General features: G+C 61.0%; 52 protein-coding genes (2 of these 52 only partly in view). 31 read left to right on the forward strand and 21 right to left on the reverse strand.

The window, feature by feature from the left end; all coding sequences use genetic code 11:
- Positions 1-1417: the 3' portion of an asparagine synthase-related protein gene (locus ABIC44_RS03310; RefSeq protein WP_354293604.1), read on the forward strand. The gene continues 272 nt to the left of window position 1, outside the view; the window shows 1417 of its 1689 coding nt (coding positions 273-1689); its start codon lies beyond the left edge, outside the window; it ends in the stop codon at positions 1415-1417.
- Between the two features lie 112 nt (positions 1418-1529).
- On the opposite strand, the gene ABIC44_RS03315 is transcribed toward ABIC44_RS03310, so the two are convergent.
- From ABIC44_RS03315 to ABIC44_RS03335, 5 genes are all read right to left on the reverse strand, one after another.
- On the reverse strand, positions 1530-3512 hold the full coding sequence (locus tag ABIC44_RS03315) for an Atxe2 family lasso peptide isopeptidase (RefSeq protein WP_354293605.1): 1983 nt from the start codon (positions 3510-3512) through the stop codon (positions 1530-1532).
- A gap of 80 nt (positions 3513-3592) precedes the next feature.
- Complete coding sequence (locus tag ABIC44_RS03320) at positions 3593-6157, reverse strand: TonB-dependent receptor domain-containing protein (RefSeq protein WP_354293607.1); 2565 nt, start codon at positions 6155-6157, stop codon at positions 3593-3595.
- 85 nt (positions 6158-6242) lie between these two features.
- Positions 6243-7316 (reverse strand): FecR family protein, encoded by a 1074-nt coding sequence (locus tag ABIC44_RS03325; protein WP_354293609.1) that lies wholly within the window; start codon positions 7314-7316, stop codon positions 6243-6245.
- The gene (locus ABIC44_RS03330) at positions 7313-7864 is read right to left on the reverse strand and encodes an RNA polymerase sigma factor (RefSeq protein ID WP_354293611.1); all 552 of its coding nucleotides are present in this window, start codon (positions 7862-7864) and stop codon (positions 7313-7315) included. Before ABIC44_RS03330 ends, ABIC44_RS03325 begins: the two co-directional genes overlap by 4 nt.
- A complete protein-coding gene (locus tag ABIC44_RS03335) occupies positions 7861-8187 on the reverse strand; it encodes a hypothetical protein (protein WP_354293613.1) in 327 nt (108 codons plus the stop codon). The genes ABIC44_RS03330 and ABIC44_RS03335 overlap by 4 nt, the downstream gene beginning before the upstream one ends.
- A gap of 365 nt (positions 8188-8552) precedes the next feature.
- Here ABIC44_RS03335 and parS point away from each other — a divergent pair, with 365 nt between their 5' ends.
- The 3 genes from parS (at position 8553) to ABIC44_RS03350 (ending at position 10257) form a co-directional block, all read left to right on the forward strand.
- Positions 8553-9017 (forward strand): type II RES/Xre toxin-antitoxin system antitoxin, encoded by a 465-nt coding sequence (parS, locus tag ABIC44_RS03340; protein ID WP_354293615.1) that lies wholly within the window; start codon positions 8553-8555, stop codon positions 9015-9017.
- Complete coding sequence (locus tag ABIC44_RS03345) at positions 9014-9520, forward strand: RES family NAD+ phosphorylase (protein ID WP_354293617.1); 507 nt, start codon at positions 9014-9016, stop codon at positions 9518-9520. The genes parS and ABIC44_RS03345 overlap by 4 nt, the downstream gene beginning before the upstream one ends.
- A 443-nt stretch (positions 9521-9963) precedes the next feature.
- Positions 9964-10257, forward strand: a complete 294-nt coding sequence (locus ABIC44_RS03350) for a hypothetical protein (RefSeq protein WP_354293619.1) — start codon at positions 9964-9966, stop codon at positions 10255-10257.
- A 167-nt stretch (positions 10258-10424) separates the two neighbouring features.
- On the opposite strand, the gene ABIC44_RS03355 is transcribed toward ABIC44_RS03350, so the two are convergent.
- The 4 genes from ABIC44_RS03355 to ABIC44_RS03370 form a co-directional block, all read right to left on the reverse strand.
- Complete coding sequence (locus ABIC44_RS03355) at positions 10425-10808, reverse strand: winged helix DNA-binding protein (RefSeq protein WP_354293621.1); 384 nt, start codon at positions 10806-10808, stop codon at positions 10425-10427.
- Positions 10809-10812: 4 nt separating this feature from the next.
- Positions 10813-11760 (reverse strand): phytanoyl-CoA dioxygenase family protein, encoded by a 948-nt coding sequence (locus ABIC44_RS03360; RefSeq protein WP_354293622.1) that lies wholly within the window; start codon positions 11758-11760, stop codon positions 10813-10815.
- On the reverse strand, positions 11757-12383 hold the full coding sequence (locus tag ABIC44_RS03365) for an acyl-homoserine-lactone synthase (RefSeq protein ID WP_354293624.1): 627 nt from the start codon (positions 12381-12383) through the stop codon (positions 11757-11759). Before ABIC44_RS03365 ends, ABIC44_RS03360 begins: the two co-directional genes overlap by 4 nt.
- 77 nt (positions 12384-12460) lie before the next feature.
- Entirely contained in the window at positions 12461-13210 is a 750-nt protein-coding gene (locus ABIC44_RS03370; protein ID WP_354293626.1) for a helix-turn-helix transcriptional regulator, read from the reverse strand.
- 374 nt (positions 13211-13584) lie between these two features.
- Between ABIC44_RS03370 and ABIC44_RS03375 the strand changes: the two genes are divergently transcribed.
- The 27 genes from ABIC44_RS03375 (at position 13585) to ABIC44_RS03505 (ending at position 39902) form a co-directional block, all read left to right on the forward strand.
- The gene (locus ABIC44_RS03375; RefSeq protein ID WP_354293627.1) at positions 13585-14304 is read left to right on the forward strand and encodes a DUF7146 domain-containing protein; all 720 of its coding nucleotides are present in this window, start codon (positions 13585-13587) and stop codon (positions 14302-14304) included.
- Between the two features lie 33 nt (positions 14305-14337).
- On the forward strand, positions 14338-16272 hold the full coding sequence (locus ABIC44_RS03380) for a ParB/RepB/Spo0J family partition protein (protein WP_354293629.1): 1935 nt from the start codon (positions 14338-14340) through the stop codon (positions 16270-16272).
- A gap of 162 nt (positions 16273-16434) precedes the next feature.
- Positions 16435-20697: a strawberry notch-like NTP hydrolase domain-containing protein gene (locus tag ABIC44_RS03385; protein ID WP_354293631.1), complete on the forward strand. Its 4263-nt coding sequence runs from the start codon at positions 16435-16437 to the stop codon at positions 20695-20697.
- Between the two features lie 92 nt (positions 20698-20789).
- A complete protein-coding gene (locus ABIC44_RS03390; protein ID WP_354293632.1) occupies positions 20790-21260 on the forward strand; it encodes a hypothetical protein in 471 nt (156 codons plus the stop codon).
- The gene (locus ABIC44_RS03395; RefSeq protein ID WP_354293633.1) at positions 21253-21744 is read left to right on the forward strand and encodes a hypothetical protein; all 492 of its coding nucleotides are present in this window, start codon (positions 21253-21255) and stop codon (positions 21742-21744) included. The genes ABIC44_RS03390 and ABIC44_RS03395 overlap by 8 nt, the downstream gene beginning before the upstream one ends.
- An 86-nt stretch (positions 21745-21830) precedes the next feature.
- Positions 21831-22529: a hypothetical protein gene (locus ABIC44_RS03400; RefSeq protein WP_354293635.1), complete on the forward strand. Its 699-nt coding sequence runs from the start codon at positions 21831-21833 to the stop codon at positions 22527-22529.
- Between the two features lie 166 nt (positions 22530-22695).
- A complete protein-coding gene (locus ABIC44_RS03405) occupies positions 22696-22995 on the forward strand; it encodes a hypothetical protein (protein WP_354293637.1) in 300 nt (99 codons plus the stop codon).
- A 38-nt stretch (positions 22996-23033) separates the two neighbouring features.
- Positions 23034-23324 (forward strand): hypothetical protein, encoded by a 291-nt coding sequence (locus ABIC44_RS03410; protein WP_354293638.1) that lies wholly within the window; start codon positions 23034-23036, stop codon positions 23322-23324.
- A gap of 3 nt (positions 23325-23327) precedes the next feature.
- On the forward strand, positions 23328-24326 hold the full coding sequence (locus ABIC44_RS03415; protein WP_354293640.1) for a deazapurine DNA modification protein DpdA family protein: 999 nt from the start codon (positions 23328-23330) through the stop codon (positions 24324-24326).
- Positions 24327-25037: 711 nt separating this feature from the next.
- Positions 25038-26231 carry a DUF932 domain-containing protein gene (locus tag ABIC44_RS03420; RefSeq protein WP_354293642.1) on the forward strand — a complete coding sequence of 398 codons (1194 nt, stop codon included), beginning with the start codon at positions 25038-25040 and terminating at the stop codon, positions 26229-26231.
- 66 nt (positions 26232-26297) lie between these two features.
- Complete coding sequence (locus tag ABIC44_RS03425; protein ID WP_354293643.1) at positions 26298-28013, forward strand: PRTRC system ParB family protein; 1716 nt, start codon at positions 26298-26300, stop codon at positions 28011-28013.
- A gap of 37 nt (positions 28014-28050) precedes the next feature.
- On the forward strand, positions 28051-28476 hold the full coding sequence (locus ABIC44_RS03430) for a PRTRC system protein E (protein WP_354293645.1): 426 nt from the start codon (positions 28051-28053) through the stop codon (positions 28474-28476).
- Between the two features lie 46 nt (positions 28477-28522).
- Positions 28523-28729: a PRTRC system protein C gene (locus tag ABIC44_RS03435; protein ID WP_354293647.1), complete on the forward strand. Its 207-nt coding sequence runs from the start codon at positions 28523-28525 to the stop codon at positions 28727-28729.
- A gap of 182 nt (positions 28730-28911) precedes the next feature.
- Positions 28912-29901, forward strand: a complete 990-nt coding sequence (locus ABIC44_RS03440; protein ID WP_354293648.1) for a hypothetical protein — start codon at positions 28912-28914, stop codon at positions 29899-29901.
- 8 nt (positions 29902-29909) lie between these two features.
- On the forward strand, positions 29910-30716 hold the full coding sequence (locus ABIC44_RS03445; protein ID WP_354293650.1) for a PRTRC system protein B: 807 nt from the start codon (positions 29910-29912) through the stop codon (positions 30714-30716).
- Positions 30713-31372 carry a PRTRC system protein A gene (locus ABIC44_RS03450; RefSeq protein WP_354293651.1) on the forward strand — a complete coding sequence of 220 codons (660 nt, stop codon included), beginning with the start codon at positions 30713-30715 and terminating at the stop codon, positions 31370-31372. The genes ABIC44_RS03445 and ABIC44_RS03450 overlap by 4 nt, the downstream gene beginning before the upstream one ends.
- A complete protein-coding gene (locus ABIC44_RS03455; protein ID WP_354293653.1) occupies positions 31362-32132 on the forward strand; it encodes a PRTRC system ThiF family protein in 771 nt (256 codons plus the stop codon). Before ABIC44_RS03450 ends, ABIC44_RS03455 begins: the two co-directional genes overlap by 11 nt.
- Before the next feature lie 42 nt (positions 32133-32174).
- Complete coding sequence (locus ABIC44_RS03460; protein WP_354293654.1) at positions 32175-33047, forward strand: Mom family adenine methylcarbamoylation protein; 873 nt, start codon at positions 32175-32177, stop codon at positions 33045-33047.
- Between the two features lie 53 nt (positions 33048-33100).
- Entirely contained in the window at positions 33101-33547 is a 447-nt protein-coding gene (locus ABIC44_RS03465; RefSeq protein WP_354293656.1) for a DUF5983 family protein, read from the forward strand.
- Positions 33548-33661: 114 nt separating this feature from the next.
- Positions 33662-33943 (forward strand): hypothetical protein, encoded by a 282-nt coding sequence (locus ABIC44_RS03470; protein ID WP_354293658.1) that lies wholly within the window; start codon positions 33662-33664, stop codon positions 33941-33943.
- A gap of 171 nt (positions 33944-34114) precedes the next feature.
- A complete protein-coding gene (locus ABIC44_RS03475; RefSeq protein ID WP_354293660.1) occupies positions 34115-34717 on the forward strand; it encodes a hypothetical protein in 603 nt (200 codons plus the stop codon).
- Between the two features lie 6 nt (positions 34718-34723).
- Positions 34724-36061, forward strand: a complete 1338-nt coding sequence (locus ABIC44_RS03480; RefSeq protein ID WP_354293662.1) for a hypothetical protein — start codon at positions 34724-34726, stop codon at positions 36059-36061.
- Between the two features lie 9 nt (positions 36062-36070).
- Positions 36071-36328 (forward strand): hypothetical protein, encoded by a 258-nt coding sequence (locus ABIC44_RS03485; RefSeq protein WP_354293663.1) that lies wholly within the window; start codon positions 36071-36073, stop codon positions 36326-36328.
- 70 nt (positions 36329-36398) lie between these two features.
- Positions 36399-36845, forward strand: coding sequence for a UCP036055 family protein (locus tag ABIC44_RS03490; RefSeq protein ID WP_354293665.1), 447 nt, complete (start codon positions 36399-36401; stop codon positions 36843-36845).
- A 171-nt stretch (positions 36846-37016) separates the two neighbouring features.
- Positions 37017-37541, forward strand: a complete 525-nt coding sequence (locus tag ABIC44_RS03495) for a DUF5983 family protein (protein ID WP_354293667.1) — start codon at positions 37017-37019, stop codon at positions 37539-37541.
- The gene (locus ABIC44_RS03500; protein WP_354293670.1) at positions 37538-38347 is read left to right on the forward strand and encodes a hypothetical protein; all 810 of its coding nucleotides are present in this window, start codon (positions 37538-37540) and stop codon (positions 38345-38347) included. The genes ABIC44_RS03495 and ABIC44_RS03500 overlap by 4 nt, the downstream gene beginning before the upstream one ends.
- A gap of 652 nt (positions 38348-38999) precedes the next feature.
- Positions 39000-39902 (forward strand): hypothetical protein, encoded by a 903-nt coding sequence (locus tag ABIC44_RS03505; protein WP_354293671.1) that lies wholly within the window; start codon positions 39000-39002, stop codon positions 39900-39902.
- Between the two features lie 172 nt (positions 39903-40074).
- On the opposite strand, the gene ABIC44_RS03510 is transcribed toward ABIC44_RS03505, so the two are convergent.
- From ABIC44_RS03510 to ABIC44_RS03565, 12 genes are all read right to left on the reverse strand, one after another.
- Positions 40075-43170 carry an efflux RND transporter permease subunit gene (locus ABIC44_RS03510; RefSeq protein ID WP_354293672.1) on the reverse strand — a complete coding sequence of 1032 codons (3096 nt, stop codon included), beginning with the start codon at positions 43168-43170 and terminating at the stop codon, positions 40075-40077.
- Complete coding sequence (locus ABIC44_RS03515) at positions 43167-44279, reverse strand: efflux RND transporter periplasmic adaptor subunit (protein ID WP_354293674.1); 1113 nt, start codon at positions 44277-44279, stop codon at positions 43167-43169. Before ABIC44_RS03515 ends, ABIC44_RS03510 begins: the two co-directional genes overlap by 4 nt.
- Positions 44276-45796: an efflux transporter outer membrane subunit gene (locus ABIC44_RS03520; RefSeq protein ID WP_354293676.1), complete on the reverse strand. Its 1521-nt coding sequence runs from the start codon at positions 45794-45796 to the stop codon at positions 44276-44278. The genes ABIC44_RS03515 and ABIC44_RS03520 overlap by 4 nt, the downstream gene beginning before the upstream one ends.
- Positions 45796-46038: a helix-turn-helix domain-containing protein gene (locus tag ABIC44_RS03525; RefSeq protein WP_354293678.1), complete on the reverse strand. Its 243-nt coding sequence runs from the start codon at positions 46036-46038 to the stop codon at positions 45796-45798. The genes ABIC44_RS03520 and ABIC44_RS03525 overlap by 1 nt, the downstream gene beginning before the upstream one ends.
- Positions 46038-46646 (reverse strand): hypothetical protein, encoded by a 609-nt coding sequence (locus ABIC44_RS03530; protein ID WP_354293680.1) that lies wholly within the window; start codon positions 46644-46646, stop codon positions 46038-46040. The genes ABIC44_RS03525 and ABIC44_RS03530 overlap by 1 nt, the downstream gene beginning before the upstream one ends.
- Before the next feature lie 115 nt (positions 46647-46761).
- On the reverse strand, positions 46762-47559 hold the full coding sequence (locus tag ABIC44_RS03535) for a thioesterase II family protein (protein ID WP_354293681.1): 798 nt from the start codon (positions 47557-47559) through the stop codon (positions 46762-46764).
- A gap of 41 nt (positions 47560-47600) precedes the next feature.
- Complete coding sequence (locus tag ABIC44_RS03540; protein WP_354293683.1) at positions 47601-48875, reverse strand: cytochrome P450; 1275 nt, start codon at positions 48873-48875, stop codon at positions 47601-47603.
- A 1-nt stretch (position 48876) separates the two neighbouring features.
- Positions 48877-50685 carry an amino acid adenylation domain-containing protein gene (locus ABIC44_RS03545; protein WP_354293684.1) on the reverse strand — a complete coding sequence of 603 codons (1809 nt, stop codon included), beginning with the start codon at positions 50683-50685 and terminating at the stop codon, positions 48877-48879.
- 19 nt (positions 50686-50704) lie between these two features.
- Entirely contained in the window at positions 50705-51997 is a 1293-nt protein-coding gene (locus ABIC44_RS03550) for an MFS transporter (protein ID WP_354293685.1), read from the reverse strand.
- Positions 51994-53373: an amidase gene (locus ABIC44_RS03555; RefSeq protein WP_354293686.1), complete on the reverse strand. Its 1380-nt coding sequence runs from the start codon at positions 53371-53373 to the stop codon at positions 51994-51996. The genes ABIC44_RS03550 and ABIC44_RS03555 overlap by 4 nt, the downstream gene beginning before the upstream one ends.
- Complete coding sequence (locus ABIC44_RS03560) at positions 53291-54268, reverse strand: TauD/TfdA family dioxygenase (protein WP_354293687.1); 978 nt, start codon at positions 54266-54268, stop codon at positions 53291-53293. The genes ABIC44_RS03555 and ABIC44_RS03560 overlap by 83 nt, the downstream gene beginning before the upstream one ends.
- Positions 54265-57671: the 3' portion of a non-ribosomal peptide synthetase gene (locus tag ABIC44_RS03565; protein WP_354293688.1), read on the reverse strand. The gene runs 2230 nt beyond the window's last position; the window shows 3407 of its 5637 coding nt (coding positions 2231-5637); its start codon lies beyond the right edge, outside the window; it ends in the stop codon at positions 54265-54267. The genes ABIC44_RS03560 and ABIC44_RS03565 overlap by 4 nt, the downstream gene beginning before the upstream one ends.

A 57671-nucleotide genomic window follows, 5' to 3' on the forward strand; every position in this document is an offset into this window, starting at 1 on the left:
CGGTGTATCGGTCTACCGCGATCCCTCCGGCCGGCTCGGATGCTTCAGGGTTGAACAGGCCAATCAGATAATCCTGTGCTCCGACTGGAAGTTCGCGCGTGCGCTCGTCGGTCTTACCCCAGACATTTCATGGGAAAGTGTGATCAAGGCTTTGGCCCTTCCGCAATTTCTCAGCCGCCAAACCGGTCTACGCGGAGTTTGCGAGATATTGCCGGGCGAGCTGGTGGAACTAACACCCGAGTCCTGTACGACAACTCTGCTTTGGTCGCCCGCAGACCTTACGCCCGAACGCCAACGCAGGCGATCCACAACGCCGGGGGCGGCTGCATCGGCGTTGCGTCGTACTATAGTTCAGACTATCGGAGCTCAGGCGAAAAATTATCAGCGTCCGATACTGGAACTGTCCGGCGGTGTGGATTCCTCGGTTCTGGCTGCATCGCTGGCAGCGGTACGCAGCGACTTTGTCTGCGTGAATTTCGTGACCGCCTCCGCAGACGGCGACGAGCGCGAGCCGGCCCGACGGGTTGCGCGACAGTTTGGTGTCGAATTGATCGAGCGCGTTCGTGATCCCGCCCGAATCGAACTCGAACGGTCGGCGGCAGCCGACCAAGCACGTCCAAGCGCCCGAGCCTTCGCACAGGAGTCCGACCGAATATCTCTGGAGGTGGCCCAGCTAGTAGGGGGTGATTGCCTGATCAGTGGCGGGGGGGGCGATAACGTCTTCTTTTCCTCGCCGGCTGCAACGCCCTTACAAGATCGATTGAGGGCCGGGTTGTTTGGTCGTCAAACCTTCCGGACGATGTTGGATGTCGCCGATGTGGCAGATCGAACGGCATGGTGGGCTGTTAAGCGTGCCCTTGCGGGTAGGCGCCGGACCTTTCGCCCATCGCTCGACTTTCTAAGTTCCAAAGCGATAGGGATGGTACGGGAGCAAGAGCACCCTTGGCTAGACGCGGCCGAAGCCACTTCGCCAGATCTCCAAGTGCATGTTGAAAGCATTGTTCAGATTTTCGGTCCTATCACCGGACTCAGCCGGGCTCAGCACCTCCCTCTCTTATTCCCTCTCATGGCTCGACCCGTGCTCGAGGAATGTCTCAGCATGCCCGGCTGGCTGTGGGTAGTCGACGGCTATGATCGGTCGCTGGCGCGCCAGGCATTCGCTGACGTACTGCCGGCTGACGTGATCTTTCGGCGGTCCAAAGGGGGGCTCGATCACTTTAGTTATGAGCTCTATCGGCTCAATCGGGAGACTATTCGTCATATGCTTTTGGATGGATTGCTCGCATCCAACCAACTGATCGATGAAGTGGCGATCAATTCGGAATTAGCGCGAACATCGCGTATTAAGGATTATCGTTTCTATAGGCTCCTCGAGCTAGTCGACATTGAGGCGTGGGCGCGCGCGGTTTTCGCATAGGCTCATTTTCTCCATGTCTCGGCTGCGGCTGCGTCCGGCGCTGTTTGGGTGGGTTGCGCACGCACAATCGTTTCTCGTGAAGAGTCCGGTATCGAGGCGAGGTGCATTTTTTTTACGGATTCGGGTGAAGCCATTTCGAGAACCACGCAATGTTTCGGTCGTACAATGCTAGCCTATGAGCAGGCTGATCTTTAATATGGTGTTCCGAAGGAAAGAGCCTGACCTCTATGGGACGGTCACGCCGTTGAAACTCGGAAATTGTTTGCAGGGCTAGTCGAAATTCCCAGTCTGCCAGTTGCAATAGTATCGGGGTCTTGATCCGGTCTGCGTTGAGCGCAAGCGACGCGTCCAGCCATTGCTGGCGATTTGAATCGCTGTAAGGCCGCAAGCCCCATCGCTCCTGGGCGGCCCATTGCGCCGGCCCGGCAAGCGCGGTGAAAGCGACCGGATCCTTGCAACAGGTACTGATCGAGGCTGCGGCAAACAATTTCGAGTGTATGAGGGCAAACTGGGTCGTCTCGGCGCCGTCGCTCAGCCCGGAAAGGCCAACTCTTGCCCTGTCAACGATTCCGCGATCGATTAACAGGTTCACGCCAGCTTCGAGCGAGGCCAGGACATCGCGCCTGTCCTTCCAGTTGCCCATCTCCTCTCGCATATACTCATCCACGTTGTGATTGCGGATCAGTGCAGAACGGTCATGGGGGCGCTGAAAGTTGAGGACTGCGAATCCGGCTTGAGCCAGCGGGAAGATTGGGACCTCATCGCCGACGCCGCCTCGCTGGAATCCGCGGGCAGAATATTGGACGACAACGAGCGGTAGGCGATCTCCTGGCCGATGATGTGGCGGCAGTACTAAATAGCCGAATGTCGATCCTCCACGAGGGTCGCTCCAAGTCAAGCGTTCTACCCGGCCGTGGACTGCATTTGCGAATTCCGGGTTGGGATCAAACACAGTGACGATCCTCCCCGTCTGAGTATCCACCCTCACGATCTGTCGCGGACGGGTTGGGGTTTCGCGAAGGCAGAGCAGATTCTGAGCGAGCATCTGACATCCGATGAACAGCGTATCGTCCTTTCGGATCACATGCGGCTCGCCTGACCCAGGCTTCCAAAGATAGAAGGTCGACTCGCCATCGCCGACCCCTTCGCTCCGCAAGAAAACCAAGCTACCGTCGGACCGCCACCACATGCCCTCCAGATCGCCTGAACATGCAAGGCTAGCGCACCTGGTCTCACGATCGCCAAGCCGGATACGTATTCGAAGTTGGGGTTGCAGTGCATACGGCTGCACAGCTTCCGACCAAGCGAGGCGATTTCCCTGCACTGCCCATAGGGCGGCCTTGGCAGGCACGCCGACGGGCGGGCCAACGGCCAGATCGCGTTCCGTCCCATCGATAGGCCTTGCGCGCGATTCCGATATCGACGATGCCATCCATACAAACGGTATGTCGGCTCGGGGGAACGGTTTCGCTGATCCAGCCGCGAAAATACGGCTGTCATAGCGGTAGCCTCCACGCCCTTCCTCCTCGACCATCTGACCTGCGGCAACCAACCCCGGGCGGACGCGATAGATGACTGAACGACCATCGGCAGACCAAAACGGCTGGCCGACGTCATTTGCCGACCGCGTGAGGGCGCGCGCTGCGCGTCCATCCGCAAATGCCAACCAAATCTGTGTGGTTCCGTCCCGCCGCTTAAGGAAGGCGATCGAACGGCCATCAGGCGCCCATTTCGGTTCCACTGAAACTTGCCGGCCCATCGGATAGTCCGCCATGCCCAAATAGTCAGCTTCAGCGGGGATGACGTCGCCTCCGGCGTCGATGATGACTGGCCTTGCTCCGCGCCGCAACGGCAGCAGGATCAGGCCAGTGCAGTACCGGTTCGTCACTGGATCGGCACGGCGTAACGCGAATGCGACCATCGAACCATCCGGCGAAATCGCCAACGGGCCTGGGCCGGCTGCCTGGTCGCCAACCGACCCAATGTCCCTTACCCGTGCAAGCATCATTGGGTTGATCGATCGCTTGATCGCTGGCCCGGATGGAAGCAGGTCCGCGCATCCTGTATCCACACGTGGCGACGCCGGGGCCGCCATTGCAACTGACACAGGGGTTCCGGCACTCGTGCAAAGGAAGGCTCCTGCGACAGCACAGAGAAGATGTTCGCGCACTGCAGTCACCACCGCTTGGCGATGGTAAAGTTGATGAAGCGACCTATCGGCGAATAGTTCGTCGAATCATAATTGACGACCGACTGGGAGATGTTTCGTAGATAGGGTGGCCGTTCGTTGGAAATGTTTTGCGCGGATAGTGATAGCGTGAGACCATCGAGGATGCTGCCGCGGTCAGACATATCGTAGATAACTGTCAGATCAACCGTCGCCATCGACGCGCCGTCTACCGGATCGGTCGATCGTGTATCGCGGACGCCCGCTAGATAATTGAGGAAGGGGGATACGGCGAGCCCGGCGTTCTTGAGGGTAAAGCCTGCACGTGCGCGGAAGCTCGGCGGATTGAAGACTGTTCCGGCCAGATCGGCGACCGGCGAGCCGCGGGTGTTTCGCTGCTGGCTCTCAATCCGGCTCGCCTGACCGATCAGCGTCACGGAACTGCTGCCGACTTGCGTCCGGTAGCTAACATTCAGGTCGATCCCAGTGATCGCTTGTGCAGCGATGTTGGCCAGATAATCGTTGACCGCGCCGACGACCGTTGTTGGATCATACGGGCGACCAGTATAGTTGATGAATCGGGTTGAACCAGCGCGGTCGATAATCGTCTGTAACTGCGACGCCGGGGGATTAGGGATCACGAATTCGGCATATGCCGGATTGCTGAAAGCTGAAAATAGGTTTCCGATGGGCTGCAGAACTCGATCCCGATAGTGGATACTATAGTAGCTGATATCTGCATGAAGCCCCGGAACATGCGTCGGCGCTATCGACAGAGTGGTCGACCAGTTCGTCGCGCTCTCGGGCGTAAGTGACGGATTTCCGCCGAAAGCTATCAGTACCGATGGGTTGCTCGACGACGCTGTTAGGCCGAAGTTCGCTGCACGGAACAACAGGGCATAAGCGGGCTGGTTTTGTTGAAGAAGCGTCGGTGCCTTAAACGAACGACTCCATGACCCTTTCAGCTCTATGCCGCCGACAGGTGAGTAGATTATCCCGATCTTTGGCGTGGTGATTCCACCGAAGGTGGAATAGTTTTCATGGCGGAATGCTCCGCTGAAGCTCAATCGATTGACAAGCGGAACCTGCTGACCGGGCGCGACGACTGGCATGAGGAACTCGCCGAACACGAAGTTGCTGTGCTGCTGTCCGCCCGTGAAAGACGTTGAAATCAACGAGCGCACTTCGAAGGTGTTACGGCGATAGCCGCCGCCCGCCGCTACACGTATGGCGCCAGCCGGTAAGTCGAACAGCGTGCCATCAATATCCATCTCCACGGCCGTGATCGAATTGCAATAGCAGTCTCGACTTCGGCTCTGTAAAACGCCTTGTTGTGTATATGAGGGTTGGTCAAAGATAACATCATCTTGGCTATAAGTTCCTCCCAAAGTCATGGCCCACTGGTGTGGCAGACGCAGCCGAATCGTTGGTGAAATACTCCAAAGTTCGCCAAACCGCTTGCTGTAGTTAACCGTTGTGAGCGTTGATACCGCGTCGACTCTTCGGCGATTGTAGAGTCCGTCAATGGAAAAGCTGATAGAACTCCCTAAGGATTGATGAGCGCTCGCCAAGAAGCTGTGTTGTTGGAGAGATGGAAGGATCGTCTGTGGTGCAGTGACATAGGCGGTGTAGGAGCGCTGATCGGCATAGATTGCGCGGTCACGCTCAAAGTCGTACGTGGCGATGAAGCCGCCGGAACTCCATTTCGTTCCGGTCACCAGATTATATTGCTGCTGCAAGCCGCCGCCATCGGTGGCCACGCCGCGGCGGGCGCTGATCGATAGACCATCATAGTCTGGCTTCAGGATGATGTTGGCGACGCCAGCGACTGCATCGGAACCATAAATTGCCGACGCCCCGTCCGACACGACCTCGATCCGGTCAACTGCGCTTACCGGTATCGAAGAAACGTCGACGGCCTGGCTGCTTCCTCCATAGGAAAGACGCCGGCCGTTTAGCAGTGTGAGCGTTGCGTCCGGTCCCAGACCTCGCAGGTTGATCGCGGACCCACCTGTAACGTTTGCATTGGCGAGGTTCGTGCTGTTCGCGCCGAATGCGACGCCTGGATTCTGGCCGCCGCCGAAATTTTGGGGTAGGCTGCGTATAACCTCGCCAAGATTGTTTTGGCCGGCCTGCCGCATCTGCTCCTGAGAAATACTGAGTACCGGTGCGGCCACCGCCGCACGAGCGATTCGAGAGCCGGTTACCACGATATCGGCTCCATCCTGATCACGCGAGCTCACCCCGTCGCTAATCTTCCTGCGGCGGATCACAACCACGTCGGAACGGAATTGCGGCTCCAGATCCGAGCCAACCAGGAGAGCTTCGATCGCTTCGTCCGCTGTTGCCACCCGCGTCAGTGCGCGCGCACGATGTCCGCGGACCAACTCCAATGGGTAAATAACCTCTCTTCCGGAGACACGGCTGATCGCCAGCAGTGCGTCTGCAAGATCCTGGGCTGGGAGATTGAAGTTGTAGACGGATCGGCTTTGGGCATGCGCCCCGCTGGAGCCGGCGACGAGAGCAATGGCGCTTGTCAGGCAGGCCATGGTTCGGATCGGCAAAAATGTCATGCAACGCCCCCATTGATGCCGGTGTGGCACCTTCGGGAGCGTTGATGCGGGTCAGCCGAGGTTCACGGGGTAGGAAACCAAAAAATTATCGACGGTGGGATACCGCGCGAAGAACAATCCGCCCGGCCGTGGACCGATCGATAGCGAGATCGAACATGCTGCCGAGCCATTCGGCCGTAGCCGCTGGCTCGCGGGGGCGAAAGCTGCCGCCCAGCAACGTAGTGCGTAACGCGGGATCTTCCACGACAAGTTGCGGGTCGCGGGGATGGGCCGCATTAACCGCGTCCACCAACTCGCCAACCGTTTTCGGGACCGCTGAATCTGCCGCCGGTCCCGAGGGTGCGATGATGGGGGCGGGCGATGCACCTCCACAACCCTGCGCCGGGAAGACAATGGTCTCGCCCGGATCGAGGCGGCGCACCGCCGAGCGATCATCATGCCGTCCGGTAACGTCGGCGTCGGCTGCCGCCGGGACGACATCAATCGATCCCCGGATTAGCTTCACTTCGACCCGGCGATCTCTCAGCCAGACGTCGAAAATGGTGCCGCGGGCGGTCACGCTGCCGCCGCCGGCGAGCACGATAAAGGGGCGAGGTTCATGGGCGACCTCAAACCGTGCGCCTCCTTGCTCGAGCGCCAATGTTCGACGAACCCGGTCGAAGTGCAGTTCGAGCCGGCTGTCGGATGCGAGAAATACGACGGACCCGTCCTCCAAGACAAATCGTTGCGATTGGGTGCCTGTAGTGAGGGTGCGCTTTACCGTCTGATCGGCAGCATGGAATGCGGGCGAATTCTGTCGCCCGCTCGGCGCTGGCCGCGGGCCTAGCATCATCGCAGCGACACCGACAATGCCGATCGTTCCGGCCGCAATGAGACTGTGCACTGCCAGTCGACGTCGGGAGGTTTTGTATGGGCGTGGCATATCGCTAATCTCAGGCATTTCTGAGCAAACCCGTGCGGCGGGCCGCGCGGATGATCCGGCGATCAAATAGATTTCCTCCATCTGATTATAAGCTTCGAGGTTACGGGGGTCGGCACGGCGCCACCGATCGAATTCGTCGCGGCTCGCGTCTGCATCGGGGCCGTGCATGCGCGCGCACCATGCCGATGCCTCGCGCTCACGGCGATCCTTGGCTTCGGCGCTGAAATCCTCGGTCATTGCGCGTCCATCATCCGCCGAATGCGAAGCAGGGCTTCGCTGACATGCCATTCCACCGTTCGGGCGCTGATACCCAGCCGATCGGCGATTTCCTTATAGCTGAGGTCCTGCTCACGATGAAGGCGAAACACTTCGGCGGTCCTCGGTGGTAGCTTGCTGAGGGCCTGCCGATACGCCGCGATCATCTGGTTTGTCTCCATGTCGCGGTGCTGGGTAGGCTCCACAGCGATTTCGATCTCGGCGTCCTGATCGTATTGCGGCGGAGCGCCCTTGGATGCTTGCCGCCTGCTGCGTTCGAAAAGCAGGTTTCTGGCGATGCTGTGAAGGTAGCCGGCTGGATTTCCGACCGCACCGGATCGAAGTCTTCCGACCAGCCGAAGAAATGATTCCTGAACCAGATCAACCGGTTCATCGGCCCCGCGTACCCGGCTGCGGAAATACCGCGTGAGCCGGGGGCCTTCGGTCCGAAAGACCTCATCGACAATCGGATCATGGCTGCCCGTGCTCGGCCTGGCAGTAACCGGCGGTTGGCGACGTCGACATGTCATCGTTGCAGCTTTATGCCCAGCGGGCGTGATACTGCATTTTCTGCATGGCTTTGAGTGCTGCGAGTCGGCGCGTTGTAGCTACGGATCAGGCGCAATGCCCGTTTTGCGTCGACGCGCGCACTCTCGATATGGCTCGCGACGTCGCAGCCGCTGGCGCCGATCTGATCGACCGCTTGAAGCGCTGCATCGAGAAGGAGAAGCGTCTTGGTCCACAGGCAATGGGTGGAAGGATCAAGCTGGACCAGAATATGATTTTGATGAGTGCATAAGTCCGGTCCGGCGTCCGAACGGGCATCACCGTCGGGTACGGGATATGTCGTCATCAGTGCGACACCTCGAATGTCCCACACGGAACTGGGAGGACGCGCCGGGGACGAAGGCGCCGATACTCCCGCGTCTGACACGCGGGAGCCGGGGCTGGTAACATGCGAAAGCACATGCGCCTGCGCTTTTAGCCGCAAGCGACCTGGACATATGCGCAGGCACCCCGGCGGAAAGCTCCACCGAGACCTGTGCTTTCGCGGGGTTACCAGCCCCGGCGCCGCGCGGATCACGACGCAGGGTCCGGATAGCATGACAGCTGGCGACAGCCAAGTTTGACACCGCCAAGCCGCCAAAGCGGTGCAATCAACCTTGACTTACCCAACGGAATGGCGACATCTGTCGTGCATGGAGCGACAGGTGGCATATGATGCATGATGGCGAAGCGACGATCGCGCGCGTGGCGGACCTGCTTGGCGGACTGACGACCTTCAAACGTCCGCTCACTTCGGCGCTCGACGCGCATGAGGTGATTCTGTCAGGCTTTCCCGGCAACGCGCTGGTGCACCTCGCAACTAACGTTGCGATGATCCGGCGGCCGGAATCATTCGAGAAGGCGACGGGTATTAGCCTTCGGACGTTTCAACGCCGCAAGAAGGAAGCCGTGCCGAAGCGGCTGAGCCAGGAACAGAGCGGGCGCGCGTGGAAATTTGCCGAAATCGTCGGCAAGGCGACGGAGGTGCTGGGCTCCCAGGAGGAGGCTGAACGCTTCCTCGAACGGCCCGCGATCGCGCTCGACCAGCGGCGGCCGATCGACCTGTTGTCGACGCCGGCGGGTGTCGAGTTGGTCGAGGATCATCTCGAGCGGATGCGGTACGGCGTCTACGCATGACGCCGTTACCGCCGCCGCTCGGTGATGGAGCGGTCCATGGCTGGCGCTTAGATCTCGCGGGCTTCGCTCGTACGTGGGACAGCGGCGAGGGGGCGTTCCGCGTTGGTGGTCGCTGGAACAGCAAGGGCGTGCGCGCTGTCTACTGCGCACTCGACCCGTCGACGGCCATCCTCGAGGTGGCCGTTCACAAGACGTTCCGCGTCCTCGACACGGTGCCCCATGTCCTTACCGCCCTCGAAGTGACTGACCCAACGGCAGTCCATGTGGTGCAGCCAGGCGATGTGCCAAATCCTCATTGGTTACGTCCCGGCGTTCCCGGGGCCGGGCAACAGGGCTTCGGTGATGACCTCCTATCCCGCCACGCCTTTGTCGTCCTCCCTAGCGCCGTATCCAGCCATAGCTGGAACCTGCTATTCGACCCCATCCGCGGTCGTGATGCTTATCGTCTTGTGGCCCAGGAGCCCTTTGCGCTCGACACACGTCTTCATCCTCCTGCCGCCTGAATGCAGGTGAGAGGGGGGCGGCGCGGCCATTCGAAAGGTGCACACGATCGACACTGCTTCGTTCGAGAGGATCATCGGCCCGTCGACGCAGCGATACTTATCTGGCGCAACTCGCCCGTCCCCGGTGAGCGATGTCATGGCCCGATAAGCCGTACCGCAAACTCCAGAAGTTTGCTGTCAGGTAAGGCTAGTCTCCAGTGGTTGCAGTGGAGGAGGGGGAATGGGCGAGCGACGACACACGGTCGTGGCAGCGGAGACCCAAAATGGCACCGGTATGGGACATTGTAGCTGAGGCAATCGCATTCATCAAAAACCGATGCCGCTTCGTGAAGCGCTGCAGCAAGGGACGAAGGCAGAGAGGTCCTTCGGTGAGTCAAACGCCGCTGCTCACCGAGCCTGATCGACCCCATCCCGCCATTGGGATCGCGCGGGAACGGTGGAAGATGACCAACTTCCTGCGCATTGACCCAGATGAACGGTGTATTGAACTGGCGCCGGATGGGACCTGGGTCCGCAGTTGGGTCAAGGTCAGTGCGATCGACGCTCATCGGCTCCGCCGTTATGAAGACGCGTTGGCGAGCCTGCCGCTTTTTACACGCGAGTTGTACCTTGCCCATCGCAACGATGAGCTGGACTACCACGCTCTTGCCCATCGCTTTGCAATCACTGCCCCTGAGGTCGAGAGCCATGTCGCCGACGCCTTATTGGTTATAGCCCGCTTTATGCGCGATGCATGAACGGTACGCGTGGTCGCATTGCCTATAGGCGCCTTTGAGTTGGGACGAATTGGTCGACCGCCATTTTGCTGAAACAATTTGGACAACGGAATGTCGACAGACCCATGTCCGAACCCTTCCCCCGCGTTGCCCTTGGCGCTGCGCCAGCGCAGTTGGCAGTGGCAATGCTAGTTTGTGCCCCCAGGCAGCCTCATTGGTGACCCGCGAGTGCCGGCAAGCTTCCTGATTAGATTATCGAGCACTGTCACGCCGCGGCTGGTCAACTCCACCTCGACGCGCCGCCGATCGTTCGTGTCGTCATGCCGCAGGATAAGTCCCGCGGCGACAAGCTGTGTGATCTTCCGATAGGCGGTGGAGTAGGGCGCATTCGCTGCGGCGCACAGCGACCAGACGAAGACCTGACGGCGTTCCATCCGGGCCAGGTACAGCTCAATAAGGATGTCAAAATTGGCGTTCTCGACCAACTCGAACCCAAGCGCTTCGCCCATAAGCCGCCGTTCGTGGATTAACGCTTTGCAAAGATTGGCGCGCCAGCTTTCGCTATCCGCCATGGCATCAGACCCAGCCATCGCTGGCCGAGGCCTGCGCGAGAAGCTTATCAATCGTCGTACCGGGCTGTATCGCGCCATCGCGGTAGAGAGCGATCAAATGTTCCTGCTCAGGCCGCAGTATGTCGACGGCGCCGGTCACAGCGGTGCTGTCCGCTTCGAATAGCTGCGACGGGCACCGTCCTTCGAAGGTGCCCAAGTTCGGTCGATGCGCCCGATAACCGGCCAATTCCGCAATCTTGGGCGAAAAGTGCCGCGCGATCTCGGGTGGGTAAGCTAGCCACCCCAGTTCGTATGGCTTCAGCCAGCCCAAGCTGTAGCTGATGACCATGCCGCGCCGTGGCGATGTCGTTCGATTGGCACCTCCCGCGTGCAGGGTTGAGCCAAGAAACATCAAGACCGAGCCCGGCATCATCTCCGCCACGATGGCATCCGCATCTGCCATTACAATCTGAGCCTGCTGTCGATGACTGCCGGGCCAGAGGATCGTGCCACCGTTCTCCGTCGTATACGGCGTAAACGGCCACATCACGTTGACGAGATATTCGACGCCCGGCGATCGGATCGGCCACATGTCCTGGTCGCGATGCGGCGGTTGCGCCTCGCCGCCGGGCAGAATCTCGATCGCCTGTGTGAGGTTGAGCTGGATGCGGTCGCAGAACGGACCCAGGATCGCTTGCGCAATCCCCAGCACCAGGGGATGAGCGACAAACCCAGCGGCGAACGAAGATCGGCGCAGAAGGCTGTGGAACCGCTTTGTAGTATCACCATAGAAGGGTCCGACCGACAACGCGGTGTCGTCGAATTGCGGGCCGAGATCGGCGGCGAGGGCCTCGATCTCTGCCGGTGCTACCGCGTCCGGGATGATGCAATAGCCGTCCTCCATCAGGCGCGCGCGCCAGTGGTCGACGTCGGCACCCATTGCGTCGGCCATCGTGGTGTCGGTGTGCATCATGCCCTCCCTGCCGGGACGGTGTCGAGATCAACTATGCGGCACGGTACGAAGGTTCCGGCGTTCCGCAACTGGTCGGGTGTGGAGGGATTGATGTCGATCTGAAGGGCGCCGGTCATCGAGCGCCCGATTTTCCTCCGGGGTCCCAGTGGCCAACAATCCCAGCCGAGCATCAGGATCTGCCCGTACCATGTGAAGTCCGCGATGCAGGTGTAGGCCGTGAAGCCGCGCCAGATCGCATATTCGACCACCGCCGTCGTGAGCAGATTGCGCACCCAAAGGCGCTCGGTGGCGGCCAGGTTGGGGCTGAGGCAACCCCGGCTGAGTTCCCAGATCGAGGCGTCGCGAGGAACGTCGCCGAGACACAACTCCGGGAAGATCGTGCCGAGGATGTGTGGCCGATCGCTCGGCAGCAATCGGATCGAGCCCAAATGGTTGTCGCCACCGTCGGTGGCAATACAGTATATTGCGCGCTCTCCATCGAACTGGTCGATCTCGAACTCGCCGCGGACGACGGGCACATCCCACTTCAAAAGATCGACAAAAATGCGTTTGCGATCGCGTAGCATCGCGTCGACCAGCGGCTCGCGGCCCGCGCCGTCGAAACCGTCCAATATGCGGATCATCCAGTCCTCCCGTCATCGAACGAGGAGACTGTCCCCAATTATTTTTGTCCTCGCATACCGCTTTAAAGCGGGTTGCATCACCGCCAGAATGCGTCAGCGAAGGAGAATTGATTATCGAACACCGCTCGCAGAACCAATGATGGCCGCGATAGGTGTCCGTACGCCAAGCGGACATTTTCGATGTACCCGTGGGCGGTTTTCTTGGAAATTCCCATCACGTCGGCAATTCCCTCGTCCGTCTTCCCACGGCCGACAAGGATCAGCGCTTCTCGTTCACGCGGCTTCAGGACCGGGACCGGGGCTGTCAGGCCTCCTTCTCGTACATGCATGATCCGCCGTGCACATTCGAACGCAGCGGCCGCAACCACGTCACTCAGTTCCAGGGCATAAGGTCGAAGTTTCTCAAACGATCGACCTGCGAAAGAACAGGTGCCGCCATACTCGCCAGGAAGGAAAATAGGTACCGAGTACCCTGCTACGAGGCCATATTGTCGTGCTTGCGCAAGGATGCATTGCTGGCGCGGCGTGATCTGGGTCAGTGGCAACGCATCCCAGCGAAACCCAGTGACAGTGCGCATACTTGCCGCGTGGATTGGATCATCGGCGAAATAGCGCTGCTCGATTACTTGGTCGATCCAACGTGGGTCATAGTTTGTCACGCGGATCGCTTGACGCGGTGGCCGCGCGAGATCGACATGATGACCCATCGCGAACCAGTCGAACCCTAGCCATTGGGTAAACTCTAAAAGGACCTCGCCTAATTTCTGTTCTGACGTTATCTCCTTCATAATGTTGATAAAGTGGTGGAGCTCTAGAGACGTGAACATCTGAGGAATCCTGCTCAAGGGTTTGATGTTTCCTGCAAAAGTATGATTCTGTCAGTAGAAAATAAGTTTATATATCGCTGTCCCCCTCGCCGCGATCTACGTCGTAGCCCTTCCGGTCGCAGTTTTCGCGCGAAGGGCAAGCGAAGAGAGCGCCGCCTTCCTTAAAGACCTCCGAGGAAAACGTGCAAGAATACAGCAGCATAACTCTGGCACTTGCCGGCGCGAACCTCGTTCGTCGCCTGGGCGGAACTTGGCGCAGAGATCGAGGAATGTGTCTGTGCCCGGCCCACGCCGATCGCGAGCCAAGCCTGTCGGTTCGCGTAGGCCATTCCCGGCTCCTGTTCCATTGCTTCGCCGGTTGCGAGACGCGCGATGTGCTGCGTGCCATCGCGCATATTCAGCCGGGAGCCCTGACTTGTCGCAGCGTTGGCTATGGCAGCAGCTGGCACGATGCAGCAATTGAGTGGCGACAGCAGCGCCTCCTCGATCTGTGGAATACCGCAGGTTTGCTCGGAACCAGTCTCGCATGGCACTACCTTGATCGTCGCGCCATCGACATCGCGCCAGCGGCGTTGCGCTTCCACCCTCGCACCCCACTTGGAAGTGGTGGTGTCCTGCGGTTCCGTCCTGCACTGCTGGCGGCCGTCAGCGCCGGCAATCGTCTTGTCGCGCTTCAGCGTACGTTTCTGGATGCACAGGGGCGCCGCGCGCGAGACTTATCCCGCCCACGGCGACTCTTGGGGCATCCAGGCGACGCCGCTGTTCGGCTAGCGCCAGCCAACGACAACCTGGCGCTGGCCGAGGGGGTGGAAACGGCGCTGTCGGCGATGATCCTGCTTGGCCTGCCCGTCTGGGCGGTGCTCGGTGCCGGGCGGATGGCAAGGATCGCAATACCGGAAGCCGTTCGCCACCTCACCCTTCTACCTGACAATGACCCGGCAGGCCGTCGTGGCGCGCTGGCGGCGTCTGTGGCGCATGCGGCACCCGGCCGGACTATCGAGACGCTCTGGCCCTGGTATGGGCTCAATGACTGGAACGATGTGCTTCGGGCGCGAAGGAAAGGGGGAGTGGAAGGGCTGCGGCAGGCGGCCTGACGGTCAGGTCCGCGGCGTCACGGAGTACCGACCATGTCCCAGCTTCCCATCCTCGTTCCCGCCTCGCGGCTGTCGATGGATCCCAAAAACATCCGACGGAAGCGCAGTACCGCCTTTCAGGCCCAGATGAAGGCGAGCGTTGCCGAAAAGGGCATTCTCCAGAACCTCGTCGGCCGTCCGGTGCCTCGGAAGAAGGGCTGGTTCTATGTCTCAGCCGGCGGAAGCCGCCTGGAAGCCGTCCAGGCCAATATTGCTGATGGCGTGTTCGATGCCGACTATCCGGTTCCTGTGCTGGTTCGCGATGGCAAGGATGCGAGTGAGTCGAGCCTTATCGAGAATGTCCTGCGCGCGGACCTCACCCCTACCGAGGAATGCCGCGGCTATCAGGATGTCTTCAGGATCGACGGCGTCAGCATCGCCGATCTCGCAAAGCGGATGCATAGGAGCCAGCGGTATATCCGTGGCAGGCTTCGGCTCGCCGATCTTCACGAAGCGATCTTCGACGCCCTCGACACAGGTGATATCTCTCTGGAGGTAGCGGAAGCCTATGCTCTTTCGACCGGGGACACCGCCCGTCAGGCTGCTGTCTTCGACCTGCTGAGCCAACGATCCTGCCGCGACAACGTCAACGAAATCCGGCGGCTGATCGCATCCTACAGCTATAAGGCGACCGACCCGCGCTGCCTCCTCGTCGGGCGCGACGCCTATCTGGCGGCCGGTGGGAATCTGGACGCAGATCTGCTGACGGAGCTGGAAGACGAACGGTGGCCAGACACCCATATCGTCGATCGGCTCGTCGATGAGGCGTTGCAGAAGGCCGCCAGTGAGATTCAGGCGCGCGACGGCTATGCCGAAGTAAGGCCCGTACCAGCCCTCGTCGTGCCGTACATGGAAACCTATGACCTTGAACCGCTGTCCGGCGAGCAGGTGCCGACGACGCCGGAACAGGAGAACCGGCTGGAGGTCATTACTGCCGAAATCGAGGCAATCGAGGCGGGATCAGAGAACCCCGATGACGACGACAAGGCGCGTCTTGCGACGTTGCAGGCTGAACTTGAGGCGATCGAGGGGCGCCCGGCGGAATTGGGCGAGGCGCAGCGTGCGAATGCGCGCGCCTATCTCATCATCGGCCCGGATGGTCAGCCTCGACTGCATCATGAAGTGTTCGCCCAGCCGACGCTGATCACGACGCCAGCCAGTATGGAAGAGGGCGGTCATGCCAACGTCGTTGGCGATGCCGGCGACATCGTGCGCGATGACGTTTCTACGACGGATGAGGCGTTCGAACAGCCGATGATGAGCCAGGTGCTGATCGATCGGTTGGCTACGATGAAGACCGAACTGCTCGCCGTCCACGTCGCCAGCAACCCCGCCTTCGCCCTCGATCTCGGCACCTTCATCATGGTCGATCGTGCAATCCGCCCCGGCGATGGCAGCGATATTCCAAGCGAGCTTCGCGCCGACGCGGCGCCGGTTCGTGCACGTGACTTCGACAGCGGCAGCGCGGCGGCTGCCGAGTGGGAGAAGTTCGACGCCGCGCTGGATCGCAGCTGGGCAAAGCATGAAAGGGTCGAAGACCGTTACGATGCGTTTTGCACTCTCCCGGATGGTCTCCGTGCCGCATGGCTCGGCTGGTGCGTCGCCCGGACGCTGCACGCAGTTCCACACGCTCAGCCAGGCGCCGCACTGATCGATCGCGTAGGGCAGAAGCTCGACATCGACGTCGCAGCATGGTGGCGACCGACAGCGATCAATTTCTTCGACAAGCTGACCGTCAGAGCAATGCTGTCGATTCTTGAAGACCTTGGTGGATCGGAATTTCGCGCCCGGTACGGCGCATCGAAAAAGCACGACCTCGCCGCGTCCGCCGAGCGGATCTTCGCCGGGGACACGATCGTCGAGGCGGACGTCAAGGCGCGCGCGCTCGCCTGGGTGCCCGACGCTATGCGTTTCGGCGCCCCCCGGTGAAGCCGGCCGCTTTGGCTGAAGGCGACCTCGAGGATCTGCAATCGTCCGTCGGCGAGGCCGACGAACCTGAACTCGATCAAGCCGCCTGAACTCCCAGCTCGGGGTCGGTCAGTGCCGGCCCCGAATGCCCTTAAGACCCGGAGGTTCTTTATGACCCAGCGAATGCTGGCGCTCGTCCCGGAGGGAGGCGAGCCCGACCGTGCTTTGCGGCTATCAGCGGTGGCCACGGCGATCGCGCGCCACTTCGAACATGGCGACACCATGACCCCGCAAACCATCAAGCGGCTGATGCGGCAGACATTCGGGGGCTCGGATGCCGATGGCGCGTGGTCGATGCGAGATGCCTATGACGCGCTCGAAACGGCACAGGTTCTTGCTCTTCGTCGCAAGGATTGGCCATGCGATGCCGGTGCCGCCCCGGAAGAGGTGTTCGGCCGCCTGCGACACTTTGAGCGCGCTCTGCCGACCCAGTCCTACCGTTCGGAAGGGCAGGTCGAGATGCAACAATTCTCGACACCGATTTCGTTGGCGTGGCTGGCAGGAATGGCGGCCGCGATCGAGGCTGATGACTGCGTCCTTGAACCATCAGCCGGAACCGGGATGCTCGCCATTCACGCCAAACGGGCCAACGCCGCGCTCACGCTGAATGAGCGCGATGTCGGCAGGGCGGATCTGCTGACCCAAACGTTCGGGCAAGCCGTCTCCCGGCACGATGGCGAACACATAGATGACCTGTTACCTTCGGACGTCCGGCCGACGGTCGCCCTGATCAACCCGCCCTTCAGCCGAAGCGAGATGCGGGGGCGGGATCGTCATGCCAGCGCTCGCCATCTTCGGTCGGCATTGGAGCGTCTGGAACCGGGCGGCCGGTGCATTGCAATCATGCCGCCGTCCTTCATGGCGGAGGGCGCAGGCGCGGCAGGCTATGCCAGCGTCGCTGAGGTCGCACTGCCGCGCGTCGAGATCACCATTCGCGGAAACCCCTATGCCAAACACGGAACCTCGATCGCCGTCCGGCTGATCGTCTTCGACAAGGGTTGGGTCGGCAAACCCGATCGTCATGTCGTCGAAACGATCGAGAAGGCCTTGCCGATCGTGCTCGGGCTGCCGCACCGCCTGCGGCCCGATGACCAACCGCCCCCCGCCGCTCCACTGGCAAGACCTCCGCTGGCTCGGAACATGCCGAGATCGGGCGGACTCCTCGGCGGCGCCGCGATCCGTCGCCTGGCCAGGCCTGCGCCGGCTCCGGCCATAGAGACACAGGTCCCGCAACTCTCCTATGCTCTGCTCGACGAACCTCGTCCGGGGGGGCAGGCGGCCGGCATCTATGCCCCATGGCGGCTGGCGCGGTTCGACATACCCGGCGCCAAGCCGCACCCCAACGCGTTGGTCGAGTCCCTCGCCATGGCATCGGTATTGCCACCGCTTGTCGGCTACCGCCCCCGCTTGCCATCCCGAACCGTCATGGCACTGTCCGAGGCCCAGCTTGAAACCGTGATCCTCGCTGGTGCCGCATTCGAGCGCGATCTGCCCGGAAAATTCTGCCGCAACAGGGCTGGAGACCAGCTGGAGGAACATGCCGATGGTCAAGCCTATCGCATGGGCTTCTTCATCGGCGACGGTACGGGCGTGGGCAAAGGCCGTGAGGCGGCAGCGTGCATCATGGACCGCTGGTGTCGTGGGCAACGCCGCCATGTATGGATCTCAAAAAGCGCCGAGCTGATCGAGGACGCCCGCCGTGACTGGACGGCGCTCGGCGGCGTCGGGGTCGACATCCAGGGGCTGGACGCATTTCCCATCGGTGCGGCAATCCCGATGACGAGCGGCATCCTCTTTGTGACCTATGCCACACTGCGCTCCTCACGCGGCGCGCACGCATCACGCCTTCAGCAGATCCTCGCGTTTCTGGGAGACGACTTCGAGGGTGTGATCGCTTTCGACGAAGCGCATTGCATGGCAAACGCTGCCGGCACCGAAAGCGAGTTCGGCCATGCCAAAGGGTCAGAGCAGGGGCTGGCCGGTGTCCGCCTGCAGAACGCCGTGCCGCGTGCCTGCATCCTGTATGTTTCCGCCACGGGCGCGACCGATCCCGCCAATCTCTGCTACGCGGCCCGGCTCGGCCTATGGGGACCAGGCACCGCATTCGATAATCGCCCGGGCTTCCTCGCCGCTATGGAAGCGGGCGGCATCGCGGCGATGGAGGTCATCGCGCGCGATCTGAAGGCGATGGGTCGTTACATCGCCCGCTCGCTCAGTTTTGCCGGCGTTGAGTATGAACCGCTCGTGCATCGGTTGACCCCCGAACAGGTCACGATCTACGACGCCTATGCCGACGCGTGGGCCATCATTCATCGCGGGCTCGATCAGGCGCTGAAGGCGAGCGGCGTGATTGATCGGGTCGATGGCGGAACGCTCAACGCCCAGGCGAAGGGGGCCGCGCTATCGCGCTTCGAGTCCGCCAAGCAGCGCTTCTTCTCGCAGATCCTTATCGGGATGAAGATGCCGTCAGTGATCGCGGCCATCGAACGCGAAGTGGATATGGGCCACTCGGTGGTGATCCAGCTCGTTACGACCGCCGAAGCGGTGCTGGACCGACGGTTGGCCTCGCTGAGCCCCGACGAAAGGGCCAATCTCGATTTGGACCTGTCGCCGCGCGACGCGATGATCGATTATCTGAAGGGCGCTTTCCCGACGCGACAGATGCGCGTGTTCAGAGACTCTGGCGGCACCATGCGCTCCGAACCGATGATCGACGCCGATGGCAACGCGGTATTGTGTCAGGCCGCCATTCGCGCCCGGGATCGCCTGATCGAAGACTTGTGCGGCATGGCGGCGGTACCCGCTGCCCTCGACGAACTCGTCAGGCATTTCGGCCCTGATAGACTTGCCGAAGTCACAGGGCGAAGCCGGCGCATCGTTGTCGACGCGTCGGGGCGGCAGAGGATCGAGCGCCGGGGCAGCCGTGCCAACCTTGCCGATACGGATGCCTTCATGGCTGCGCGCAAGTATATTCTCGCGTTCAGCGACGCCGGCGGTACCGGCCGATCCTACGACAGCGACCGCACCACGAAGAGCGCTGATCGTCGGCGCGTGCATATGGTTCTCGAACCAGGCTGGCGCGCGGCAAGCGCTGTTCAGGGAGTTGGTCGTTCGCACCGTGCCAACCAGAAGACGCCGCCGATTTTCCAACCTGTCACCACTGATTGCCGAGGCGAACTCCGCTTCATATCGACGATCGTGCGGCGTCTCGACGCCTTGGGTGCGCTCACACGAGGGCAGCGTCAGGCCGGAACTCAGAATCTCTTCAACCCGGCCGATAATCTTGAAAGCGAGATGGCCAGGGAGTCCCTCAGCCAGTGGTATCGTCTGCTGCAGCAGGGCAAGCTCGCCAGCGTCAGCCTGCGCGACTTTGAGCAGATGACCGGACTGTCCCTGACCGAAGACAGCGGGGCACTCCGCGAGCAGCTCCCGCCGATACAGCGATGGCTCAATCGTATACTCGCTCTTCGCATTGGCGTGCAGAACGCGATTTTCGAAGAGTATCTCGGGCTGATCGAGGCCCGCGTGGATGCCGCGCGAGCCGCTGGTACGCTGGATGTGGGCGTAGAGACCATTCAGGCTGACCGGGTCGTGGTGCTCGACGATCACCTCCTACGGTCCGACCCTGAGACCGGCGCGGAAACGCGCTTGCAACGCCTCGAACTTCATATCCGTCCGCGCGCGAGGACATTTGACGATCTGATGAACATGGAAGGGCGCGCTGACGATATCGCCTTTCTTCAGAACCGGAAATCGAGCCGCGTAGCGCTGCGCGTGCCTTCTTGGTCGATTACCGACGAGGACGGCCGGCCGATACCGATGTGCCGGCTTGTACGCCCGACCGGATCGGATCGAATAGCGGTAAGCAAGCTTCGCTTAAGCCATTGGCACACGATTCCGGAAGCAGACTTCCGAGCGCTATGGGAAGCCGAGGCAGAGGCCGCGCGCAGCGAGTTGTATCGTGAGGATATCGCGATCGCCACGGGACTGCTCCTGCCGGTGTGGGACAAGCTGCCGGACGACACGGTCCGCGTCCGGCGGATAGTCGATGCTCATGGCTACTCGCTACTGGGCCGCGTCGTGCCAACCTACGCTCTTTCGCGCCTGGCGGAAAAATTCGGCGTCGAAGCAATGTCGAGATTGTCAGTGGACGACACCATCGCCTGCGCCAGGAGCGGCGAGGGCGCCCCGCTTCCCGCACTTGGAACGGCATCGCTGCACCGCACGATGGTCAACGGCGGATGGCGCCTCGAGATTCGTGGTTACCCGCAAGAAAAGCGCGAGTGGCTGAAGTCCCTCGGATGCTTCACCGAGATCATCCAGTATCGGACCAGACTATTCGTGCCGGTCGATCGTGCTGCCACCATCCTGGGTTCGTTGGGGTAATACCGTAAATCTATAGGCACCAGCGCCAGAAAGGAGAGAGGGAAGGGGGAGTAGTGAGCTAAAATTGGGACTTGCTGATCTGAGGTATTCCGATGGCCGACCGTGTCTTTGTCAAGATTACGATTGGTGGCGCCCTGCCGCGATCCAGGTTGCAGGATCTACTGACAGTCGTGGCTAACGAGGGTCTGTCCCTTGATCATGACGACGAAGAGCTTTCGATCGAAGACCATGTCGCCAACGAGCCGCTGACGCTTATGGCTCATGAGGTCGCGTGGGGGAGATTCGATCAACTGGAAAGCTTTTGCCAGAAGTTGGGCTTGGCCTTTGTTCGCTCGTCTGGCGGATATGCCGGCAGCTTTGGTCCGGTACGCGTTGTCTTTGCGGGATGGGGGCAGCCGGTCAGCTATCTCATTACCGAGGAAGACGAACTGGTGTTCGATCTTGCCGCCCTGCGTAAGCTCGGAAGCATGGAAGCGATCGAGGCTCAGGCAGGCGAGGCGGCCTTCGAGCCCGGACCGCTCGTGATCGTCGATACCCCAGTCATGGAGCCGAGCCATGGCTGAAACTCACATTCAGGCGAGCTTCGCCTTTACCTGTTCGCACACTGAAATGGCGCTACTCGAAGAGGCATTTCTGGCGGCCGACAATCTCGTCGGCGATTTCGACTCCGATCCACCGAGCCAGGAGTTCCTCGCCGCCTTTCCGCCATCCGCTGATGACATCTGGGCGGGGTTTCGGCGCCTCTTCGCGGATCCGGGCTTCCCGTGTCTTGGGGCGGAAATCTCCGGAGGGAACTCGACCGAGCACCCCGATCGCAACGACGTCTACGTGTCCGGGATGACCGATTCCGCCCCCAATGCCGTCGCCTGTTTGATCCAGCGGTGTTGCCCGTCAACGCTGTCACAGTCGCCGATTGGCTTCGAATATTGCTGGAACTGCTCGAAGCCGCGGCCCGGCGAGTTCGGCGGCGGCTGGTGTGTCATCCCCGCTGATCGCATTGATAGCGGGACGACCGGCGAAGCACTGTCGGCGGCCCTGCGCACCTAACATCGAAACCCATTGCAAGTCGCCGATCTCGCATCTGCGGGATCGAAGGCGCTTGCCCATCCACCTTCACATAAAGGAATTTTGTCATGACCGACGTTCCCGTCACGCCTGATCAGCACGTCCTTTACAGCAAGACCCTAACCGACGATCGCGGCAACTTCGATTACCGGGGCGATCTCCACCGGCCCGGTGAATCGTTATCCGGACTACATGAACGGATCGAGCATCATCTTGCCGCATCTTTTCCCGAGAGTCGTTTCGCTTTGCGTACCGAGGCCTTTGTTGGCGGCCGTAAGCTTATCGCCGAGCTTCTCGATCATCCGCACGACCTCACCAGCGAAGACGAACGCGACGCGTTCCGAACGACGGCGCGCGACCAGATCGAGCGTTTCGGTTTCACCAGATCGAACTTCTACCAGGATTATCATTCCTGTGCCTTCTACAGCGAGGTTCGGATCGGCAGCGCATATTGGACGACGCTGGCGGCACGCCGCGGGATGGCCCATCCCGTCGATCAGAAGATGACGCTGGCGGCGTTCCGGAAGACGATCAAACCTGGCGACACGTTGAAGCTGATCCACGCACCGTGGTCGAATCCCAACATCGGTGTCGCACGTACCGTCGAGAAGGTTCGCTCGGTCGATCTGGTGATCGGCGGAAGCCACCTCAGCTATCCCCGTGCCTCCGCCTTCGCATGTGATGGCCGCATGGTCCGTATTGCCATGGGAACGGACCGTAATCCTGATGCCCATCTGCTCTACGAATGGACCCGCGATGCCGCCTGACGGGAGCGAGGGCAGGTCGTGGAGTCAAAAATCGAGCGGGCCGGCCTTGTTGTCAGTCTCTCGGAACTTCGCGAGCAGGATCATGCCCATGCGCCCTGCTCGCCCACATGGCTGAACGCGAGGCTCGCCCGATGCGGCACAATAGCTTACCACGATGGAGCCTTCGATGATTGAGACGATCTTCCGTCAGGCTGCCTTTCATCACGGCTGGAGCGATAAAACGCAGACCGCGATCCTGCTGCGGTACGCCTCGCACGCCGGCTCACCGGCTACGCTACGCCGCTTTCTGGCCAGGGCACAGGATGCGGTTGAGAGGGACGACCCGTTCACGGACGCCGTCATCGCCATTCTTCGCAATCCCGGCCTGGCGCTCGACGAGTCCTTTCACCGCTTCTGCATCGGCTGCCGAGATTTGCTCACGCCACAGCAGGCCGCCGAGCGGTGGTGCCTCTGGCGAGCCGCTTGAGCGACGTCTGCTCCGGTCAGGCTACTTTAGGAACGCATATGATGACCGATCCGAACGACGCACAGGAGCATCATGACCATGGGTATGCGGCATTGCCCGAAATGTGTGCGGTTTTGTCGCCCATTACGCATCAGCCCATCGTCATCGAGCGAGGACATGCCGGTCACTGGCCTTTGCCGGACGACATGACTATTGAGCGCATCAACGCCGTCTTCAAGGCCGCGCCGCCGCAGATCGAAGCGATGCTGGTCGGCTCGATGTTCGGTTGGGACGTCCCCGGCGCCGACCCCAGCCGTTATGATACGGATGGCAGGCCGCGCCGTAGCTGATCCATGACGATCGAAATCGTCGTCGGTCTGCCCCACCTCTCGAAGGGGCCGCTACTCGACCAGGCTAGGGCCATGCAGGTCCCGGTCCTCGTCTCGGCCAATGCCTTTTCGCGCTGGAAGCGCCGGCATGGGTGCCGCGAGTGGTGCGGCTGGCGGACGCGTACTCTAGCCAACACCCATGGTCTTGCATCGGTCGATCTCGATAGCGCCGGGTTCGTACTGGCCGTGAAAGAACGCGGCATTCCATGGACTGTTGACGACTATATCCGGCTGGCCGGCTCGTTCAAGTTCCGACGCTTTGCCAGCCTTGACCTGTGCTGCGAGGCCGAAATCGCGCACAATCGCGCCGAGGTACTCGATCGGGTCGCACGAACCATCCAGCTCAACCGCGCTTGCCACGCTCAGGCAGTCGATGCCGGCCTTGCTTCGACCTTCATGCCAGTCCTGCAGGGCCGTGTTCCCGACGACTATCTCCGATCATGGGAGGGGATCGCGCATCTGGTACGACCAGGACAGGTGATCGGCGTGGGCAGCCTTTGCCGGCGCCACGTCACCGGGGTTGACGGGCTGATTGCGGTCATCGACCGGCTCGACCGCTTGTTGCCCGCCGACGTGCGCCTGCACGGCTTCGGGGTCAAAGGGACTGCGTTGTCGCTGCTGGCGGGCTTCGGTGGCCGGGTCGCCAGCATCGACAGCCAGGCCTATGGCATCGCCGCACGCAGGGAAGCCTATGACACATGCCGGTCGAAGACCGGCTCGATGGTCGCAAGGCATATGAGACAATGGACGACGCGCCAGCATGCCCGAGCCACAAGAAGACTGCCGGTGCAGGGGCTGCTCGATCTCCCCGCGTCGGAGCCACAATCCAACGATCCCTGGCAGCGCGCATTATGTGACGCGCGGAGCGATATACGCGCTCTGATCGTCGACGGCGAGATCGCCTATGACCAGATTACCGACGGCTGGATCGAACAGTGGGCGGCAGAGTCAATCGCGGCTTGAGCTGTTTACCTGTTTCGGGGAGCAGGATGTCATGGCGTGCCAGCACTTCGACCTAGACGATACTCCTGCAGGAAGCTCGCGCCTGCAATGGGCGAATCTTGCCTGGATGGCGCTCGCTTGTATCCTGCTGCCGATGCCCGCGCTTGCGGACCCCTGCACAGGATCGCTGCCTCGGCCCGGCACACGGTTCGTCGGTGTCGTCCGCCATGTGATCGATGGCGATGGCCTGTGCGTCGGCCCCGCCGGCCGAGCCGACCGATGGATCGAGGTTCGGCTTGCCGACTTCTATGCGCCGGAGCTCCGCGAGCCTGGCGGTGCCGCCGCCAGGGCGCGGCTCGCGTCTCTGACCAAAGGAAGGTCGGTTGCCTGCATCGCTGATCACCGAAGCTATGATCGTATCGTCGCGACGTGCAGCATTGCCGGACGATCGATCGGGACGCGCCTGCGCGAGGAAGGGGGCGGCGAGGGCGGTCGCGGGTTCGGCCAGCGAAGGCGAGCGCGTCGATTGGCCCGGTGGAGCCCGCATCGACGTGTCGTCCTTGGAGACCTTGCAATACCCATATCCGGCGATCGATCAGGGACGATCCCCGTGATGTACCATCAACGCGCCGTGGTTCATGATGTCGGGACGGCGCAATGAGGGAGGAGGGGGGATGGCCAGAGGGCGGATCGGGGTTCGGTCCGTGCCCTAATCCAGCAGGAGGCAATCCCATGGCGACCGAGCTTCACGTCAACGACCGACCCGTCGGCGGCGCCTACCGCGTCGACATCTCCAAAGGTCGCAACATCGATCGTGTCGCTTCGGAATGGTTCTCCCGTCCCGACGACGAACGCTACCTTTCCCTGATCGATCTGTATGCCAGCGTTCGTGGCCGGGCCGAGTGCGCCACCACGAAAGTCGTCGAAAGTGCGCGCATCCGCGTCGAGGCGCGCGGGAACAATCGGGAGCAGTTGACCCTGCTGGTGCCCGACTCCGGTGGACCGGTTGCGCCCACGAACTGGTCCTTCGGCCAGCTTTGTGGCCTCGTCGGCGCTCCCGCTGCCTATCTGCGTCAGCTTCCCGCGGTGCTGGCCGGTATCAACATGCAACACGGTCTACTCCATCACCGTGCCGAGCAGGTCAAGCTCCTCCAGACCGAGGACGGTCGTACCGAACTGCGTGCTGTGACCGGTCCCGATTACGGCCGAATCTGGGATCATGAACTGGTTGCTGCCGTCATGAAGATCGCCGGCAACGGTGTGGGGGATACGCGGTGGAAGGTGCCCGGCCTGCTCGACTGGCGCACGATGTGCCACGACCCCTATGTGGATGTCAGTCGGGAGACGACGACGCTCTATGCTTCGGACCGGGATGTCTTCCTGTTCCTCGTCGACGACACCCACCCGATCGAGGCCGGCAGGTTACCGAACGGCGACCCTGATCTCTACTTTCGCGGCTTTTACTGCTGGAACAGCGAGGTCGGTGCCAAGACGCTCGGCATCGCAACCTTCTACCTGCGCGGTGTGTGCCAGAACCGCAACATTTGGGGCGCCGAGAACTTCCAGCAGGTCAACATTCGCCACTCTAAATTTGCTGCCGCCCGTTTCGCGCACCAGGCGGCGCCGGCACTTGAAGGCTTCGCCGACAGCTCGCCACGCCACTTTGTCGACGGCATTCGATCCGCTCGTGAGCGGATCGTCGCGCGCAATGACGAGGATCGCACGGATTTTCTGCGCAAGCGCGGCTTCTCGAAGGCGGAAACCTCTAAGGTGATCGAAATGGTGCTTGCCGAGGAAGGGCACCCGCCGGCGTCCGTCTTCGACTTTGTGCAGGGTATCACTGCGCTGGCCCGCGGCAGGACGCATCAGGACAGCCGTCTTGAACTCGAGGCCAAAGCGACGAAGCTGCTCGAACAGGCACGCTGACCCTTCCTGACCGCTTGCCGCCCCACCGACACCCGGCCTGGTCAAACGACCTTGCCGGGCGTCGGCATGACCGCGCGTGATGACCTCCCGCGCATGCCGCAGTCGGCAATCCACGTTCTGCCAGGAGAAACCGCCTTGAGCTCCTTACCAGCCCAAGTCCGCGACACGCTGCCGCTTTCCAGGATCGTCAAGGGGAGAAACCCCCGCCGATACTTCGATCGTCAGAAACATATCGAACTGGTCGCATCGATCCGGCTGCGCGGCATCCTCCAGCCGATTGTCGTCCGGCCGATCGCCGGCGACCTGTTCGAGATCGTCTGCGGTGAGCGACGCTATCGCGCCGGGCTGGAGGTCTACGGTTGCGACGGGGATGTGCCTGTCACGATACGCGAGATGACCGACGATGAGGCGCTTGAAGCCGCGATCGATGAGAACGACGCGCGCGATGATGCCTCCGAGACCGAGCAAGCAGATGCTGCTGCTCGTCGTCTGGCGGCCTGCGGCGGCGATCGAGCAGAGGCAGCCCGTCGGCTCGGCTGGTCGCGGGCCAAACTCGATCGCCGCCTCGCGCTGGCCAAACTTTCCGAGACAGTCAAATGCGCGCTCGACGAACGCCGGATCAAGGTCGGTCATGCCGAGCTGCTCGCCGTCGTTCCAGCCGACAAACAGGATGCAGCGCTGGACACGATCCTGAAGGCGGCGCTCGACGTTGCGAAGACGCGCGACCTGTTGATGCGCGTGACCCAGGATCTGTCGGCCGCCATCTTCGACAGAAGCGAATGCACCACCTGTCCGTTCAACTCGGCCTCGCAGCGCACCCTGTTCGAAACCCATGTCGATGACGGGCACTGCACCAACGCCGACTGTTTCCAACTCAAGACCCAAACCGCGGAGGCGATCCGCTTCGAGCAGGAGGAACAGGCTGAAAGGACTGCCCGGAAGGTGGCTCTCACCGCGAAGGACGATGCCGACCATGTCGGCGAGGGCGAGGTCGATGACGCCGACGACGAAACCAGCGTTGGTGACGATGATGAAGCCGAGCGCGCCACCGTGCCAGATGGCGGTGCCGTCGTGTCCCCGTCGCGTTCCGCTTCGACTCCACGCAGTTCGACCAGCGGTCCCTCGGCAACACACAAGCCAGGCGTCACCGCCACGTCGATCGCACGCCGCACCAAGGACCTGCGCGAGGCGACCTGGCGGACCGCGCTCGCTCGCACGCTCGCCGGCAATCCCACTTATGCCCGCGCAGTGATCCTCGTCGCGGCAATGTCGGGCACGCTCTCGCAGATCAGGCCGGAAACGCTGAAGGCCAGAGCCGATCTGCTGGTCGGCAGCGGCTTCCTGGCCCTCGACTTTGCCGCCAGGATCGAGACGATCCGAACGCTGCCGGATGTCCAGAGCGCAACCGTCTTGTCAGCGATCGGTGCGGCCTATGCCCGGGACGTACAGGATTTTGCCCAGGTGGCCAGCCTGGCCCAGGCCTTCGGCGTCGATCTGCGCGACAGCTGGCAGGTCGATCATGCATTTCTGCAAACCTACGCCAAGGACGAGCTCAACTACATCGCCCGCGAATGCGGCCTGATCACTCATATCGGCGAGAAGGCGTTCGCGAAATTGCTGGCGTCGAAGAAATCCGACCTGATCAACGGCATGCTCCACCGGATCGGCTTCGATTGGGCCGGGCGCCTTCCCGGCGCGATGACGCTCGACGGCCAATATGGTCCGCCTCCCTCCGCCACCAGCAACGACGCCGGCGATCGGGCGACGAAGCTCGCCGCCTGACCGTCGTTGCTATTCGCCAAACTGAGGACTGACCCCGATGCTGATCGCCAGCCTGCTCCCGCTGCTTGCCCGTTACTCGCTCGGCTTCGACTTGGTCGCCGGCCCGGACGACACCGTCACACTGACCATCATCCCACGAAAGCCCGAGGGGGCAGCCCACAAGCCTGAACCATCCGAGACGCGGCCGATCTCCCTCTCCGGCACCGCTGCGGAAATCGACGCCGAACTCGCCAGGGGGCCGACTGGTGCGCTGGGCCAATTGATCGTCGTCCGTCGTACACTCGCCGATCAGATCGCTGAGCAGCGCCAGGCAGCCGAAACCGCCCGAGCCGCCGCCGCGGAAACCGCGAAGGCGAAAACCGCTGCAGTGCCTAAGCCACCCGTCAGCGCCCCGCTCAAAACACCAGCTCCGGCGATTCCGCCAGCTGACGCTCGCCCGGAGGAGCCTGCCAGCCTCTGGTGAGCGCCATCTTTCCTCTTCGCCACATCATAGCCGAGGAACAACCGCCATGCAGATCCTCCACCTGACCCGCCGGTATCGCTATGACGGTATCGACCTGCCGGTCCCGCCGCATCTCGCCGACGACCAGGCCTCCCTGCGGGCCTATCATGCAACGCTGTATCCTGCGATCCTCAACGCCGAGATGTTCGATGCCGGCGTATCCGGCGATGCGCACGTCATTGAATACCGTCGTGCGGTCGGCACCAAGGGCTGAGGCGATGGCCAGCCCGAAGCCATCAGCCATCCCCGCTGCTCCGCGCAAATCCCTCATTGACTGGCTCGTAAGCGATGAAAGCGACTCTTCCGGTCTCTCCTACCCCACTTGCGGCGCTCAGGCCGCCCATCTTCACGCGGCAATCCTTGCCGGTCCGCAGGCGACCGAAAGTTACGACCGCCTTGAACCACTTCGGCCCCCGCCCGGATTGCCGCTCGCCCCGCTTGGCTGAACTCGCTGGCCGCGCGGTCCGGTTGTCCGATGATATTCCTGTCGTCTTCGACGCCCCGCTTTCGCCTCAACATAGACTGATCGGCGCCTGGGTTGCCGAACAATACACGAGCAGGGCCGAATATACCCGTCCGCAGGCCCGGCGACATATCGAGCGGGCCTTCGGCACAAAGGTGTCGGACATTCTGGAGCCCGTCGCGCTCGCTGGCCTACGGGTTTCGGTTCGGGGCGACGAGGCAGGTAAAAATACCGCATTGGCCATCATCTGCGAAGGTCTCGGCCAGATCGATCTCGGCTGGATCGAAGACGGCGACGCTCCGATTCCCTGGCGCGCGACGGCCTATTCGGCGCTCAAGCGGATGCTGGGACGGGTCCTCCCTGTTTTTGGGTACCAGGACCTGTTCGACGAATACGCCGCCATCAACTGGGAAGGCGAGACGGAGGACGATGCGGCGCGCGACGCCCTGATCGATCTTCACGGTGTAAGCGAGCACGAACTCGACGGTCAGACACTCCCTTCCACCCTGCATGCCAGCCGCCCGCCATGGATGATCGCAGACAATGCGGTCGTGGACGCCCTACTGCCCCGCTCCTTGCACGAACGCCTGGATCGCGTGCGCGAGGCTCACGACGCTCTTGTCGGTGTTCCACCAGGCAGCGACGCCTGGCACGTCGAACACGACATCCTGTACGACTACATGCCCGAGATGGAGGAACACTACCACCTACCGCCGCTGACACTCGTGCCCTTCGCGCAATTCGCGGGTGAACTCGACGATATCGCCCGTCACGGAATGGAAGTCGGGTTCGCCGACGTTGCCGGCCTGTGTCCGCTCCCCGACGCGTCAAGAATCGACGGCTGGTTCGCCTCGTTCGGACTCGGTGCGCGCTTCCTCTGCGCGGTCCAGGATCTCATCGCCTTCAATCCCGCTCAATCATGAGGTTCGCCATGAACGATAATCGCACCAGCTTCGTTGCACCGGGCGGCAGCCTCACCCTGAGCCACGCCATCCTGCTCTATCGGTCAGGCGGTGCTCTGCAAAAAGCATCCGCCTTTGCCAGTATTCATTTGATCGAACTCGACGACGAGGATCGGCCGACGATCGCGGCGGGTGTGCCGCTGTCACGGGCGCATCTGCGGCATTGGGGCGAGGTGCTTGGCCGCGCCACCAGACCCGAACTTCTGCCAGAGAACGTGCTCGTGGCGCACTCCGAAATGCTCGCCTGGTGGACGCCCGAGCAGGTTCGTCCCGGCTTCTTCGCGCTATCAAATCCACCGCCAGACCTGCACCGGCTTGCCGAGAGAACGATAGTTCCGGTGCCCTATCCGGCCCATCTTTTCGTCGCGACCCGGTCCCGCCTGGGTGTCTTTGCGCTGCCGGTAAACGAGCGGCCGATTGCGGAAACGCTGCTGCGCCATTCTCCGATCCTGAACGTCTTTTCGGACGGCCAGCTTTGCTGGGGCACCGTCCCCCGACCGGCAAGTCTCGAGGTCGCATCGATCCCGGCGTTTGAGCGCGCGGTCTTCGATTCCTGGTCGACACATACCAATCCGGGCCAGGATCTGACAGTGACGGGCAAAGGGGGCCTAATCCGGCTTTGGGATGATCTCGCCGCCCGCGAGGCGAAGCGCTTCCCCGTCCGGCGGCTCAAGCCTTTCGTCGTGAGAGCGAACGCGCGCGCGCGAACGCGCGGGGCTCAGGCTGCAGCCGAGCCGATGACGTTGGCCCGGATTATCGCCCGGGGTGGCAAATGACCCAGCTTGCCGACGATCCTACAGCGGTTTCAATCCTTGCTGCCGTACCGTGCTATCCGGTGCCCGCAATCGGCCGATCCCCTGCCATCGATACGCTACGGGCCACTCGGGTCGGCCATGGTTTCGTGATCGGCAACGATGGCGTGATGCTGATCCTGCGTCGACCCTGGCTAATCCTCGACCTGCCGGTCACGCCACCGATTCCCGCCTATCTCCCGTATGGCAGCATAGGCGCGACCAGGGCCGAGCTGCGGTGCGGTCTGATCCCGCGTGTACATCTTGATGCGATCCGCGAACGCTTCCGTGCCAGCCTGCCTGACGAGGCGGCGGCGTTCATCCTCTGGAACGAGGACAGACGCACCTTCTGCGTCGAATTTCCAACTGTCATCGAGGCCAGCCCGTCGCGCCTCGTATACCAGACACCGGTCCCTCCACCCGGTTGGCATGTCGTCTGCGACGTCCACAGCCATGGGCGATTGCGATCCTATTTCAGCCCTACCGACGACGCCGATGATGCGCACGCGACCAAGGTCGCGATCGTAATCGGTCGCCTCGATGACCCCGCCGGTCCCGATATGACGGCACGACTTTGCGCCGCCGGCATGTTCATCACCCTGCCGCGCAGCCCCTTTGCGGAGACGGATCATGGCGATTGATGTCCAGGTACGCCATTATCTTCCAGCAGGCTTCGACCAGCGAACGATCAGGATCCTGCTCGTTGGCTGTGGGGGAAACGGTGCCCAGATGCTCATGGGACTGGCTTCGCTCAATAGCGGCTTGCGTGCGATCTCGTCGCGATCGCTGCACGTCACCACGGTCGACGATGACATCGTCAGCGAAGCCAATCTCGGGCGCCAACCCTTCTATGCTTGCGATATCGGCGACGCGAAAGCGCGCGTACTCACCGAGCGGATCAACATCGCCCACGGTCTTAGGTGGACGGCGATCCATGGCCGGGCGCCGCAAGCCGTCGACCTCCAGCCTTTCGACATCGTCATCAGTTGCGTCGACACCGCGTCGGCTCGCCGGTCACTTGGCGCCGCGATCGAGGATGCCGCACGCAAACCGACCTATTGGATGGACCTTGGCAATCGCGCGGTGGACGGGCAATTCCTGATCGGCTGCCCCGGATCGGCGGATAAATCCGGACGACTGCGGTTGCCCACCGTGCTCGAAATCTTCCCTGAACTCGCCGATGACCAACTGCCGGATGACGATGCGCCATCCTGCTCGATCGCCGAAGCACTCGAGCGCCAGTCGCTGTTCGTGAACCGCGTCCTCGCTGCCCATGCGCTCGCGCTGCTGTTCGACCTTCTGGGCCGAGGATCGATCGGACATGCCGGAGCCTTCTTCAACCTCGGCACCGGGCAAACCGTTCCGATCCCGTTGCCACGCGAGCGCGAACCTCAAGGGTGAGGGGAGGGGGCGAGGGATTGGCGATCGGAAAGGGAGATCGTCATGCACACCACGCGTTCTCAGCGCTGGCGCGACCGGCGGAGCCGCTGGGTTCCGGCCGCGAGCGAGATCGATCCCAGGCGCCTGGCGGTGGACGTGATCGAGACGCGGAAGGTCGCGGCCCCGTTCGTGCGCGCACACCATTATGCCGCCTCGATGCCTGTCACCCGTTTGTCGGTCGGACTGTTCGCCGGTGGCGCGGGGGGCAGGTCGGAGCTTGTCGGAGTCTGCGTGTTCTCGCATCCGGTGAACGACGCGAGCGTGGCGAAAAATGCCGGCCTGCGCGATCCGCGCGCGGCCTGCGATCTTGGACGCCTGGTCGTGCTCGACAGCCAGGGCGGCAATGCCGAGAGCTTCCTGGTTGCGCGCGCCTTCCGCCTGCTGCGCCGTGAGAAGCCCGAGATCCTGTCCGTCATCTCCTATGCCGACCCGGTGCGTCGGACGGATGCGCAAGGTCATGTCTTCCTGCCCGGCCATGTCGGCGGCCTCTATGCGGTCATGGCTGCTCGCTATCTCGGACGCTCCAGTCGGCGCACGGACCTGATCCTTCCGGACGGACGTCCGATCTCCTCCCGGGCGCTGTCGAAGATCCGCAACGCCGAATGCGGTCAGCGTTACGCGACGGACGATCTGCTCGCCGTCGAAGCGCCGCCGCGGTTGGTTGGCGAGGAACCGCGGGCGTGGTTGAGCCGGCTCGAGCGCAGCGGCTTCCTGCGCCGACAGCGCCATCCCGGCTGCCATGCCTATGTCTTTCCGCTGACGCGCGCGGCGCGTTACGCCGCGGCCCGGATCCCCGCCCAGCCTTATCCGGTGCTCGATCGCACGGCGGTTGCAGGGGACGTCACCGCACTGCCGCTGCTCACCCGATCGGCATGACGATGATTCCCATCGCAGCGGCGGAAGCGGCCCGCCCGGCAGGAGGAGTGCCTGTGACCATCACTGACAGATTTCACATGATAGCAGCAAACCGAGGATGGGCTGCAAGCGAGCAGATTGCCCAACTGCTCGATTTCATCGTCCAGCGGAACGACGCTGCCGGTTTCACCGCATTTCTCGATGGTCGGACTTCGACGCCAGCCGAGGACGGCGATTTGGAACAAGGCCGTTACTGCGTCCTGTCCACCACCCATATCTCCCATGAGACATCGGAATGGCTCGAGAGCCTGTCCGTAGGACCGCCGCCGCCCGCACCGATATCGGTCGCCAGCACCTTTTATGGCTGGTTCGTTGCAACCCGCGAGCCCGACGTGCCCACCGAACAGATTCCCGACGATCTGCTTGCTGCGATGCGCTTCGGCCGAGCGCGGGGCTTCGACCAGATCCTGTTCGATTGCGACGCCAGCGTCGTGGATGGCCTCGACGTCCATGACTGGTGAAGGGTGAAGAGCCGTGGACTGCCGGCCCTGCGCACCGTTCGGCGCGCCGACGAGGGCCTTCATCGGCTTACCAATGCCAAACCATCCTGCAACCCACTTCGGAAACGGAGATCTATGATGACCCCATTGTGGATCGAGAAGCTGAACATGCCTCCGGAAGGCGGTCGCGAACGCATTCGGCGGTACATCGAGCGGGGCTATGGCGCTTCGCTCAGCACCTTCTACCGTTGCCTGCTCTCGAACGACCTGATTGGCGCCATCGAGGGTGCCGACGAAGAAAACCGGGCGGCTCTGCCGCTCTATGTCGAGTATCTGACCGGCTACGCGCCGCCCGGCTGCTATGGCAGCGCAGAGAAACTTCAAGGGTGGCGCGGCCTTTCCGAAGGCAACGAGTAAAATGCCGGCCAAGCGACGCTATCGGCCGTGTCTGCCGGATATTGGTTATGTATCGGTCGAGATACGATCCCTCTCAACGCCGAACGGTCAGCTGCACACTGCGCGAGCAGCCGTATGATCCGGCGATCGAACAAGGCGGTTGTGCGTAATCCCGTATTGGGGTTGCCGGCGATGGTCGTGCTCCAGCGCCTTGATCGCTCGACACGCTACCTCCTGCGGCAACTTCTGCTCGAACTGCGAGCGGACGCCAGGCACCGCGCGGAGAAAAGCTGGCATACCCGCAAACCGCCGATGGCCGCCTATTGGGCCGCAGTCGCTGTCTATGCCGGCCATATCGCCCGCGCGATCGTGTCGGCACCAAGCTCGACATTCCCGCCGGACGATCGAAGCGCGGCGTCAAGCATCGCACAGTGCGATCATCGGAGCGGAAAAGGGGGGATGGGAGAGACTCGCTCAGGGAGACCGTCCATGCCTCTCGATACGCTCTACCGTCATCAACAGGCGCTCGATCCGAGCGCGCTGAGGATCGTCACCGCCGGCGCGCATGCCCTCGCCGCCGCGATCGAAGACTGCCGCGCGGCCGGCCACGATCCCGAGAACGATCCCGCCGTCATCCTCCTCGCTCGCCATCTCGGGCGAATTGCCTGCGCTGTGTCGACAGACGACGCCACGCTCAAACACCACTGTGCTCACGAGATCGCGCGGATCCGCGATGATCGGCATCAGGGCGAGAGGACAGACAACTCGCTCGCGCCACTGCCGCTTGCTGCCTGACGAACGATGTCTATTCCCAACAGCCACTTCGATCCTGCCGACGCAGATTGCTGGATCGCTCATGGTCGCAAGGCTGAACATGCGGCGTTGATTGCGGCAGCGTGGCGCGATTACCCCGACCTGCCGCCTTCAGCCCCGCTCGCGGACCGGCAGGCGCGCTCACGCGCGCGGGTCGACGCCATGCGTCCTGTCAACGAGCAAATCCGCCTGGAATCCGAGCGTGAACAGGAATTGGCCAATTATCGCTTCATCGAGCGCCAGGTCCGCCTTGGCAAGGCATCGCCGCAGGATGCCGCTATTCTGACCGGCCGCGATCGCTATGGCTACCGCTGGCTGATGTCGGTCGCTTATGCTGCGGGCTGGTCTGCGGCGAAGCACGGTTGGGATTTCCACCCGCCAGGTCCCAACCTCCGCGGTGTCGTGCCCTCGGGAACCACCGAAGCCTATGACCAGGGCTTCACTGATGGTGGTGGGCGCCGCGACGACATCTTCGACACGGCACGGCGAAGGCTCACTGCAACGCCCGGCACCCCTGCGGCGACGCCACATTGTCGCGCCCGCGCCCGTCCCTTGCCAAGCGACTGGCCCAAACCGAGCGACGCGCATCGCGCTGTTGCCTGGAACAGGCGTCTCGTCATCCTCGCCGCAGGGAGAACCCATGACCTCAACCGTTCGGCCCCGGCGATAGAGTTCCTCGACCATCCGCTTGCCGAAGAGATCCGACGGACACCAGGCACCTCGCAGGCGCATATCATCATCCTCTCCGCGGCCCATGGCTTTATCGATGGTCATGCGCGGCTGGCGCCGTGGTCAGAAGCGATGAGACCGGAAACCGCCGAGGCACTCTCCCGCTCGCAACGCGTGCGACAGCAGCTCGCCACCCTGCTGAAGGACATCGAGATCGACGATATCCTCGTCGCCGCAGAGAGCGATTACCTGTGGATCATCGACGCGCATGCCGCGATCCTGCCTCTCTGCCGCATCATGGAACGCACTCGCAACACCCCCCTTCAGCAACGCGCGCATTGTCGGACCTGGCTGGCACGCGGGTGTAATGCCGGCGAGAATGTCGGGGCAGGGCACATCCGCTGGAGCAAGGTGATCCAGGGGCTTACCGGCCGGCTCGGCGAGTTCACCGCGCGCTATGGTGGCAAGGTGGAACCGCGCGGGCATCGCATCCTGATCGAGATCGCCCCCGGCGTGCCGGCAGTCGGGTATGTCACCGCCGCTGGCATCGCCCTCGCGCCGGAGATCGTGATCTCGAACAAGGCGCGGATGCGGATCGAGATGGCGCGGGCGTTACGCGCGTTCGGGGCGGCGACCCGTCTCGCGATCGCCGCTTGAGGTCCAGCGATGACCAGCGATCGCACCCTGGATCTGTTCAGTGGTCTCGACCGAGAGCGCCACACGCCGAGTGATATCGATCCAGCATCGCTTCCGACCTTGGCGATACCATGCGGTTTCCGCGACCGCCGGAACATGCCCTGCCGTCGCCTCGGTGTCCGGCCGGTCGCGATCGATGGCGAACGCTTCCACCATGGCGGCTTTGCCATCGTCCATTGCGATCCGGCCTGCTTTCGAGCGGAGAACCCGTGGATCGACATGTCGTAACGGCCATCAGTTGGCGGAAGGGGAGAGGATGGAGGCGGACTGACCGGATGGTCCGGTCAGGAGAATTTTCATGTTCCAATCCGCCGCTGAGTTTCTTGCTGAAGCACCGCTTGGTGCACTGGTCCGTTGGAGCGATGGCACGCCCAGACCGCCGGCTCGGCACGTTCGTAAGATAAGCGACTGGGAACATCGTAACGGCACAGGGCGCCTCGTCGGACGCGACGTTGAGCCCGCATCGATCATGCTCAGGAGCTTTACGATCCACGTAGGTGATTTCGGCGAGGCTGGCACGATCGTGATGCGGATGCATCGTGTGTTCGGCGCTAACACCCCGCTACGCTTCGAGATTGTGTCGGTGCCACAACCAGGCGAAGCGCTGGTGATTACCAGCCTGATGGGACGGGACGAGCTGCAGCACGTTGCCCCGGACCGCGATACAGCCCTGCGTTGGCAGGCCGCCCATGGCTATCGTGACGCGCGGATCGATGTTGTGCCGCCAACCGCGATCGCCGCCTGACAGGGAAAACCTTCGCGCCCGTTTGTCACGCGAGTCGTGAAACGCACGCTGGCCGGGTCCGGAACCGCAGATCGGACGCCATCACCCCGGGGTGCAAGCCGGCATCCGATCGGCCGACCGCCGGCCAGCCTTCCTCGCCATCATCCCTGACGCAACAATTCGGAGACCCTCATGCGCCGCTTCCATACCTGCGTCTGCTCGATGCTGCATCTACCTGCCGAAGAGCGAAACGTTATCGAAGATCTCATTGACGACAGTCGGGCGGGGTACTCGATCCTCAATCGAACGGACCTGACAATTGTACTCCATCACGATGGCTATATGATCCATGTCGGGGTCGTCGAAGACCATTCCCGCCGGCCCGAAACCATTCCGCCCGTTCTTTGGAGGCTCCTCGGCCAAGCGCTGGAAGAGGGCGCGAGTTGGCTGTCGCTGGATCGCGAAGAGATCCCATGCCGCTCTTTATCCGTCTACCCGGAAGAGGGGCAGTCCGGACAGCCGAACAGGATCGCCATTCGCTGTCGTGACTGTGGGGGAGGGGATGTCGTCAGGGATGCCTGGACCACTTGGGACGAAACAACGCAGGCATGGAAGCTCGGTGACACGTACGATCCGGTCTTCTGCAATAGTTGCGACCGGTATGTCGTTCCCCTCGAAGTTCCGCTCGTAGCACCATCCGCGGAGCTGGCTATATGAGGCGCGCCGCAGCCTGCGGCGCCGGTGCGATCCACGTCGCGCTCAGCAGCATCGAACTTTCGATACTGGGCGCCGTCGCCTTCGATCCGGACACGCTGCCGGCGATCCGCAGCGGAACATGGATCAACACCATCGATGCCGACGACAGCGGAACGTTGCGCCACACCATCCCGCTTGACGGCTGGCCCGAAGCGCTCTGGAGGGTACTTTTTCCGATCCTCCTTGCGGCGGGGACCCCAACCCAATCGGTGGATCTGGCAACGCTGTACGCACCGCGTCTCGTCCCGGATCCGGCTGATCGAACTCTCCTCGTATCGCTGACGCCGTTCGAACTCGGGCAAGGTCTGCGCGCGACGTACCCCGATGCGCTCGCGCGCATGGATCGTGTCGCCGCCCGTATCCTCTACCTTGAGGAACTCGAATGGTCACATGACCCGATCGCGCTCATTCCGGGGGACGCGCTGTCCGACGCCGGCTGGGCCGCTGTGGGCTCGGTTCTGCCAGACCCCGATGATCGCTGGCGGTGGTCGCTGCCCTTGCGGATCGCCAGTCGCTCAACCTGGGACGACGATGCCGGTCGCCGACGTCGCGCCACGTTGCGCGTGAAGGAACTTCATGCAGTATTGCACCTCGCCTGCGAACTGTCTTGTAACGGCTATGATGTCGACGGTTATCACCGGGACCTGAGTCAGGCCGTACTTGCCGATCCTGTCGCGCTCGATCTGGTCCGTGATCGCGCGAACGATCCGGCGGACGAACTGGCCATCGTTCGCCTCATTCTCGATCAGGAGCAGCCCGGCTGGTGAAGCACCGATCCGCACTCCGTACTCGCGGCCTGTGTGTGGCCTCGCGCCCCTTCCAGCAATCCGGTTCCCGGGAGAAGAACCTGGATGGAGCGCGATCGACACGCACCGCGGTTGATGCCCGAAGCCATGAGGGTGCCCCCCTTGTCGTCACGTATAACGCGGCCATCCCCTTCGTCGAGAAACTCGACCGCATCCAGTCGCGAACGCACCCTGATTTCCGAGGGGCCGCCGGTGAAGTTCGTCCGCAAAACTGGCCGCCGGAGTATCTCGGCAGGCGTACCGTCCTCGTCCTCTCGAGCGGCGGCACGACACCAAAACCGCCGAGAAGCTGCCGGTGTTCTGTCCGAAGGACGGCACATCCGTCTCGGTCGACCCGTGATCCATTTGTCATGGAGAGCATTGTGATACCAATTTCTCCACTCCGCGCAAAACTTGCCTCGTTCGACCACGCATATGCCGTAGCCCTTCGGTTACGCCGGGCGACTGGGCGTCTGCATTATGTTATCGAGACGCGAAACCCGGTGCAGCCCTATCGTGTCACCGACCGCCAGCCGCCGCGTCCGGACCGAACGCTGGCGATGATCGCATGAGTGTCCACCGCACTCGCTTGCCGGTGGTAGCGGCCTGGGGGGCGGGGGCAAACTCGACTGCGATGATCATCGAGTTGGTGAAGCGCGGTCAACCACCCGACATGGTCCTGCTGGCCCACATGCCCGAGCAACCGCGGACCCGACCGCTTATCCCGCTGTTCCGGGACTGGATGGATGCGCATGGCGTCCCCAACGAGGTCGTCCAATACCGTGTGACGCGCTGCAAGCACTGGCCCCCCTATAACGACCTCCTCGAAGCCTGCCTGACGAATGGCACGCTGCCCTCGATCGCGTTCGGACTCCATTCCTGCTCGGCGCGCCACAAGATATCGCCGCAGGACAAATGGGTGAAGGCGTGGCCGCCAGCTCAGCACGCATGGAGCAACGGGCGCAAGGTCGTGCGGCTGATCGGCTATGACTGTTCCCGGCGCGACAATCAGCGCTATGCGCACCGCGAGGGGCACGTATCCGATCTCTATGACTACCAATATCCGCTACGCGAATGGCGTTGGGACCGTGACGCCTGCGACCGGTGCATTGCGGATGCCGGGTTGCCGCCCTTTCCGAAAAGCTCCTGCTTTTTCTGCACCGCGATGCAGGTGGACGAGGTGAGGGCGCTCCCTCGCCACGAACTGCGCGTTATCGTATTGATCGAGGCGCGAGCCGCGCCGCGCCTCCGCAACGTCGAAGGGCTTTGGCGCCGTTCCACCCGCGCGCGACCAGGCTCCATGACGGCCTTCATTCGGCAGGAGGCATTGCTAGACCCGGAGGAAATCGACGCGATTATAGCCACAGCTCCCCCGGACTTAATCGCGTTCCAGCAGGTGGCCGCTACGTTGCCGCTAGAAAGCAGGGCGACGATGAAATCGTGGCTGGAGCGGTTCCACGAAAGGGGCGCCTCCGTAGCGGCAATCGGCGAACTGTTGAGCGCTAGTCCGGGGGAGCCAAACTTGGCAGAAGTTTGAACTTTTTTGATTGAGCCCGGTGGGCTGGAGCAAGCTAATCACGCAATTAATCTTCAACAAAACAAAATTTAAAATCGGCGCATAAATATAATTATCCGGGATGGCAACCGCTGTTGCCCGACGAAACATGCTATTGATTGCGTTGGACCGGCAACCGCCCGCTAGTTAACAACTAGCGGGAATGCGGCGACGACTCGAAATCTCCACGGTCCACTATATCGGGAGCTTGGCGCGCAGCGTGTTGTCTCCCAGCGATGCTGTAAACGACCGGTAGCACGAAAAGCGTGAAAAGCGTTCCGAGCGATAAACCGGCGACGATCACCGTACCCATTGCAAATCTTGAAGCCGCGCCGGCGCCAGTGGCACTGACGAGCGGTATGACGCCAATCACCATCGCGGCAGTCGTCATTAGAATAGGTCGCAACCGCTCTGCACAGGCAAATTCAACTGCGGCACGTCGAGTATAGCCCTCGCCCAGCCGCGCGTTTGCGACTTCCACGATTAGGATGCCATGCTTGCTGATTAGTCCCATCAGCGTCACCAGGCCAACTTCGGTGAACAAGTTGATGCTTAACCCACCGATGCCAAAATAGATAAAAAGGAGCGCACCAGAGAGCGCAAGCGGCGCTGTGATAAGAATGATTAAGGGGTCGATGAAGCTGCGGAACAGGGCGGCGAGCGCGAGATAGGTAATGAGAAGGGCCAGCCCGATGGTTTGCCCAACCCCACCGGTTTCGGCGAGATACTGCCGCAACGGACCGACCGCATCCGTTGAATAGCCAGACGGAAGCATCAAAGAGGCAAGATTTGACAGATAAGCGGCAGCTTCCGACTGCGAGACACCGGATGCGGGAATGGCATTGATCGTAGCAGCGTTAAGCTGCTGGAAGTGTGAAATCGAGCGGGGCACGACGCTTTCCGACAGGTGTGCGATCGAACGTAGCGGTATAGAAGTGCCTTTGACGGTCGCGATCGGATAATCGAGAACTTGATCGGGGTTGAGGCGGAAGCGCCGGTCCGCAAGGGGTTCGACGCGGTACGAGCGCTCATCATTCAGGAAGAAGCCGACGAAGCCGCCTCCAACAATCGCATTCAGCGACGTTGCAACATTGTCCATCGTAATTCCGAGTGCTGCCATTTTGGCACGATCCACAACAATCGTCGATTGCGGCTGGTCGATGTTGAGATCGCTTTCGGCATAGGCGAAAAGCCCGCTTGATTTAACCCGCGCAAGGAAGCGTTCGGATAGTGCACTGAGCTTGTCGAAGTCACCCGCGCTCTGCAGTACGAAGCCCACGGGCATGCCTTGCGCTCCTGGTAAATAGGGCGGCTGGTAGACCGCTAGGTCCAAACCAGGCACGTCGGACAACTGATTGCGGATTTTCGCTTCCACCTGGTTCGATGTCTGCAAACGATCTTTCCAGTCCGCCAATATGACCCCGCCGTCGACATACGGCGCATCAACCACATGCCAAAAGTGCCTCATGCTTGGCGCGTTGCGATACACGTCGAGGATTTGCGCGTCATATTGTTGCAACGCATCGGTCGTACTGTTTGGGCTCGCTGTTCCACTGACGAGCAGCACGCCACGATCCTCTCGTGGCGATAATTCGTGCTTCGACCCAGTATAAAAGAAGAAGACGCTAATCAGCACGATAGCGGTCAGCGCGAGCATGATGGGGCGTGCAGAAAGGCAGGCGTCAAGCCAGCTGACATAGCGGATTTTGGCGTATGCAAAAATTGTCTCGACTGCGGCTTCAAGCCGCCCGAGCATGCTGTTGGGCTGCTCGTCGGCCGGCCGATGGCGAAGTAGATAGGCAGACATCATCGGCGACAAGGTGAGGGCGACGATCGCTGACATTGTTACCGCCGCCGCCAACGTAAAGGCGAACTGCGTAAACAATGCGCCCGTCAATCCCTTTTGAAGCCCTAGCGGTAGATAGGCCGCGATTAGCACGATGGTCATTGCGATAATCGGCTGGACGAGCTCCGACACTGCCGCCACTGCTGCATCGACTGGACTCACCCCAGTTGCGATGCGGCTGTTGACATTCTCCACGACGATAATTGCATCGTCTACAACGAGGCCTATCGATAAAACCATTGCGAGGAGCGTCAGCAGGTTGATCGAGAATCCCATGACGGTCATGAGGCCGAGCGTTCCAATGAGCGATATTGGGATCGTCACAAGCGGCACAATCATTGATCGAGTCGAGCCGAGAAAAAGGAAAACCACCAGCGAGACAATTACAAGTGCCTCGAACAGTGTCCGAACAACCTCCTCGATAGACAGGCGGATGAAGTGACCATTGTCATTCAAAATTTCAATTTGGAGACCCGGGGGCATACGCGACCGCAAAGCATCGACTTGAGCGGACAGGGCCCGGGTTACGTCCAGTACGTTGGCTTCTGCGTTAGCGCGGATACGGATGAACACCCCAGGACGACCATCGGCGATGACGCTCAGCGACTCCGGCGATCGCCCCAATTCTACACGGGCGACGTCCCGCAGTTGAATAATGCGCCCCTCTCTTTCCCGGATAACGAGCGCGCCAAATTGCTCAGGCGTCTGCAAAACCGATGTCAGTCCGAGATCAACACGCGTGGCACCACCTTGAGTTTGTCCAGCACCCGACACAAAATTATTAGCGGCAAGCGCTGCCTGTACGTCCTCGGGCGACATGCCAACTGCGGCAATTCGTTCGGGATCTAGCCATACTCGCATAACGAGTCGCGGTGCGCCTTGGACTTCTACTGCCTGCACCCCGTGTACCGCCTGAAGCCGCGGCGTGACGACACGCTGGACATAGTCGCTGATCTGTCCAGATGAGAGGGTGGCACTGCTGACCCCCAGGTTCATAATCCCACTACCAGCACTAAGCGAGATCGAAGAGGCTTGTACTCCGGGTGGAAACTCAGCGGTCGCGGCGGTCACATTTGCCTGAATCTCAGCCAACGCGCGAGCAGGATCATAACCTAGCCTGAGCACAGCGACGATCGTGGACAGACCCGGTTCCGACGTGGAGGTGACGTAGTCGATCCCGCTTGCGCGACTGATGCGACCTTCGAGCGGCGTTGTAATAAATCCGGCGACCGTTGCAGGGTCGGCGCCGTAGTACGCAGTGGTCACCGTCACAGTCCCGCTGACCGTATGCGGAAATTGCTCGATAGGTAAAAGACGACCACCATAGATTCCCAGCGCAACAATGGCCAGTGAGAGTACGACAGCCAGTACTGGCTGCCGTACGAACTGTTCGCCGAACCTCATTGCTTCGTACCCCCATTCGGAGACAGGCGAATTGCGGCGCCGTCCCGAAGCTTAACTTGGCCCGCGGTGACCACTTGCTCCCCGGCACGCAGCCCCTCCAAAACAACGACCTGACTACCCTGTTTGTCGCCCAACTTGACCTGCCGCAGGCGTACGTGCCGGGGCTGGTCAGCGTGAGGCGCCGGCTCTAGAACGTAAGTGTAGTCTCCGCTGGGGCTATAGGTAATTGCGGTCAACGGAGCGAGAATAGCCGGCCGCGAAACTCCGATTGGTACGTCGACCACTGCGAACATTCCTGGCCGCAATAACTTGTTCGGGTTCGGCAACGTTGCTCGGGCGGTGACCATACGGTTTGCCTTGTCGAGACGGCTATCAATTGCGGTCAAGACCGCGTTAAATCGCCGGGCAGGATATGCGTCGAACGATAATTGCACCTTTTGACCATCCCTCAAGGCCCCAAATTCCTGTTGTGGTACGTTGAAATCCACAAATAGCGTCTCAAGCGCTTGGAAAGATGCGATCGGATCGCCAGCTGTTAGGTACTGGCCCAAATCGACCTGCCGCAGACCGACTTGTCCTGAAAATGGAGCTCTTACCGTCTTTTTGGCGATAAGAGCGCGCTGCGCGTTGGCTTGCGCTATTAAGCTTTGTAGAGCTGCACGATCGGCATCAACCGTAGCTTGGCTAACCGCCTGCGCTTCAAGCTGGGCAACATCCCGGGCGAGATTCGCACGCGACAATGTTATATTCGCGTCTATTGCAGCAAGCTTAGCTGGATCGTCGTTAAGACGTATTTGAAGAAGGCGTGTCCCATTCTTAACGTGCTCGCCAGACTCGAAATAGATATGATCAACAATCCCCGAGACCTCGGCCGCTAATTCTACTCCACGGACTGCCCGAAGCTCACCATAGGCCTTCAGATGCGGTCGGAACGAAGAAACGGAAAGCGTATCCGCCGTCACCGCCACTGTCTCCTCATCCTCCGGTTTAGAGGGGGTGGGTGTCCGCCAGCGCGTCCAGCCGATTGTTGTGATGAGCACCAAAACGAGCGCCGTTGCTACGATGATGGCAACTGGGTGCTGCCTAGCGATGCGGGAAATCCTGATCATCGGATGGTCTCCGTTGAGGACCGGGCATCTACTCTATCGTGCCACCAGCCGCCGCCGAGCGCTTCGTAAAGCAGCGCGCAGTCCGTCAGGCGGGCTTCTCGCGCGCGTATAAGTTGAGCAACCGCGTCAGCTTGGCTGCGTTGGGCCGTCAGGAGCAGGAGAAAGGGCGCTGCGCCTGAACGATAGCGTGCCGAAGCGATCGAGAGGCTGCGGTTTGCAGCGTGCTCAGACTCTATGGCGAGGTTCAAAGCAATCGTGTCCGACCCAATCCTCGCCAGAACGTCTGCCACCCCCTGAAACGCAACAACAACTTGATCTCGCCAAAGCTCAGCCGCCTGCGCGACTGCCTCGCGTTGAGCTCGTTGCCGGTGGCGCAATGCGCCTCCATCGAAAATCGCCTGCGTGACTTCGACGAGTAGCGACCAGACCGCGCTACCGGGACCAAAGAGTACCTTGCCGCTTCCACCTTGAACGCCCAAGGTCCCGCCCAGCGTCAGCGAAGGCAGACGTAGCGCGGTCGCTACTCCCAATTCAGCTGTCTGGGCGTGCCAATTCGCCTCTGCGGCACGTATGTCGGGGCGGCGGTCGATCAGCGTGGAGGGAAGGCTTAGTGGCAACGTCTCCGGCAATGCAATGGAATCAAAGTCAATTTCCGGCAGATCAGCCTGTTCAGGGGGGCGGCCGAGGTAACTCGCCAATTGGTTTCGCGTGATTGCGAGTTCAAGGCGCAATGATTGGGCAGCCGCCTTTGTCTGTGTAACCTGCAATTCCTGTAATGCTACTTCATCCGCAGTAACTGCACCCAAGTCAAACCGGCGCTGAATAATCCGAAGTTGTTCGATCGCGGCGCTACTGATCTGGTCGGCCGCCCGGATTTGCCGCGCAAGCGAGGCCGCCGCTATCGCATAGCGAACGACCGCGGAAGATAGCGCAAGGCGAGCGGCTTCGAGTTGAAACCGCTGATAGTCCGTCTGCGCTTTGGCTGCCTCCACACCGCGGTGCAAACCACCCCAAAAATCGGGCGTATAAGCCAACTGCGATGTGCCGGCAGAAACTAAGCGGTTGCTTCCGGTCGAAGCGACATTCCCTCTGCTAACAGTAACATCCGCGCTAACCGTCGGCAGCAGCGACGCGCGTTGCGCTTGCTCAAGTTCGGCAGATCGGCGGAGGGCAGCGGTCATTGCACCTATTGATGCATTTTCCTTCAACGCACGTTCGACCATTACGTTGAGAGATGAGACGTGGAACCCCTCCCACCAATTCGACGGAACGTCGCCGCCAATAACCAGCCGCTGGTCGGAGGTCATCGCCCCGGAAACATTTTGGTCCTCAGAGTAATGCGTTACGGGTGGGGGTGCTGGTCGGCGAAATTCAGGTCCTGTAGAACACCCCGATGTAATCAACATTGCGAGAATCGGCGCGGCCCGCCACCTTACATCTTGGCGCAGATGGGAAATCGAACCGTGAAAACGATCGCCTCGCGGTTTCGACGCCGAACACCAAAACCAAATGTTCATTATCCGTCTCCGTGGCGCGAGCTCTTACTTTCATCTTCATCCGGAATGAATTCAATTAGATCGCCAGGCTGGCAATCCAATTCCCGGCAAAGGCTGTTCAGTGTAGAAAATCGGATACCCTTTACCTTCCCACTTTTGAGCAAGGAGAGATTGGTCTCCGATATCCCGACCAACGCAGCAAGTTCGTTCGATCTCATCTTGCGCTTGGCAAGCATCATATCGAGCCGTATGATGATAGACATCAGATGTATGTCTCTCGGTCTTGCTCTATGGCGTGGCCAAAAGACATCACGCGTGCGATCGTTATAATAATCAGGCCTAGGATAAAGGCATTGATCTGCCCGCCTGGTAGTTGGAAAGTTATCGGCGAGAGACCGGCAAGGTAAAGACCGCCACGAGTAATTACCGGCACCAGCGCATAGCCGATTAACACGATACCCATCCGCCGAATCTGGTCGGTGTTTTCAATGGAAAAGATTCGGCCACGAGCATAGAGATCAAACAAGCGATGGAGGTACCAGAGGATTAGCAGTCCCGGTAGCCTTCTAAGTAATAGCAGTGCCCCCATAAGAGAAGATTGCCAGACGGTCAGCTCAGAAACTGGCCGGAATCCGACGGGCTCGGGGTCATCATATGGCGGGATAGGGAGCCAGATTCGAAAAGCGAAGCTGCCGTCCTTGATGCCTGCAATCCAACCCTGCCGCAACAACATCGTGCCCACACAGACGATCATGTACGCCGCAAAAAAAACGAACAATATTAGAAAAAATCTGGATAGCCGGCGGCTATGCAGCAGCAGCAGGCGATCGGGGGCCGGCTCGTCGGCCGCTTCGTCAACTTTCGTCTTCATCGCAACAGCCTTCTGGAGACGTGCTCGACGGTGTTTTTCACCATCGGGTGCGGAACAGAATCTCGCTCCGATGAGTATGCTTAAAACGACAAAGAATTTATGTCAAACGACAAAACTAGCGGCTGGCCGCGCCGATGGCTGCGCGGCGGGTTGCCATCGCCGCCAGTCGGCCCTGCTCCATCCCGTCGTCGAGTGCGTCTAGCAGCGCGGCGGGTGCCTTCAGGAACTCGTGATGATCACCGGGAAGGACAGTAGAATGAAAGCGGCCTGTGTCGGCGTAAAGCGGCCAGCCCGTCATCTGATTGTGAAGGATTTCGACATCCTCAATCCATGAGATTGTCCGGAGTAGGCCCGGTAGACGAACCGGACCCGCAAAGACATATTGCCGGTTCGCCTCGAGGTCGAGCTTTAGAGTTGTGAGGCCAACCTCGATCAACTCCGCATTTGGTTCGCCTCCAAGCCGGCGAACAAATCCGCAGAGTTCTTCGCGCAGTTCGTCGTCGTCAAGATGGAGGTAGCGACCGAAGGGTCCGTCATGCGGCGCAACTTGCGACGAGATGAACAGGCAGGTCGGCGTTGGCAGGCCGCGCCTATGCAATTCGAGAGCGGTGGCGAAGCCGGGTAGGGCACCTCCGCAATGGCCGAAAAAACCGAACGGCCTGTCGAAATAGGGGAGCAAGTTCTCGATGACCTGCTTCGCAAGTTCCTCATAGGTGCCGTAATGGGGATCGCGGATACGGCGCTCGCGTGCCGGCGGCTGTATCAGGCAAATTTCAGTCGTCAATGTCTTCCTTGGCCAACGATGATAGATTGAGGCACCGGTGCCGGAATAGGGGAAGAGAAAGAGCCTATTCGGCCGATCGCCAACCGGTTCCCTGAGAAGCCATCGGCTTGGCGAACGTTTTGCATCCATGGGTGTATTATCCTTGATGTTGCGGTGGCTTCAAATCACTATTAGCGGCGCGCAGTGGATTGCCTAATGACGTCGCTTGCACCCGGTCGAAGGCGGGCAAGGATCGGCATCGACTTCATGCCGCCGACGAAGTTCGATCCGAGATGAACAATTGGTCCGACTACTTCGAACCGCTCAACGACCTTGCAGATTTCCTCGAACAGCAGCCGCAGCGCGATCCGGGCCAGAGGAGCGCCCACGCAAAAATGCGGGCCAAAGCCGAACGCAACGTGCCTGTTTGGCTTGCGCGTCACTGAAAACCGGAAAGGATCGGGAAACGCTTCGATGTCGCGATTGGCCGACGCAAGCCAGAGAACTACGGCTTCGCCTGCGCGTAAGTCTACGTCGCCGACTCGCGTATCTACAAGCACGTGACGCATGAAGTGAATTGTTGGCGTTGACCACCGAAGGCCCTCTTCGACGGCACTTTGCACGGTCGCCGCATCGACGATCTTGTCATATTCTACCGGATTTTCAGCGAGGGCCGCGATGGTTCCGGTTACAGTGTGAGGAGTTGTTACGTTAGCACCGAGCAGCATACTGTAGCAGTTGTAGACGACTTCATCATGTCGCAAGCGGCGATTGTTTATTGTAATCCCTTGGAAGAAGCTAATAAGATCTTCGCCGGGGACCTTTGCACGCTTTGCCGATGCGCGCGACAAATACGAGAACAACTCGTGATGCGCGGAAGCCAGCGTGCCAGATCCGTTACCGGTGCGGTAGTCTGGATCGTCGGGAGCGATCGCGCTCGTTGATTGCCGGGTCAGCGCAGGCCAGTCCTCGGGCGGAATGCCCATCAATATGCCAGCAAACGCCATCGGAAATGGTGCGATCGCGTGGGCTAGGTCGAAGGGCTCGCCTGCTAAGATTGGCTCTAGCATCATGTGAACGACCCGCTGTACCTCCGGTATGAACGGTTCGAGTGCACGTCGGGAAAGAACTTTGGTCAGCGGTTCACGAATCGCGGTGTGGATTGGCGGGTCGCTGGCGACCAGCATCTTGTCAGCTGCGGGATCCGGCATCCCCAAGATTGACAAGACTGTCCCCCCGCGTGATGTGAAGCGTTCGTGGTCGCGTGCAACCGCGATCACATCGGCATAACGGGTAATCGAAACAAAAGATCTGCCGTCAGCGCGGCAATGCCGGCGTATAGGTGCCTCTTCACGCATTTTAGCCCAAATGGAGTGCGGATCACCGTGCGAATACAGTAGCGGATCGCTAAGATTGACCTGATCAATATCGACGTCCGCGGGCTCGGAGGAGGGAGAAAGGCGCATGTTAGGCCGCCGCGTTCGTTGGGAATACGCTGCTGACCACCTCGCCAATAAGCGCTGCGACGTCGCGCGCGCTTGGCGACTCATAGAATCGATGGACCGGAATATGCGCGTTATACTCCGCCCTAATCTCCGCCGTGATTTTAATCGCCAAAAGCGAGTGGCCGCCCAGCTCGAAGAAATCATCGTCGATACCGATCTCCTTGACTTCCAACAGATCGGACCACAACTGGACGAGCCAACGCTCGATCTCGGTTTCTGGACGACGAAATTGGGTTGCGACGTCCGGACGTGCCGGTAAGTCAAACCGCTGGAGCGCAGCGCGATCGATTTTTCCATTTGCATTAAGCGGTAGTACGTCGAGCCGGACAAAGGATGCTGGGATCATGTAGCTCGGAATATATTCGGCCAGCATACGGCGCATTTCCGATCCAGGGATTGGTGCCTGTGCCACATAGAAGGCCACCAACCGAACTTGGCCATCCGGGCCTTTACGTGCAATGACCGCCTTGTCGTCGACCTCTGGATGCGCAGACACCGCGACCTCGACGTCACCAATCTCGACGCGATAGCCACGGATCTTGCACTGGCCGTCGACCCGTCCAAGAAACTCCAGACGGTCATTCCCCAGGTCACGGACATTGTCGCCCGAGCGATAAAGCCGATGGCCTGCGTACCCCGGACGTGGGTCTGCGACGAAGCGTGCCGCCGTGAGCTGCGCGTCTCCGAGATAGCAACGGGCCAAGCCTCTGCCGCCGATATAGAGTTCGCCAGTTTCGCCCGTCGCAACCGGCGCAAGGTGATTGTCTAGAATTGCAATGTGCGTGCCAGCGATTGGTCGCCCGATTGGCACGTTGTTGTTGACGATCGGTGCAAGCACCGCGTGCGTGCAGGTAAATGTGGTATTCTCGGTCGGCCCATATCCATTGACGACGATCGTATTGGTCAGGATGGTGCGCGCGCGCTCGACTTGGTTCGGCGACAATGTGTCGCCTCCGGCGATCAAATAGCGCAGCCCCGTCAATCGTTCGAACTCAGGCTCGCCAAATTGGTGGAATAGACCGGCGGTCAACCATAATGTCGTCACCTCGAAATCGTCGACCACGGCGGCGATCTCCTCGCTGGTCAGCGGACCGGACGGAGCAACCGCGAGCTTGGCGCCGTTCAGTAATGGTCCCCAAATCTCGAGGGTAGACGCATCGAACGCAATAGGGGCGAAATGAAGGAACACGTCGCTCGATCGGATGTCAATAAAATCGGAGTCGACCACCAGCCGCAAGACAGCGTCATTCGGTATACACACTCCTTTCGGACGGCCAGTCGAACCTGAGGTATAGGCGACATAGGCAAGGTCGGCGGGACCGATGTTGCATGGCAAAGTAGCGGATGGAACGTCGACCATCTCCATCGGATCGTCCAGAATGCGGATATACTGGCCGTCGAGTGAATTATTAAATTCGGTATCGATGGGCGCCGACACGACGAGGATCGTGACCTTGGCGTCCCTTAGCATTGTCATAGTGCGAGCGATTGGCTGCGCCGGGTCGATCGCGAGATAGGGGGCGCCACTTTTTACGATCGCGAGTATTGTTACGATTGCTGCGACGGATCGTGGGAGCATCAAAGCCACCGGCGTGTGCTGGGCCGCGCCAAGCGCGACCAGTCGGCGTGCCAGTCGATCGGACATCGCGTCCAGATCCGCATAGGAGAGAGCAAGGTCGTCGCCTACCAGCGCTAAAGCGTCTTTATGCTCGCGTGCTATGTGAGTAAATCGTCCCACGATCGAAGCAGAACCAACGTCTTGTGCTGCCATGACCTGCTTCCCTTTCATTTTAGACCTTAGCGTTGTCGAACGCATGCGGATAGAATTTGCCGTACCATTCATCGACATCGGCGTCCGATGCGTCGAGGAATGTCTTGAGTCCCGGAGTCCAGCAATAGCCGATATTGACCACTGTGATTAGGAAGCCGAAGGTAATGTAGATCCAACTGGTTGACGACAGGAGGATTGCAAACCCAGCGATGGCAGGTCCGATGATGCTGGCGACCTGAGTTAAAACGGTGCTTGTCGAGGTCATCCGGGTTCTGAAACTAGCTGGAGTTGCGATAATGCGGCGCGAATATCCCATCATCACGACCAGCGAGTTGAACACTCCGGCTAGACCCAGCGAAACGAGTAATAGCGCGGGCCGTTCGCTAAGTCCGGTCAGCACAAATGCCGGACCTAGGCTCATTGTGGCGATCAGCCGCAGGCGATATCGACCAATCTTCTCTACGATCCGGTTGCTAGCACCGATCACGGCGCCGCTCAGGAGGCCGGCACTCATGGCTGCTTCGGCAGCCGCGAACCAGCTACCCCCTAGTCCCAGTTCTCGAATCTTTAACGGCAACAGCAATCCGACGCAGGGCACTAGGAATATGGCCACCATAAAGCTTATGGCCGTCCAATTGCGCTCAAGCGGGATACGCCACTTCGCTCGAATACCGACATAGACGTCGGTCAGCCACGTGTCGGTGTGCACGCGGGAAGGCGTTTGCTTCCGACCACCGATCATCAAAATACTTGCAAGGGCCGTCAATCCCGCCTGGACCCACAGGACTGCAGCGACCCCGGAAGCAGCTAATACAGCACCGGCGACAACCGGACCCGCGAGCTGAGCGGCAGATTGGACCAGCTTCTGTTGTTGCAGCGCTCGCGGCAACGCTGCGGCAGGGAGCATTTCGGTCGCCGCCACATTGATGAGCGAGAAGGCTAGTGCCACGCCGACGACTTCAACGATCGCGACTGCCAGCACAGGGCCGATCGCGTAATACGACTTAGTCGCCAGAAAGGCCAAGCTGGCGGCGCTCGTGACATTGATCGCCAGTCCAAGACGTATGAGCCCGTACTGATCGTGGCGGTCACCGAGTGCCGCAAGCAGCGGCGTCGCAAGGCATCCCACTACCGCTGCCCAGAACGCATAGAGCGCCAAGTCGCGGGAACCTCCCGTACTAACGATCCACCAAGGCAACGCCACTTGCCCCATCGCCAGGGCCAGCAACGCTGCAGCGTTGCCCGTCAAGAACCTGCCGAAGAGTCGGTTGCCGCACTGTTCTGCGATGGAGGGGGAGGCAGGATTGCTCATCGCTGAGTCGCCTTGCTATGCCGAGCGGCGATACAACTCTCCAGCAATCGAGCGGCCGCGATCAGCAACGGATCCTCGTTAGGATGGGCAATCAATTGGATGCCGATGGGCAAGCCGCCCTCATCCCGAATACCGGTCGGCAGCGTCAGGCAAGGCAGATGTAAAAGTGTCCAGAGGAGACATGGCGAGGGATCTCCCGAACTGCCGCGGCGCGGTGCTGGCCCGGTAACAGATGGAGCAAGTATAATATCTGCCCCGTCGAACCAGCGTTCGAGGTTGGCGCGGGCGTGGGCAGCGCGTTCAACTGCGGCGGCGAACTCGCCGGGGCACGGCGATTGTGTGGCGAAGACGCGGCGGGTTGTCGCGCGCAGGCTTGCAGGATCGTCGAGATGGCACGATAACGCAGCGCGCGCCTCCCAAATAGCGATCGTCGCGTGATCACGGCGCAGGTAGGCGTCGTCGGCCTGTAGGGCGATCGACCGAACTGTCGCACCGGCTGATAAGAAGCTGGCCGCTGCCTCCTGCAGTGCGGCAGCGACCAGCGGATCAAGTTCATCTTCGGATCCCAGATACAAGCCGACGCGGAGCGACCGCGCCGCGACAGATAGCAGCGGCCGATCAACGATCGCGGCGGTGCATCGCGCGACCCAATCGACGCTACGCCCAATGACAGCAACGGTATCGAGGCTCGGTGACAGCGGCATCACCCCACGACGATCGATCAACCCGAAGCTCGGCTTAAATCCGACGACACCACAATAGCTTGCTGGCCGGATCGCAGAACCGCCGGTTTGCGTGGCCAACGCGATTGGTGTCATATCCGCTGCCACCGCGGCGGCGGAACCTGCCGACGATCCGCCGGGGCTCCGCATTGACGCCAATGGATGGCGGGTCGCGGGCGGAGCAGACAAAGCAAACTCAGCGGTCGCGGTCTTGCCCACGACAATCGCGCCGGCCGCTCGGGCACGTCGCACGCACTCAGCGTCATGGGGCGACGTTCGGCGTGCGTAGGTGCGATTGCCGAACGCCGTCGGCATGTCCGCAGTCTCGATAACGTCCTTAACGCCGATTGGCACGCCATGTAATACGCCCAAGTCTCGATCGACTACGTTGGCTCGTCGGTCGAGTTCATCCAGTCGGTCCGCCTGTGCCCGTGCCTGTGCCGCCCCGACATAGGCCCAGGCACGGATCGCCCGATCTCGCGCCGCAACGCGCGCCAGGCAGACTTCTACGGCCTGAGTAGCGCGCCCACCAACGTCGTGCGCGCCGCTGGCGGCCCGCTTGGAGCAAACCTCAGTTCCCATGACCCGGCGCACCCTGAGGATCCAACAATGCGGCGAGGACGAGCCGCTCGCCCGTGAACGCCCGCCGGCCATGCGCAACTTGCAGGTTGTCGATCAGCGCGACATCGCCGGTCTGCCAATCCAGATCGAATGCAGCGCTGTTATATGCACCGCGAATTTTCTCCAGGGTCTCCAGGGCGATGGCGCCACCGTCTCCGTAGCGTGCATTGCGCGGTAGACCTTCCTCTCCAAAAATCTCGAGCATCTGCGTCGCCGTTGCCTCGCCCAATGCCGATGGATGAAAGAGATTGGCTTGGTTAAATAAAAACTGTTCGTTCAAGATAGGATGTCGGATCGTACCCTGGCTGATTTGCCAGGTCCGTAAGGTTTCGCCATCAATCCATTCGTGGTGAATTTCATTCGCGTCGCAGAAGCGCGCGACTTCGCCGCGATCCTCAGTCTGGAACACGTCCTGCCAAGGAAGATCGACATGAGGATGGAATACCCTGTCATACCGTACCCCACGGCGATGGAACGTTTCGAGCAAATCTGGGCCGAGGGTCTCACCAACCTTGCGCATGTCAGCAAGAGTCGTGGCGCCGCCAGTTTTCGCTGGGATCATGCAAGCGAATGCAAGCTTGCCGGGCCAACTATGCTGGTACGAATTTTCATTATGAAGGGGTATCTCGCGTCCCGCGGGGTATTCGGTCGCCGTGTAGACCCCGCGCCCTCGACTTTTCCGAGGTGTCGAACGATAGCGATAGTCTAGGTTGCCAGCATCCAACGCATCGACGAACGCCTGAAAACCTTCGACGCTGTTCGTGTCAAAGCCACGAAATTGTATAACCCCATTATCCAGGAGCATCGCGTCGATATCGGCACGATAGCTCGAAAGGAACGTCACGATCGACTGACCCGGCTTCGATGAGGCAATGAGCCGTGGCATGCGCTGCGAGGGCGAAAGCGAATGCCTGTCGTCGATGATCATGACGCTTCCTCAGCCTGGGTGGACGTTTGTCGCGTTGTGGGAACTGCCGTTTGAAGGGCGCGTGCGATGGCGGGGGTGATGAGGTCGAGCGCAGCACCGCTCAGCAGATCGTGATGGCCGATCGGTACCTTTACGTACGCCTCCGGCGCCGTTCCCCACCAGCGCGCCATGTGATGCGGCGACTCCGGCGGCAGGTCTACACGATGCGCTTCGACGACATGAGTGGGCGCTGCGATGTTCGAACGGACGAACGATTCCAGCAGGCGGCCATGTTGGGCACATGTAGCCACCAGACGCGCTCGCATCGCGGGCTGTGCGAGGAAGGGAGAATTCGCTTCGGCCAGGATCGCGTCAATATACTTGGCGATGTCGTCGCTGCTGCGGGGACCGTGTCCATAGTGCGCTATCGCATCGGGTGGCGTGGCATCCAGCACGATGACGCAGCTGATGTGACGACCCCGCGCCTCAAAGCGCGAAGCGAGCGCGTGTGCGACGTAACCACCAAAAGACCAGCCCAATAGCGCAAGCGGACCGTCCGGATGATAGGCTTCAATCGTTGCGACATAATAATCGATCAGCTTCGACAGCGAGTCATCCACAGAAATTCCCGTCAGCCTGGGGGCGTTGAGAGCTATCACGGGTTGATCGTTGTCTAGCCGGGCAGCTAGGCCAGCATAGGACCATCCAATTCCGATGAGCGCGGGAAGACAGAACAATGGTGGCCGGCTGCCGTCTGGATTGAGCGGGATGATCGGCGGTAGCATGTCCGCGATCGCTGCCTCTTCGTTGTTAGTACTACTCCCGGCAGGGATCGTGTCGTCACTTCGTGCAGCGGAGCTCATCAACGCGAACCAATGATCTATCAGAGCTTCAGGTTCGTCTGTTGGGAACACGCCTGCCGCCCAACTCATGTCGACGATCAATCGTGCGCCGTCCTCCCCCTCTTGGATCAGCGTGTTGATTGAGATCGCATGGCTGAGAGCCCGATCGGGTTCGCCATGGAAGGAATACGGGATGTCGATTGGCTGCCAAGCCTTGGTAACGTTAGGCATTCGCGACCACCCGAGATAATTGAACAGGATGCCTGCGCTTCCTTTCGGTGCACCGGCAGCCGCGATATAGTTCAAGACACCGTAGCCGATGCCCTTATGGGGCACATCGCGCAGTTGCTTCACCATCGCGGCGATTTGATCGGAGACGTTGCTTTCATCGCCATGTGTGACCTGTAAACCGACGGGATAAAGACTGGTAAACCAGCCGATCGATCGTCCGAGGTCAGCTTCGGCAATTACCGTTTCGCGGCCGTGGCCTTCCACATCAATGCGGATATAATCCGTCGCTGCCCAACAATTTTGTTCGCGCCAGTGCGCGATGGCCAGCCCTAGCGTTGCAAGCAGAACCTCGTGGATCGTTGTGCCCTTCAGGCTGGACAGGGCGGCCGAGATATCCGCCGCCAGCGTCCGCCGAACCGAGCGCATCGACCGGTGGCGGTCTCGGTCGGGATCGAGTTGACCCGCCCCGAATGACACATCGGGAAGTCGGGTTACATGTTCCCAATAGGCTCTTTCGGCTTCGAACCTGCCGTCGCGGGCGGCCTGTTGGATCAGGTCGGACCAGTCGGCGAACGATATCTGCGGCCGCTCCAGGATTGGCGCTTTGCCGCCGATAGCGGCCATGTATGCCGTTTGCAGATCGTCGATCAGCGGCTGCCAAGAAACGGCATCGATGGCGAGATGATGAACGACGAGGCCCAACACGGGAGTACCGTCATGGACGAACCGGACTGCGCGCAGCATGCGGCCATGGATGGGATCGAGCCCGTCCTCCGCCGCACGCATAGCCGCCGCCACGTCCGTCTGATCCATTGATGTCGCTAGGCACGTCCCTCCGTGGATCGCACTTGGAGGGAGCACTTCAAGGGTTTCGCCGTTCAGCCGCAGTCGCAGTGCGTCGTGGCAATCGATCACTGCGGCTATCGCCCTTCCCAAACTGTCATCGGAAGCGTCGCACGGCAACTGCACGATCATCGACTGGTGGTACCGCCGCAACGGGCCTGGCGTCTCTAGAAACCATTTGATGATTGGGGTCGCCGGGACGGTGCGGTGCGGCCTCGCGTCGCATACGTCGGTCAAAGTGGGCTTGAAAGGCGATGTGGGGCGGGCAACGCCATTCGAATCAATGAGCTCCGCGGCTGCCGCAATACCCGCAGTTGTCGGATGGCGAAACATGTCGCGCGGCGAAACCCTGAGTCCGGCCTTCCGAAGCCGGCTGATCAACTCAATCGATCGTATGCTGTCGCCGCCGAGATCAAAGAAGTTGTCGTTGCGCCCGACGGTATTAACGCCGAGGATAGTCCCGATCGCATCGGCTATAATTTGTTCGCGCGGCGTCTTCGGCTCGGCACCAGCCTCGCTCGCGAAAATTGGGGCCGGTAAGCGGCTCGCATCGAGCTTGCCATTGGGGGTCAGCGGAATCACATCGACCACCACAATTGCTGCTGGAACCATATGACCGGGAAGTTTGCTTTCCAGATCGGATCTCAGCGTCCGGGGATCCGGGTGGTCACTTCCGGCAGCGGTGACATAGCCGACCAGTTGCTTGGCTCCCGACGCGTCCTCACGGACGACCACCACTGCCTGCCCTACATCGGGGCGCATCGATAAGAGCGCGACAATCTCGCCGGGCTCAATGCGAAAACCACGAATTTTTACCTGTTCGTCGGTTCGTCCGAGATATTCGAGCATTCCATTCCGGCGCCGCTTCACCAGATCGCCGGTGCGGTAGATCCGCTGACCGATAGCGAAGGGATTCGCTACGAATCGCGACGCCGTCGTTCCCGGCCGTCGCCAATAACCCTCGGCCAGTCCCGCGCCGCCAATATAGAGCTCACCCGGAACGTTATCAGCTACGGGCCTGAGGTGGTGGTCCAAGATATAGAGCCATGTGTTCTTGATGGCTGTGCCAATCGGAACGGCGCCCGTAGCTGGCCCGTAGACAACGTGAACGGAACACCCAACCGTGCTCTCGGTAGGTCCATACTCGTTCACAAATATCGGTCCGGGTCCGGCCTCAAACCAGGGGTTCACAGATGCGTGATCCAGCGCTTCCCCACCGACGATCAACATCTTCGCGATTCGTGGCAGCGACGAAGCGCTGACCTGGGCATTCACGAAATCCAGATGGGACGGTGTGAGCTTCACAAGGGCGAACGGTTGCGAAGCGCTTGCTCGGCCGATGAGGGCAGTAAGCTCCTCATGCCTAGCCGGCAGGATCACCGTCGCGCCCGACATCAGCGGCAGAACCATGCTCGTAATCGTTCCATCGAACGACAGCGACGTCGTAACCGGCACCTCATCATCCGGTGCCAGCGCATAGGCATCCCGCGCCCATGACAGATAATTGG

The sequence above is a fragment of the Sphingomonas sp. 1185 genome (assembly GCF_040544655.1).
Lineage (GTDB): Bacteria > Pseudomonadota > Alphaproteobacteria > Sphingomonadales > Sphingomonadaceae > Sphingomonas.

Bases quoted from the DNA above. Each gene is read 5' to 3' on its own strand.
- ABIC44_RS03315 (WP_354293605.1), bottom strand. From the start codon at position 3,512: ATGGCGGCCCCGGCGTCGCCACGTGTGGATACAGGATGCGCGGACCTG.
- ABIC44_RS03320 (WP_354293607.1), bottom strand. From the start codon at position 6,157: ATGACATTTTTGCCGATCCGAACCATGGCCTGCCTGACAAGCGCCATT.
- ABIC44_RS03325 (WP_354293609.1), bottom strand. From the start codon at position 7,316: ATGACCGAGGATTTCAGCGCCGAAGCCAAGGATCGCCGTGAGCGCGAG.
- ABIC44_RS03330 (WP_354293611.1), bottom strand. From the start codon at position 7,864: ATGACATGTCGACGTCGCCAACCGCCGGTTACTGCCAGGCCGAGCACG.
- ABIC44_RS03335 (WP_354293613.1), bottom strand. From the start codon at position 8,187: ATGACGACATATCCCGTACCCGACGGTGATGCCCGTTCGGACGCCGGA.
- parS (WP_354293615.1), top strand. From the start codon at position 8,553: ATGATGCATGATGGCGAAGCGACGATCGCGCGCGTGGCGGACCTGCTT.
- ABIC44_RS03345 (WP_354293617.1), top strand. From the start codon at position 9,014: ATGACGCCGTTACCGCCGCCGCTCGGTGATGGAGCGGTCCATGGCTGG.
- ABIC44_RS03350 (WP_354293619.1), top strand. From the start codon at position 9,964: ATGACCAACTTCCTGCGCATTGACCCAGATGAACGGTGTATTGAACTG.
- ABIC44_RS03355 (WP_354293621.1), bottom strand. From the start codon at position 10,808: ATGGCGGATAGCGAAAGCTGGCGCGCCAATCTTTGCAAAGCGTTAATC.
- ABIC44_RS03360 (WP_354293622.1), bottom strand. From the start codon at position 11,760: ATGATGCACACCGACACCACGATGGCCGACGCAATGGGTGCCGACGTC.
- ABIC44_RS03365 (WP_354293624.1), bottom strand. From the start codon at position 12,383: ATGATCCGCATATTGGACGGTTTCGACGGCGCGGGCCGCGAGCCGCTG.
- ABIC44_RS03370 (WP_354293626.1), bottom strand. From the start codon at position 13,210: ATGTTCACGTCTCTAGAGCTCCACCACTTTATCAACATTATGAAGGAG.
- ABIC44_RS03380 (WP_354293629.1), top strand. From the start codon at position 14,338: ATGTCCCAGCTTCCCATCCTCGTTCCCGCCTCGCGGCTGTCGATGGAT.
- ABIC44_RS03385 (WP_354293631.1), top strand. From the start codon at position 16,435: ATGCTGGCGCTCGTCCCGGAGGGAGGCGAGCCCGACCGTGCTTTGCGG.
- ABIC44_RS03390 (WP_354293632.1), top strand. From the start codon at position 20,790: ATGGCCGACCGTGTCTTTGTCAAGATTACGATTGGTGGCGCCCTGCCG.
- ABIC44_RS03395 (WP_354293633.1), top strand. From the start codon at position 21,253: ATGGCTGAAACTCACATTCAGGCGAGCTTCGCCTTTACCTGTTCGCAC.
- ABIC44_RS03400 (WP_354293635.1), top strand. From the start codon at position 21,831: ATGACCGACGTTCCCGTCACGCCTGATCAGCACGTCCTTTACAGCAAG.
- ABIC44_RS03405 (WP_354293637.1), top strand. From the start codon at position 22,696: ATGATTGAGACGATCTTCCGTCAGGCTGCCTTTCATCACGGCTGGAGC.
- ABIC44_RS03410 (WP_354293638.1), top strand. From the start codon at position 23,034: ATGATGACCGATCCGAACGACGCACAGGAGCATCATGACCATGGGTAT.
- ABIC44_RS03415 (WP_354293640.1), top strand. From the start codon at position 23,328: ATGACGATCGAAATCGTCGTCGGTCTGCCCCACCTCTCGAAGGGGCCG.
- ABIC44_RS03420 (WP_354293642.1), top strand. From the start codon at position 25,038: ATGGCGACCGAGCTTCACGTCAACGACCGACCCGTCGGCGGCGCCTAC.
- ABIC44_RS03425 (WP_354293643.1), top strand. From the start codon at position 26,298: ATGACCGCGCGTGATGACCTCCCGCGCATGCCGCAGTCGGCAATCCAC.
- ABIC44_RS03430 (WP_354293645.1), top strand. From the start codon at position 28,051: ATGCTGATCGCCAGCCTGCTCCCGCTGCTTGCCCGTTACTCGCTCGGC.
- ABIC44_RS03435 (WP_354293647.1), top strand. From the start codon at position 28,523: ATGCAGATCCTCCACCTGACCCGCCGGTATCGCTATGACGGTATCGAC.
- ABIC44_RS03445 (WP_354293650.1), top strand. From the start codon at position 29,910: ATGAACGATAATCGCACCAGCTTCGTTGCACCGGGCGGCAGCCTCACC.
- ABIC44_RS03450 (WP_354293651.1), top strand. From the start codon at position 30,713: ATGACCCAGCTTGCCGACGATCCTACAGCGGTTTCAATCCTTGCTGCC.
- ABIC44_RS03455 (WP_354293653.1), top strand. From the start codon at position 31,362: ATGGCGATTGATGTCCAGGTACGCCATTATCTTCCAGCAGGCTTCGAC.
- ABIC44_RS03460 (WP_354293654.1), top strand. From the start codon at position 32,175: ATGCACACCACGCGTTCTCAGCGCTGGCGCGACCGGCGGAGCCGCTGG.
- ABIC44_RS03470 (WP_354293658.1), top strand. From the start codon at position 33,662: ATGATGACCCCATTGTGGATCGAGAAGCTGAACATGCCTCCGGAAGGC.
- ABIC44_RS03475 (WP_354293660.1), top strand. From the start codon at position 34,115: ATGGTCGTGCTCCAGCGCCTTGATCGCTCGACACGCTACCTCCTGCGG.
- ABIC44_RS03480 (WP_354293662.1), top strand. From the start codon at position 34,724: ATGTCTATTCCCAACAGCCACTTCGATCCTGCCGACGCAGATTGCTGG.
- ABIC44_RS03485 (WP_354293663.1), top strand. From the start codon at position 36,071: ATGACCAGCGATCGCACCCTGGATCTGTTCAGTGGTCTCGACCGAGAG.
- ABIC44_RS03490 (WP_354293665.1), top strand. From the start codon at position 36,399: ATGTTCCAATCCGCCGCTGAGTTTCTTGCTGAAGCACCGCTTGGTGCA.
- ABIC44_RS03495 (WP_354293667.1), top strand. From the start codon at position 37,017: ATGCGCCGCTTCCATACCTGCGTCTGCTCGATGCTGCATCTACCTGCC.
- ABIC44_RS03500 (WP_354293670.1), top strand. From the start codon at position 37,538: ATGAGGCGCGCCGCAGCCTGCGGCGCCGGTGCGATCCACGTCGCGCTC.
- ABIC44_RS03505 (WP_354293671.1), top strand. From the start codon at position 39,000: ATGATCATCGAGTTGGTGAAGCGCGGTCAACCACCCGACATGGTCCTG.
- ABIC44_RS03510 (WP_354293672.1), bottom strand. From the start codon at position 43,170: ATGAGGTTCGGCGAACAGTTCGTACGGCAGCCAGTACTGGCTGTCGTA.
- ABIC44_RS03515 (WP_354293674.1), bottom strand. From the start codon at position 44,279: ATGATCAGGATTTCCCGCATCGCTAGGCAGCACCCAGTTGCCATCATC.
- ABIC44_RS03520 (WP_354293676.1), bottom strand. From the start codon at position 45,796: ATGAACATTTGGTTTTGGTGTTCGGCGTCGAAACCGCGAGGCGATCGT.
- ABIC44_RS03525 (WP_354293678.1), bottom strand. From the start codon at position 46,038: ATGTCTATCATCATACGGCTCGATATGATGCTTGCCAAGCGCAAGATG.
- ABIC44_RS03530 (WP_354293680.1), bottom strand. From the start codon at position 46,646: ATGAAGACGAAAGTTGACGAAGCGGCCGACGAGCCGGCCCCCGATCGC.
- ABIC44_RS03535 (WP_354293681.1), bottom strand. From the start codon at position 47,559: ATGGATGCAAAACGTTCGCCAAGCCGATGGCTTCTCAGGGAACCGGTT.
- ABIC44_RS03540 (WP_354293683.1), bottom strand. From the start codon at position 48,875: ATGCGCCTTTCTCCCTCCTCCGAGCCCGCGGACGTCGATATTGATCAG.
- ABIC44_RS03545 (WP_354293684.1), bottom strand. From the start codon at position 50,685: ATGGCAGCACAAGACGTTGGTTCTGCTTCGATCGTGGGACGATTTACT.
- ABIC44_RS03550 (WP_354293685.1), bottom strand. From the start codon at position 51,997: ATGAGCAATCCTGCCTCCCCCTCCATCGCAGAACAGTGCGGCAACCGA.
- ABIC44_RS03555 (WP_354293686.1), bottom strand. From the start codon at position 53,373: ATGGCCGGCGGGCGTTCACGGGCGAGCGGCTCGTCCTCGCCGCATTGT.
- ABIC44_RS03560 (WP_354293687.1), bottom strand. From the start codon at position 54,268: ATGATCATCGACGACAGGCATTCGCTTTCGCCCTCGCAGCGCATGCCA.